At 28.8% G+C, this 57,671-nt stretch carries 46 protein-coding genes, 1 pseudogene and 1 other annotated feature (1 of these 48 running past the window's edge); of the genes and pseudogenes, 7 read left to right on the top strand and 40 right to left on the bottom strand.

Features of this window, described 5'->3' with window-relative positions; all coding sequences use genetic code 11:
- The 14 genes from ACJDTP_RS19480 to ACJDTP_RS19415 all read right to left on the bottom strand — a co-directional run.
- Positions 1-256 carry the 5' portion of an ATP-dependent helicase gene (locus tag ACJDTP_RS19480; RefSeq protein ID WP_406762178.1) on the bottom strand. The gene continues 1,820 nt to the left of window position 1, outside the view, so only the first 256 of its 2,076 coding nucleotides appear in the window; the start codon lies at positions 254-256; the stop codon falls past the left edge of the window.
- A 358-nt stretch (positions 257-614) separates the two neighbouring features.
- Positions 615-3,278 carry a DEAD/DEAH box helicase gene (locus ACJDTP_RS19475; protein WP_406762177.1) on the bottom strand — a complete coding sequence of 888 codons (2,664 nt, stop codon included), beginning with the start codon at positions 3,276-3,278 and terminating at the stop codon, positions 615-617.
- Positions 3,279-4,089: 811 nt separating this feature from the next.
- Positions 4,090-4,530 (bottom strand): DUF6985 domain-containing protein, encoded by a 441-nt coding sequence (locus tag ACJDTP_RS19470; protein WP_406762176.1) that lies wholly within the window; start codon positions 4,528-4,530, stop codon positions 4,090-4,092.
- Positions 4,531-4,584: 54 nt separating this feature from the next.
- Positions 4,585-5,223: an HNH endonuclease gene (locus ACJDTP_RS19465; protein WP_406762175.1), complete on the bottom strand. Its 639-nt coding sequence runs from the start codon at positions 5,221-5,223 to the stop codon at positions 4,585-4,587.
- A 38-nt stretch (positions 5,224-5,261) separates the two neighbouring features.
- A complete protein-coding gene (locus ACJDTP_RS19460) occupies positions 5,262-5,555 on the bottom strand; it encodes a hypothetical protein (RefSeq protein ID WP_406762174.1) in 294 nt (97 codons plus the stop codon).
- Positions 5,552-8,767 carry an ATP-binding protein gene (locus tag ACJDTP_RS19455; RefSeq protein WP_406762173.1) on the bottom strand — a complete coding sequence of 1,072 codons (3,216 nt, stop codon included), beginning with the start codon at positions 8,765-8,767 and terminating at the stop codon, positions 5,552-5,554. Before ACJDTP_RS19455 ends, ACJDTP_RS19460 begins: the two co-directional genes overlap by 4 nt.
- Positions 8,768-9,139: 372 nt before the next feature.
- Entirely contained in the window at positions 9,140-9,658 is a 519-nt protein-coding gene (locus tag ACJDTP_RS19450) for a hypothetical protein (RefSeq protein ID WP_406762172.1), read from the bottom strand.
- A 39-nt stretch (positions 9,659-9,697) separates the two neighbouring features.
- Positions 9,698-11,986 carry a dynamin family protein gene (locus ACJDTP_RS19445; protein ID WP_406762171.1) on the bottom strand — a complete coding sequence of 763 codons (2,289 nt, stop codon included), beginning with the start codon at positions 11,984-11,986 and terminating at the stop codon, positions 9,698-9,700.
- A 26-nt stretch (positions 11,987-12,012) separates the two neighbouring features.
- Positions 12,013-13,296, bottom strand: coding sequence for a dynamin family protein (locus ACJDTP_RS19440; protein ID WP_406762170.1), 1,284 nt, complete (start codon positions 13,294-13,296; stop codon positions 12,013-12,015).
- Between the two features lie 68 nt (positions 13,297-13,364).
- Positions 13,365-14,357, bottom strand: a complete 993-nt coding sequence (locus tag ACJDTP_RS19435) for a helix-turn-helix transcriptional regulator (RefSeq protein WP_406762169.1) — start codon at positions 14,355-14,357, stop codon at positions 13,365-13,367.
- A 59-nt stretch (positions 14,358-14,416) separates the two neighbouring features.
- A complete protein-coding gene (locus tag ACJDTP_RS19430; protein WP_406762168.1) occupies positions 14,417-15,001 on the bottom strand; it encodes a GGDEF domain-containing protein in 585 nt (194 codons plus the stop codon).
- Positions 15,002-15,345: 344 nt separating this feature from the next.
- A complete protein-coding gene (locus ACJDTP_RS19425; protein WP_406762167.1) occupies positions 15,346-17,154 on the bottom strand; it encodes a DUF2357 domain-containing protein in 1,809 nt (602 codons plus the stop codon).
- Complete coding sequence (locus ACJDTP_RS19420) at positions 17,138-19,012, bottom strand: McrB family protein (protein ID WP_406762166.1); 1,875 nt, start codon at positions 19,010-19,012, stop codon at positions 17,138-17,140. Before ACJDTP_RS19420 ends, ACJDTP_RS19425 begins: the two co-directional genes overlap by 17 nt.
- 4 nt (positions 19,013-19,016) lie before the next feature.
- Positions 19,017-20,120, bottom strand: coding sequence for a hypothetical protein (locus ACJDTP_RS19415; RefSeq protein ID WP_406762165.1), 1,104 nt, complete (start codon positions 20,118-20,120; stop codon positions 19,017-19,019).
- A 563-nt stretch (positions 20,121-20,683) separates the two neighbouring features.
- On the opposite strand from ACJDTP_RS19415, the gene ACJDTP_RS19410 reads away from it, so the two are divergent.
- A complete protein-coding gene (locus tag ACJDTP_RS19410; RefSeq protein ID WP_406762164.1) occupies positions 20,684-21,256 on the top strand; it encodes a sigma-70 family RNA polymerase sigma factor in 573 nt (190 codons plus the stop codon).
- Between the two features lie 147 nt (positions 21,257-21,403).
- Here ACJDTP_RS19410 and ACJDTP_RS19405 read toward each other — a convergent pair whose 3' ends face one another.
- Complete coding sequence (locus ACJDTP_RS19405) at positions 21,404-21,526, bottom strand: hypothetical protein (protein ID WP_406762163.1); 123 nt, start codon at positions 21,524-21,526, stop codon at positions 21,404-21,406.
- Positions 21,527-21,712: 186 nt separating this feature from the next.
- Positions 21,713-23,395 (bottom strand): AAA family ATPase, encoded by a 1,683-nt coding sequence (locus ACJDTP_RS19400; protein WP_406762162.1) that lies wholly within the window; start codon positions 23,393-23,395, stop codon positions 21,713-21,715.
- Between the two features lie 221 nt (positions 23,396-23,616).
- Here ACJDTP_RS19400 and ACJDTP_RS19395 point away from each other — a divergent pair.
- A pseudogene (locus ACJDTP_RS19395) lies at positions 23,617-23,853 on the top strand (sigma-70 family RNA polymerase sigma factor); the annotation flags it as partial.
- A 108-nt stretch (positions 23,854-23,961) separates the two neighbouring features.
- Here ACJDTP_RS19395 and ACJDTP_RS19390 read toward each other — a convergent pair.
- The 3 genes from ACJDTP_RS19390 to ACJDTP_RS19380 form a co-directional block, all read right to left on the bottom strand.
- Entirely contained in the window at positions 23,962-24,171 is a 210-nt protein-coding gene (locus ACJDTP_RS19390; RefSeq protein ID WP_406762183.1) for a hypothetical protein, read from the bottom strand.
- 173 nt (positions 24,172-24,344) lie between these two features.
- Positions 24,345-25,700, bottom strand: coding sequence for an MATE family efflux transporter (locus ACJDTP_RS19385; RefSeq protein WP_406762161.1), 1,356 nt, complete (start codon positions 25,698-25,700; stop codon positions 24,345-24,347).
- 58 nt (positions 25,701-25,758) lie between these two features.
- Positions 25,759-26,634, bottom strand: a complete 876-nt coding sequence (locus ACJDTP_RS19380) for a helix-turn-helix domain-containing protein (RefSeq protein WP_406762160.1) — start codon at positions 26,632-26,634, stop codon at positions 25,759-25,761.
- Positions 26,635-27,436: 802 nt separating this feature from the next.
- On the opposite strand from ACJDTP_RS19380, the gene ACJDTP_RS19375 reads away from it, so the two are divergent.
- Positions 27,437-27,637 (top strand): YvrJ family protein, encoded by a 201-nt coding sequence (locus tag ACJDTP_RS19375; protein WP_406762159.1) that lies wholly within the window; start codon positions 27,437-27,439, stop codon positions 27,635-27,637.
- Between the two features lie 306 nt (positions 27,638-27,943).
- On the opposite strand, the gene ACJDTP_RS19370 is transcribed toward ACJDTP_RS19375, so the two are convergent.
- From ACJDTP_RS19370 to ACJDTP_RS19330, 9 genes are all read right to left on the bottom strand, one after another.
- Positions 27,944-28,564 (bottom strand): hypothetical protein, encoded by a 621-nt coding sequence (locus ACJDTP_RS19370; protein ID WP_479723088.1) that lies wholly within the window; start codon positions 28,562-28,564, stop codon positions 27,944-27,946.
- A 207-nt stretch (positions 28,565-28,771) separates the two neighbouring features.
- On the bottom strand, positions 28,772-29,605 hold the full coding sequence (locus ACJDTP_RS19365; RefSeq protein ID WP_406762157.1) for a hypothetical protein: 834 nt from the start codon (positions 29,603-29,605) through the stop codon (positions 28,772-28,774).
- A gap of 150 nt (positions 29,606-29,755) precedes the next feature.
- Positions 29,756-30,382 carry a hypothetical protein gene (locus tag ACJDTP_RS19360; RefSeq protein WP_406762156.1) on the bottom strand — a complete coding sequence of 209 codons (627 nt, stop codon included), beginning with the start codon at positions 30,380-30,382 and terminating at the stop codon, positions 29,756-29,758.
- Between the two features lie 183 nt (positions 30,383-30,565).
- Positions 30,566-30,724 carry a hypothetical protein gene (locus ACJDTP_RS19355; RefSeq protein ID WP_406762155.1) on the bottom strand — a complete coding sequence of 53 codons (159 nt, stop codon included), beginning with the start codon at positions 30,722-30,724 and terminating at the stop codon, positions 30,566-30,568.
- 67 nt (positions 30,725-30,791) lie between these two features.
- Positions 30,792-31,409: a hypothetical protein gene (locus ACJDTP_RS19350; protein ID WP_103698386.1), complete on the bottom strand. Its 618-nt coding sequence runs from the start codon at positions 31,407-31,409 to the stop codon at positions 30,792-30,794.
- Between the two features lie 104 nt (positions 31,410-31,513).
- On the bottom strand, positions 31,514-32,140 hold the full coding sequence (locus ACJDTP_RS19345; RefSeq protein ID WP_406762154.1) for a hypothetical protein: 627 nt from the start codon (positions 32,138-32,140) through the stop codon (positions 31,514-31,516).
- Between the two features lie 136 nt (positions 32,141-32,276).
- Positions 32,277-33,026: a hypothetical protein gene (locus ACJDTP_RS19340; protein ID WP_406762153.1), complete on the bottom strand. Its 750-nt coding sequence runs from the start codon at positions 33,024-33,026 to the stop codon at positions 32,277-32,279.
- 91 nt (positions 33,027-33,117) lie between these two features.
- Entirely contained in the window at positions 33,118-34,458 is a 1,341-nt protein-coding gene (locus tag ACJDTP_RS19335) for an RNA polymerase sigma factor (RefSeq protein ID WP_406762182.1), read from the bottom strand.
- Positions 34,459-34,661: 203 nt separating this feature from the next.
- Positions 34,662-34,796, bottom strand: coding sequence for a hypothetical protein (locus ACJDTP_RS19330; RefSeq protein WP_406762152.1), 135 nt, complete (start codon positions 34,794-34,796; stop codon positions 34,662-34,664).
- A 229-nt stretch (positions 34,797-35,025) separates the two neighbouring features.
- On the opposite strand from ACJDTP_RS19330, the gene ACJDTP_RS19325 reads away from it, so the two are divergent.
- Both ACJDTP_RS19325 and ACJDTP_RS19320 read left to right on the top strand, forming a co-directional pair.
- Entirely contained in the window at positions 35,026-35,250 is a 225-nt protein-coding gene (locus ACJDTP_RS19325) for a DUF1659 domain-containing protein (RefSeq protein WP_039773565.1), read from the top strand.
- Between the two features lie 168 nt (positions 35,251-35,418).
- Positions 35,419-35,637 carry a DUF2922 domain-containing protein gene (locus ACJDTP_RS19320; protein ID WP_012059376.1) on the top strand — a complete coding sequence of 73 codons (219 nt, stop codon included), beginning with the start codon at positions 35,419-35,421 and terminating at the stop codon, positions 35,635-35,637.
- Positions 35,638-35,856: 219 nt separating this feature from the next.
- Here ACJDTP_RS19320 and ACJDTP_RS19315 read toward each other — a convergent pair whose 3' ends face one another.
- The 7 genes from ACJDTP_RS19315 to ACJDTP_RS19285 all read right to left on the bottom strand — a co-directional run bounded on the left by ACJDTP_RS19315 (position 35,857) and on the right by ACJDTP_RS19285 (position 43,636).
- Positions 35,857-37,230, bottom strand: coding sequence for a GumC domain-containing protein (locus ACJDTP_RS19315; RefSeq protein WP_406762151.1), 1,374 nt, complete (start codon positions 37,228-37,230; stop codon positions 35,857-35,859).
- Positions 37,231-37,277: 47 nt separating this feature from the next.
- Positions 37,278-39,146: a hypothetical protein gene (locus tag ACJDTP_RS19310; protein ID WP_406762150.1), complete on the bottom strand. Its 1,869-nt coding sequence runs from the start codon at positions 39,144-39,146 to the stop codon at positions 37,278-37,280.
- Positions 39,147-39,343: 197 nt separating this feature from the next.
- A complete protein-coding gene (locus ACJDTP_RS19305; RefSeq protein WP_406762149.1) occupies positions 39,344-40,096 on the bottom strand; it encodes a phage antirepressor KilAC domain-containing protein in 753 nt (250 codons plus the stop codon).
- A 447-nt stretch (positions 40,097-40,543) separates the two neighbouring features.
- On the bottom strand, positions 40,544-41,827 hold the full coding sequence (locus ACJDTP_RS19300) for a DUF5050 domain-containing protein (RefSeq protein WP_406762148.1): 1,284 nt from the start codon (positions 41,825-41,827) through the stop codon (positions 40,544-40,546).
- Positions 41,828-42,017: 190 nt separating this feature from the next.
- Positions 42,018-42,260, bottom strand: coding sequence for an AbrB/MazE/SpoVT family DNA-binding domain-containing protein (locus tag ACJDTP_RS19295; protein ID WP_406762147.1), 243 nt, complete (start codon positions 42,258-42,260; stop codon positions 42,018-42,020).
- Positions 42,261-42,431: 171 nt separating this feature from the next.
- Entirely contained in the window at positions 42,432-43,106 is a 675-nt protein-coding gene (locus ACJDTP_RS19290) for a DnaD domain protein (protein ID WP_406762146.1), read from the bottom strand.
- A 68-nt stretch (positions 43,107-43,174) separates the two neighbouring features.
- The gene (locus ACJDTP_RS19285) at positions 43,175-43,636 is read right to left on the bottom strand and encodes a phage replisome organizer N-terminal domain-containing protein (RefSeq protein ID WP_406762145.1); all 462 of its coding nucleotides are present in this window, start codon (positions 43,634-43,636) and stop codon (positions 43,175-43,177) included.
- A 568-nt stretch (positions 43,637-44,204) separates the two neighbouring features.
- On the opposite strand from ACJDTP_RS19285, the gene ACJDTP_RS19280 reads away from it, so the two are divergent.
- Positions 44,205-44,588, top strand: a complete 384-nt coding sequence (locus ACJDTP_RS19280) for a nuclear transport factor 2 family protein (RefSeq protein ID WP_406762144.1) — start codon at positions 44,205-44,207, stop codon at positions 44,586-44,588.
- Positions 44,589-46,380: 1,792 nt separating this feature from the next.
- Here the strand turns inward: ACJDTP_RS19280 and polC are convergent.
- Both polC and ACJDTP_RS19270 read right to left on the bottom strand, forming a co-directional pair.
- Entirely contained in the window at positions 46,381-50,721 is a 4,341-nt protein-coding gene (gene polC / locus ACJDTP_RS19275) for a DNA polymerase III subunit alpha (protein ID WP_406762143.1), read from the bottom strand.
- Positions 50,722-51,072: 351 nt separating this feature from the next.
- Positions 51,073-51,690, bottom strand: a complete 618-nt coding sequence (locus ACJDTP_RS19270; protein ID WP_023973802.1) for a hypothetical protein — start codon at positions 51,688-51,690, stop codon at positions 51,073-51,075.
- An 835-nt stretch (positions 51,691-52,525) separates the two neighbouring features.
- Between ACJDTP_RS19270 and ACJDTP_RS19265 the strand changes: the two genes are divergently transcribed.
- A complete protein-coding gene (locus ACJDTP_RS19265) occupies positions 52,526-52,756 on the top strand; it encodes a DUF4318 domain-containing protein (protein WP_087701804.1) in 231 nt (76 codons plus the stop codon).
- A gap of 286 nt (positions 52,757-53,042) precedes the next feature.
- Here the strand turns inward: ACJDTP_RS19265 and thrS are convergent, their stop codons facing one another.
- From thrS to ACJDTP_RS19250, 3 genes are all read right to left on the bottom strand, one after another.
- Positions 53,043-54,950: a threonine--tRNA ligase gene (gene thrS, locus ACJDTP_RS19260; protein WP_406762142.1), complete on the bottom strand. Its 1,908-nt coding sequence runs from the start codon at positions 54,948-54,950 to the stop codon at positions 53,043-53,045.
- A gap of 267 nt (positions 54,951-55,217) precedes the next feature.
- Positions 55,218-55,448: a binding site (T-box leader), on the bottom strand.
- A gap of 119 nt (positions 55,449-55,567) precedes the next feature.
- Positions 55,568-56,710 (bottom strand): leucine-rich repeat protein, encoded by a 1,143-nt coding sequence (locus tag ACJDTP_RS19255; RefSeq protein ID WP_406762141.1) that lies wholly within the window; start codon positions 56,708-56,710, stop codon positions 55,568-55,570.
- A gap of 289 nt (positions 56,711-56,999) precedes the next feature.
- Positions 57,000-57,350: a cupin domain-containing protein gene (locus ACJDTP_RS19250; protein WP_406762140.1), complete on the bottom strand. Its 351-nt coding sequence runs from the start codon at positions 57,348-57,350 to the stop codon at positions 57,000-57,002.
- Positions 57,351-57,671: the final 321 nt, after the last annotated feature.

The following is a 57,671-nucleotide window of genomic DNA, read 5'->3' as shown; positions in this document are numbered from 1 at the left end:
ATTCCTCTGCTTTTATACTCTCATCAGAAGCCATTAATCTTTCTTTAATTTCATTTGCAGCTTTATTAGTAAAAGTTAATACAATCATATCTTTATAACTGATATCTTTTGCATAATGAAGATACACGATTTTTGAAATCAAAACTGTTGTTTTTCCACTTCCAACATTTGCATTTACAACACATGCATCACTTTCATCAAGCACTGCTTCTCTTTGATATTCATTTAGTCTTTTTAGCTCTTTTTCATAATTCATAAGAGATACTGGTTATGAATATGGTAACAAATCATAACCTTCTCCTTTCTAACTGTATTTCTTTTAAGATGAATTAGACTTATTAGATGAATATATTTGCAAATTTGATAACTTTTTTGAGTATCTTAAACTAGAAATCATAAATATTTATTACGAAGAAAACATTTGAAAATGAGCTGTTAAAGGTCCTTAGTTGTAAGTTGTTCCAATTTAGCTTGTCACGCTGAAAGCGGGAGCATGCTGAATTGGGTGCAACTTGCAACTTAGAGCCTTCAGCGATATTTTCATAGCTTTTCGGAGTAAAAATATTTATGATTTCGGTAAGTTCCATATAAGTCTAACGTTCACTTTAAAGCTCTTATTCTGTAAGATATTCATATCTTCTTTGTAATTTACTTTTTACATTCTTTCTATCTTCATCTATCTCTTCAAGTCTAACACTTAATTCAATTCCCATTGGAGCATCTGTATGGAAAGAAATTATATTTAATATGCTCTTTTTATTACTTTCTTCCATTACCCATTCTCTATAAAATGCATTATTTAAAACTAAAATTAAAGTACGATTATCTATTTCAACCTTAGGAATTGTACTTAAAAATTTTGCAAAGGCATCTCCATTCTCCTGCATATACTCACAGAATTCTTTCCATTTTTCCTGTAATTCATTAAACTTAAATGCTTTCTTAATAAAGGTTGATGGAGCATATTGTGCTAACTTAATATCCTTTGGTGCCTCTATTTCCTCTAATAAATTCTTAAGCCCCCATAGAACCATAGCTTTATTTAATTGATAATCTCCAATACATGCAGCGCAGCCATCATCACATGTACATCCGGCCACCATCTTGATTGCATTTTCAATGATCTTTGCAGTTAAATCAAATACTTTCTCAGAATAACCAAGTCCACCTACGTATTTATCATAAATAAACATATAAACTTCGCTATCATAATTTTGACTTATTTCTATTGCATTGTTAGACATTACAACACCTATGTCTTCTTGCTCTGTCATGGTTGCCATCATTGCTGCATTTTTAATTGCATAACATATACCTTCAAAATGATTGTTTCTTATAAAGTTTCCATTTTGACTTTCCTGAAGGAGCCTTCTATATACTGTAACAACATTGTTAGGAATCTTTATCCAAGTGCTTTCTGTATCATAATCCTTTGATAATGGTTTTTCCAACTGTTCAAAGCCTAAATTTTGATGATTATGAAATTGCAGCTTTTTATACATATAAACTATTTCATCAACATTTACATCTCCAAAAGTCACTTTAGTACGCTCATATTCCATATCCTTGCTGCCTTGAATTATCCTTATATTTGTTGTGCCTCCTGGCATTGTATAATAATTTCCATTAAAAGGAATGGCAAAAGCAGTTCTACTTTCTAAGTCAAGCTTCACAACCTGATATTGAACTCCATCATGCATATAAATTGCTCCATTATGAATTTCACGAAAAGCCTGCATTTCATCCATTTCTGTAATTTCTTTATTGTTATCTTTATTTATAAGTTTGTACCTTGCTTTATCAATATTTCTTAAGCTAAAATCCCCTGCTGGAAATGAATTACCACACCATGCAAACTTTCCACTTTGATTAGTCAATTCACTTGCTCTGATTAAAACAGGAATTGTTTCACCTAAATCAGGGAAAATTGAAATATCATCTAAAGTTAATGGGATTTCAGCAGCTGCTGCACGTATATGTACAAGTTCTATTAAAAGATTATTCTTATCTATAACTGCATTTTCACTTCCACTTTCAAAAAGCCAATCTGGATTAATTGCTATGTACTGATCAAAAGGCAGATTATCAAGGATTAAATAATTAGTACTTTCTTTTCCGTTTCTACCTGCTCTTCCACTCTGCTGCCAAAAAGACGCTCTAGTTCCTGGGTATCCTACAATTACTGTTGTATCAATTTTACCAATATCTATTCCAAGCTCTAAAGCATTTGTTGATACTAAACCTCGCAGAACTCCAGTAATCATTTTATTTTCAATTTCTTTACGCTCAAGTGGAGTATATCCTCCCCTGTATCCAGATATCTTGTCTTTTAAAGACGCTCCAAAAAAATTTTCCGTCTCTAGTTTATCTCTTGCTTCTTTTAATACAACCTCAACATTTCTTCTTGATTTGGCAAAAGCAATAAAGCTATTATCATTTTCCACTAAATCAGGTATCAAATCAGCAGCTACTGAAGTTGATTGCACCTGCCCATAATATTTTTTATCATGGCCCATAATCTTTGGCGGTTGCACAAGCTTATAATTTTTCTTTGGAGCTGGTGAACCATCTATGCAAACCTCAAGAAATTTATGTCCACAGATCTCTTCTGCAAGTTCAACTGGATTTGCTACAGTTGCTGAACTGCATAAATACTGAGGAGAGGAATTATAATATCTGCACACTCTACCAAGCCTTCTAAATACATTTGCAAGATGAGAACCAAAAGCACCTCTATAAGTATGAAGCTCATCAATTACGATATATTTTAAATTAGAAAAGATAAAGTCAAAACCAAACTTACTGTGATTCGGTAAAAACGCAGCATTTATCATTTCAGGGTTAGTTAAAATAATATTAGCATTTTTTCTAATTCTGCTTCGCTCATTTACAGGCGTATCCCCATCATAAACTCCTGCTGAAATCCTGTTAGCTCCAAAGTATTCTAAGTAAGGCAAAATGGCACGATACTGATCACTTGCAAGGGCCTTAGTAGGATATATAAAAATTGCTCTAGCCAAAGGATTTGATAAAATTTCTTGAATGACTGGCAGCAAAAAACTAAGAGTTTTTCCACTTGCTGTAGAAGTTGTTATTACAATATTGTTCCTATCCATTGCTTTTCCAAACATTTCTGCTTGATGACTATAAAGCTTATCAATCCCATTTTGAGACAAATACCCACATAATTCTTCTGATAAATTACTTGGGTAATCAACGTAAGCTGCTTCTCTTTTGGGCATTGTTTTATTATATATAATTAAATCGCTTATATTCATTAAATATTGCTCCTATTCTCTTAAGTTACAATCAAAAACAAAACTATTATAGATATCTAACTTTATGTAATAACTTACCGAAATCATAAATATTTTGCTCCGAAAAGCTATGAAAATATCCCTAAAGATTCTAAGTTGCAGGTTTTACCACACCAGCATGCTCCCACTTTCAGTGTGACAAGCTAAAGTGGAACAACCTACAGCTAAGAATCTTATCAGCTCATTTTCAAATGTTTTCTCCGCAAATATATTTATGATTTCTAGTGAAGATATAAACTTGAAGTTTTAGTAACTTTGTAAATCTGTTCATCTAGTAAGTTGAATTCTTAATTTGTTTATCTATATTTTGCAACATAGTTAATTGTTTTCTCATATGTCTAAATTCCTTTATAATTATATACCAAAGTTATTAATAATTATATCTTAATGTGCTAGGATAAAATAATTTAGCTAACACCTAAAAAAGGTAATAAACATTAAAATTAGATGTTTATTACCTTTATTTAAATAGATGAATTCATGGTTTTGTTATGTTAATAAGTTTTTATAAATTGGGGATAGATGATTTGCTGAAGGCTCTTTTGCTTTTCGTAAATTTGGAGTTACCAATGTTCTGACTGCTTACCAATTCTTAACTTAGATTAAAAATATCATATCTTTACATATTGTATTTCAAAATAATATTGCATATCTTGTTGATGGTCGGAAGATTGGTGAAATTTTTAGTTCTTCCGAACATTTCTTAAATTTACTAATATCTTATTATTAATGTTGCTTATATACTTCTATTAACTTTATGATAATTTATATTCTACTCCCAAATAATATCTTGAGATCCAACCTCAATGTTTTTTCTATCACTAATTAAAATAGCTATTCCATGATCCATATCCCAAGAACAATCACATAAAACTCCAATATTCCCTGATTCAAGAATCATAATTGAACTTGGTTTAACAATTCTTGATATATCATCAGGGATTCTATCAAAATCAATATATGGAATCACTTCATTTTCTATTTTTTGAATATACTCTTCTGTCTTTCTTAATGATCTACTAGAAATATCCAATAAGTTTTCTTTAAAATTTATATAACCTTTTCTTTGATCATCATTGATATTTTCATTTTCATAAGCTGAAAAAACTATTTTTAGTTTCAGATCATATCCCCACAATTTGAAATTCTCTTCTTTTGTCCAGCCTCTATCAAACACTAGTGTACCTAATACTTCATCATTTATAGTACTCATTTCTTGCCTCCTATTCATTCATTTTATTAAGTTTAAGTAAAGTCTTATCTCATTTTACTTATTACCATCTGAAGAAGATTGTTCTTTTGCTTTAGCTTCAGAAACGCCACCAGAATGACGAACATTTCCGTGTACCTCAGTTGGTACTTTCTCCATTGTCTTACAGTCACTTCTTTCATGCCATGTATATCCATTTTCTTTCATCCATGCCTTTACTTCTTCTTTTGTGCATCCACGTTGTTCTGCTAATTTTTCAGTAGCTTGATCAAAATTTCCCCCTTTTCCATAACGGTTAGTTGAAAAATCTTCTATCTCAACAGTTCCCTTTGAAACTTCTGAAAAATCTGGTTCACCATCTTTAAATGGAATACTATCTATCCCATATTTATCTAAAATTTCTCCCCAACTCAAACCATCAGGATTAGTCTTAGGATTTTCTGGAATATAATTTCTATCTGGATACCACTCTGAGTTTCCTCTTTCACCGCTCCATGTACCTCCATGTCCCTCAAGTGGACATCCTTTTGCATCATTTACTTCCTTAGTTTCCTTGTTATTATTTAAAGGTTTGTCTGCATCTTCAAAAGATTGAGAACTTGATTTTAAGTTTTCATTAAAATTTGGCATAATATCTTTATATGATGATACTTCCTTGACAGTTTCCTTTAATGCATTAATTAATCCTTCCATCATAACATTTCCTCCTCTTATGTTAATGGTAACTGTCAACTCTAAAGGCTCCTAAAATACCCTCCACCTTCATCTTCCGTCAAATCAACACTTGTGTCTCCATCTCCATCTCTCCAAAAACCGCTAATAAATGTACCATCTGATTTAGTATAATCATCTACCCAATGAGGTTTTACAAATGTCTCTCCATCTCCAGATCCATTTAAAGATTGATCTGCCTCATCAAAGGAATCTATAACTGATTCTACGGTATTAAACATATTTGGCAAAAATGATGGAAGAAATGATCCATTATCTTCTGTTTCTTTTGTTTCATTATCTAATCCTTCTATCATAAAACCTTCCCCCTCATATAATCACTCCAACCAAAATAGAAATTTTCTAATTCCTTATGTTCCTTAGCCTTTTCTCTTAGTAAACACTGTAGAATAGCATTTCTATAATCTTCTTCTAAATCACATACTATAGGATCTATATTTTCTAAAATAATTTTATTCCATTCTTTGATATTGGATGCATTAGCTGCTAACTTAAATGCTTCATCTTTAGAATATAATTTTGCAATTATTCCTGATACATGCTTTAACTCAGATAGATCAGTTGTTTTTAGTGTTTTTACTATATTTATTTTAACACCTGAAACAAAGTTTGATTTAATTATCCATTGTTCTAAGTCATCAATATCATAATCAATTTTTTCACCCACATGTTTTGAAAGCAATATTTTACTCAAATCTTTCTTAAAAGACTTATCAAATTCACTTAGCTCTTCTCTTTCTATAAATTCTTTTTCTTCACCTTCAAATCTATCTACTTTACATAATACAGACTCTAACCAATTATTTTGATATACTGCAGCAACTCCAGTTTCAAGTTTTGCCAATTCTAAAATTTGATCGTCATTTAACCCTGCTGATTTACCAACAAGTTCCCTATCAGATTGATCTGGTAATCTTAAAATTATCTTGGTATTTGTATTACGTATTGCTGACATATCTAATAAACCAGGTGCTTGATCTGCTATTATAAATCCTTCACCATAAGTTCTCATTTCTGCAATAGAATTTGATATCATCTCAACAGATTTTCCAACTAAATTAGAACTTTCTGAAGATTGTTCCGCCGATGTTCTCTTTAATATATTATGGGCTTCTTCAAGCACTGTTATATGTTTTAATGGTTTATTCATCCCTCCCTGGGATATTCTATGTTCTTGAAGCCTCATTACAAGTATTCCCATAATCATAGACTTTGTTTCAACTGATCCAACTCTGCTCAAATCTACAATAACATTTGAATCAAAAAGAATTTCATTATCTATTTCATCGCTTGAAAAAATTCTTCCATTAATACCATTAGTAAGCGATTTAACTCTTGTAACTAAAGAACCTACATAATTTCCTTTGACTTCTTCAGAAAACGCTGATTCATTTACTACTTTATTAAGCTTAATTAAAACATCCGCAAAAGTCGGGAATAAATTATTATTATATCTATTTTCAGATGAGTCTAAATCCCATCCACATTCTTCATAGGCTCTTTCAACAGCATCTTTTAATACTGCTGGCATAGCTGCATACATTGGCCAGCAAACATTAAATATTTCTATTAATCTATCAATATGTTCTAATACATGTATTTCTCCAGAAAATTTAAATGGATTTATTTTTAACATCCTTGTTCTTTTAGGATTAGTCCCAAGTACAGTTACATCAGACCTATGCCCTAAAACATTCTTGTATTCTCCTTTAGCTGGTTCTACTACTAAAAATTTAACATTTCTATCATTTAAACGTCCTAACATATTGTAAATTGTGTTTGATTTACCTGCTCCTGTTGAACCTGTTATAAATGTATGCATTGCTAGACTTTGGCTATCTAAATTAATATCTGTATTTTCGCATTGCCCCATATGATACACATTACCAAGTTTAACGCTATTTCCACTATTCTTATTTGACAATGTAAAGATATTTCTTCCAAATTCAGCAGTTTCAACAACTGGTAATCCTACAATTGATTTCTTAGGTAAAGCTAAGTGCATAGCTAATTCTTTGCCACTCACTATCGACGCAGGTGAAACTTTAATATATTCATCATTATCATTTAAATATAACTTAAATAATGGATGTGATAATTTTTCAAGATACTTTTGAACCCTTCTGTTATCTCTACCATAATGCCAAGTATTAATAAACGAACATTCAACAGATGAATTTTCTCCTCTCATAAGTGCATTATACGTACTCGCGGCTATTTCATTTACAGCTGCATTATTAGAAATAAAATATGCTCCAAAACCGAAAGTTCCAAAGTCCTCACATTTCTTTACACGTTCTAATTGTTCGTCTATTCTTTCAAGTAATGATTTAACTCCTCTATTTTCACAACTTATTTGAATAGATCTTCCTTTTGTATTCCCTTCGCTTGTTGATGAGCTACTTTGATTTGAAGTAGATTTACTGCTTCCCTCTTGATTACTTTGTCCATAAGATATTGATGCATTATATGATTGCCCATTTGTTGTATTCTCAGAATAAGTTTTACTTCCTACAATAGCACTAATTGCGCTTGAAGCCGCACCTCCAATTGCTCCTCCAATTATTGCTCCAACAGGTCCACCTATTGCTGTTCCGGCCACTGTTCCTACTGCTGCTATTCCTACACCTAATGCTGCTCCCAAATTTTTAGTTTCTGATTCTCCAAAACTTTTCGAATTGCTCCAACCATTGGATTCAGAATGATTTTGAGTATAACTTATACTTGTGTTAACTGTATCTGTAATCCCAGTAGTGCTTCCCTCTGTTAAAGTAAGAGTATCATTTTCATTAAATGACAATTCACTCTTTAGAAATGGAGAAAGCTCAGAATATAAATTTTCATATCCAGCTCTCATGACTTGAATTTCATTATTGGGTACTGGATCTGCTATCAATATTGCAGTATATGCTTTTCCGTTAAGTGAATCAACAAACTTTTCAAGACCTTGGATATAACTTTCTACATCATTACTATCATTCACTCTTAATGCTGCTACTCCTGAAACAGAAGTAATAATTTTTCTTTCATTGTCATCCTCATCAAATATGCTCTCATATAACTTTTCAAATTCGTTATTAGTTAAATTATCTAATTTGCTGCCAGCAAAATTAGCCTCAAATGTTCCTTCTAATATTTCTGCTTGAACAGTTAAGTCCTCCTCTAAATTCTTATTAATTACGCCAATATAATAATCAATTTTATTTCCATCACTGTTTATTATTGTGGTAACTGATGCTCCTGAAATTGAAGCCGCATTTAGAACGGTAGCAAGCTTGTCTAACATATTTTCATTCTTACTATATACAAGTTTATTAATTTTTATAAATCTTGCTTTAGAAATAATATCAACATTCTCTAATTCCCTAGGAAGTCTTATTATTTCTAATTTCTCTAAGTTCCTTAAGTAGTTCTTATTTATAATATTATCTGCATTACTAAACGCTTGAATTAAATCTTGCTTTCTTCTTACATCCAAACTATCCTTTTCTCTTTTTATTACCTCCATCTGTACCTCCTCAAATTTCTAATGTAAATTAGAAATTAAATTTATTTTTAATTTTTTTTACTGAATTAATGGTTTTATCCTTAGCTGCATCAAGTAGACTCTTATTCTTATAATATCCCACTACTTTTATTGGCAGGTCCTTATGTTTAGATTCTTTAATTTCTAAATTATCAATTGAATTGCTGCCATCACTACAATTTGATTGATAAGGTTCTGTGTTTTCATTACACTTGTTTTCCTCATATAAAAATTCATCTGTATCAGTTGTTGCACTCGGATTACTGTTATAACCTAAACTTTCTTCCATAGTTTCTTTATCACTATGCCAAATTCTATCTATATCATCTGTTTCATCAGTTTCTTCTATATTCTTTACTTCATTGACTTCATTATGAAACTCACTGCTACTGCTATTGCTGCTACCGTCACAATCCCAGCTACCACTAGACCAGCTTTTGATTCCTTCTTCGCATTCATTTTCTTCTGATGATGGCATTGAGTTTTTTTTCCGTGAGAAGTACCTCCATGTGCAGTAGATGATACTGTATTTTCTGAGTTCAGGCTTTTACCATATAAGTGTTTTCCTATTTTTTTAACATCATCAATTCTTTCTTTACAAAAATTAACCTTTAAATTATATACTGCTTCTCCAAAATCATCTTCAGTTATATTCCCTTCATTAATTTTTTTACTTAAAAGTTCTCCATTATCAAAACTTTCAAGTATTTTTAAATTTGTTTCTTCACAAATATAATCTAATGTATTCTTAAATTCTCCTTTTGAAAAACTTCTATCACTAAAAATTATTCCAACAAAAGCTCCTCTTAAACCTCTAATATCATTATTTTGTATACATTCTTGAACTAATTTATTTGGTACAAATCTACTCATTTTTCTCCTCCTAAAATTTATTTTAATTCTATACATAGTTTATAAAGAAATACTTGTTATATTATTTATTCTCTGTATAACATCCTCTAACCATATTTTTGTTTTCTTATTCTTTTCTACACGTTCCTTAATTTCTGCTTCATCTCTTGTATTTCGATCTAATTCTGCTAATGTATTTATCATAACCTTATCTAATTTATTTAATTCTGACTTAAAGTATTCTTTTAATCTGTTAATATCCTCTTTACTCTTATCTTTTGCACTATCTATGTTATATTGAGTTTGATTGGATAATTTCGCCATATACTCTTTTACTAAGCTAGATATATTTATATACTCTATTTCTCCAACTTTTTCGTTAACTGTATAGTAACTATCCTCAAACCAAGTCCAAAATTTATACCATTTTTTATTTTCATTTTTATATCTTCTTTCTTCATAAATATTTTCTGTTTCTTCATATTTCGCTATAAGATCGTCAACATTATCAATTTTAATCTTTTGTATTGTTCTTACCTTTGAAAAATTAAACCCTTCAATTCTAATATCATTTTGAAGTTCCTTCAAATATGACTCATACTCATTAATAAGCCTTTCTCCCTGGTCAATTACTGAATTTTTAATTGTTATATCTAAACTTAATTCAAAATTCTTTTGTAATTTGTTTGTCTCATTTTTAAATACATTTATATGATTTTGCGCTAAAGACTTTTCTATCTTATCTTTTCCCTCATATTTTCTTGTTAATTGATCAAACGATAGCACTAATTTTTTTTCAACTTCTTTAAATCTGGACTCATCTATATTAAATCTATCAATTTTTGATTTTATTAAATTTACTCTTTCTCCATTTGCTATTTTCTTCTTTGCATCTTCTATTTGTAATCTTATCTTGTTATATGCATTAGAATCACTGGCTAATTCCTTATCTAAATTATTCTTCATTATGTCTTCTTCTGCAATAGTTTGAAATTCGCCAATTGCATCGTTAATTTTTATAGGATAAGCATATTTATCAAGATATTCATTTATTGCCTCTTCTATAGCTGGTATTCCAGTATGAATAAGTGCTTCTTCATACTCATTTCCTTCTTTTACTGCCATATTTAATTTATATTCTATTTTCATTCTACAACTTTCAGAAAGTGATGCCATTTTTTCAAAATGAAACCCCGGTATCTCTATAAAATCTTCATATACAGATAAATCCTTCTTTTCTTTTCTTGTAAGTTCTATGCCCCTTTGTTGCATTCTTATTAACTTAGCTGTTTGAGCCGATACTGGGAATAAATTAGGTTCGTCTATTCCATAATTAGCTAAATACTCAGTAACTGATTTTAATAATGATGGAATAGATTCATTCTTTTCACAATCAAATTCATCGCATTTGTTTATTGCAAATATAAATCTATCTTTTGATTGTTTCCCCCCTCTTTTCATTTGATTAGCTATCATTTGCAGAAGAATGCTATCATCATTAATTCCAAATTGTGTTGCATTTATTACATATAAAACTATCCCCTTATTTTTATCTTCAATTATACTTTCAGTTAGCTCTCCATGGTCAGCATTTCTAGCATTATTAGGCCCTGGTGTATCCATAAGTAAGAGATTCATTTTTTCTGAGGAAATATTAGGTAAACACCCTTCAATATCTATATACGTTACCTTTTCATCTTCATTATATTTTTCAATATCTTCTATAGATACTTTCTTTCTTTTATAAACTATTCTTTCATTTTCATCTCTACATTCAGCTGTAAATTCCTTATACCTGTCATCTGCTGTAATTCTTGCAATAGTAGCCGTACATGCTTCATTTTTTGATGGTAGCAATTCATATCCAATTAAAGAATTGATAAGTGTTGATTTTCCGCTACTCATTGTAGCTATTACATTTATTCTAAATTTAGATGACTTAACTTCATTATACGCTTTTTTGATTTCTTTTGATTTTAATTCCTCAATAGGTCCATTATCAAATATATTTATTAGTTCATCAATTTCTTTTAATATGTCCTTATCATCCTTAACTTCTACATGTTTTAAAGTTATTTTTAACGACTTCTTATTTTTATCAATAGTTAATTTCAAATCTTCAAAATCTATTTTTCTTCCTTCAAATACTATCTTTAACTCATTATCATTAGTAACTTTTCTTAATTCTTCTACTATTCCATTCCAATTATTATTGTTTTTTTCAAGCCAATATTGTAATCTTTTTTTGCTCTGAGTCGCTAATGTACTATTAGGACTAACAGGACTATTGTTAATTATAAATTCAGTTTCTACTTTATATGGATTGTATTTTATATATAAATTTGTCATTACAGTTCATCCCCCTAAAAATTGTTTTATTTAATGCTTTTGTCATCTTCAATAATCATTTCTATATTTTGAATGGCTTTTTCTACTATTGCTTTTATACTACCGTTATCGCTACACTTATTGATAACACATTTCATCATTATTTCTCCACTTTCACGATATGTTTCATCATATACTTTTTTTAACTTTTCGTACGTTAAATTGTGAAATTGCTTATTCTTAGAATATGCTTCAATTCTTTTGACTTCTTTAGCTATCTCATAATCTTTATATATTTTTAATAAATCTATATTTATCCTTTTAATGATTTCTTCGCTTTTTGTTTGATTATTATTTCCTTTTTTAATATTTTTTCCTTTGTTAAACTTAACTTTTGGAATATATTTATTGATTTCATCAAATAGCAACTCATTAATTATATTCTCAACTAGGTTAATTCCTGTATTATTGATAGCTTCTAATAAATCATATTCAGAAAAAACTTCTCCATCAATCTCTATCGTTTCATTGTTTTTTGAATTCATATATGCAAATTTATTTAAATTATAATTATTGTTTTTAAACAAATCATAGTAATTTCTAAACTCTCTTTTTTCTCTTCTTGTTAACTTTTCTCTATTTATAGCTTGTCTGAATAGTTTAGCTGCTAAAGCCGATATAGGAATTATCGTCGGATTTTTCATACCATTCCCTTCAATATATTCACGTATTGAATTCATCGTCTTTCTTATGTCTTCTTTTTGCAAATCAAATTCATCTATTTTATTTACTACAAACAAAATTTTCAATTTATTTTCAGACTTCTTAACTTTATCTTGTATATGTAGCATAAGTTCCAAATCATCATTTATCCCAAACTGAGTTGCATTGATTATATATAATATTAATCCTTCATCAAGTTTATCAAGCAACTTATAAGTTTCCTCTTGATGTGTTGAATCTCCTGAAAAATTTGTTCCTGGAGTATCTATTATTACTGTTGCTCTACTATGATTTTTAATAGATTTAATATCTCCTTCTATTAATATTTGTTTTATTTCATTTTTCGCATTAAAACCATTAACAACATTGTCACTGTCTAAAGTAATTACATCCCTTTTTCCATCACTGTAATCTATATATGCCTTAAATTCTTTGGCTGTATCATTATCTAATATTGGCATAATCTTTGCTGTGCAAGCTTGATTTTGCGATGGCAAAATTTCAGTTCCCATTAATGCGTTAATAAACGTAGATTTACCGCTACTCATAGTTGCAATTACTACAATTTTAAATATTTTTGAATCATCTATCCCATAACTCTTTAACACTTATTTAATTCTCCTCTTTAATATCTTTTATAAACTTGTCAATTTTCTTAATACTATTTGAATTAGAATCAACTGTATAACAGCCCCATATTTTCAACAGTATTTTTCATTTCTTCCCTAAAATTATCTGGGCCCAGAACCTCAGCAAATTCTCCTTGACTCAATAGCCACATCTTTATACCCTTACCAAACATTTTCGCTTCAATTATGTATTCGCCATTATTTTCTTTAATAATCTTAGCATTAGGTAATCTATCTAATACAGCCTCTATAGAACCACCTTTAAATCTAAACTTTATTCGTTCTAATTCTCCAGACTGCATAAATTGTATTAGTTTTCTAAACTCTCCATCTTCAAATCTCTTACTGTGATCTACCTTATAGTTTTTATCTGTAGTAATAAGCTCCCTAATCCTATCTACTCTAAAGATAGTAGGATATTCGTCGCTTCTTCCCTCTATAAAACCTATAAGATAAAAATAGTATTCGGAAAACATAAGCCCTTGTGGATATATAATTCTCTTTGACATTTCTTCTTGCATCTTTCCATCTATACCAAGCTTGCAGTATCCTATTTCTAATATTTTTTGCTTTTTAATTGCATCGCTTATTTGCCATAGCTTGTCTAGAAGTTCTGTACCATGTCGCGGTGAAACGTAATTCACTAATTCATTTCCTATAATAAACTTAATATTTTCTTTACCTTTACATACACAATTATTAATCAGATTATTCATCATACCTTTTATCTCATTTTTTACAAAGCCTCTACTTTCTAACAAAACTTTAGAGATTGCTAGTACTTCTTTTTCATTTAGAGTTTTGCTATGCTTTCCTTTTAGGATATATCCATCTTTCTCTGCTATAACTTCTTCTCCTATTAACTCTCCATTAGAATCTTTAGATTCTTCAGAAACAAAATCTTTAATTTCTTTTATATATCTATAAAAAGTTCTTTCATTAATTTTAAATTTGTTTAATACATCATCCTTTGTAACTACTTTCCCATCTTTTAATTCATTATAAATAAATAACAACACATATGATTTAGATTCTTCCATATTAAATACGTTAACCTTTCCTATTTTACCATTTATATTATATTATTACACATTTCTCCTTAAAATTCATCTTTTTTTAGTTTATTCTTGTACATTTCTGCATCAGCCTCTTTTATTAAATCATTAATAGACATTTTCTTTTTTATTTCCTGCTTATATTCATAAAATCCATAACTTAAACTTAAATTATAAGTGGTATTATTTTCATTAAATCCATCTACCTTTTTACAGATTTTATGCCATATATTATTTACTTCTTTCATAGTTGTTTTTGGGAAAACTATCAAAAATTCATCTCCTCCCATCCTGATTATGAAATCAGTTTTTCTTATACTCTCTTTTAGAATATTTGTTACATTTATTAACAAGTTGTCCCCTTCTTCATGACCAAAAGTATCATTTACAATCTTTAATCTATCTACATCAACAAAGCAGACTACAATATTTTTCCCATTGCTTTTTGATGAGTAAAACTCGTCACTTAACACTTCTAAGCCTGCTCTTCTATTTAATACTCCAGTCATCACATCTGTATTTGCATAATAACTTAATTTTTCTTTTTCTAAATACAGTTTCTTTAAAATGTTATCCTTTTGTATCAAAATTTTGATAAGAGTTTCTTTGTCCGTATTTTCATACTTCACTTAACATCCCTGCCTCAATATTTCTATCTTGTAAACTTTTCTTTAATTATACTTTGTTATACTGACATTAACTGTCAGTATGAATTTAAAAAAAGAAAATTTTCATAACATAAAAAAAGCCTATACCTTTAGATATAGATTTTTTCAAATTATAAAATAAAACATAATATAATTTGCTTATTAATTTCTCTATTATTTCAATGTGATGAGTGTGTTGAATAAATTTATTAAGTCATAACTTAGATATTTTTTGTGACCCTTTTTCATTAAGAATAAATTAAATCTTAAATCAAAGTAAAAGAGGCAATAATCTTTTCCTTGATTACTGCCTCATAAAAAATAATTTAATTAATTCCATATTCTTCTGCACGTTCTAATAATTCAAGTATAGATAATTCTAAACTTTCTTCTGCATTTTTTAATACTTCAGGAGTAAATCTTACAAATTTTAAATTATGGTCTTCAACTTCATCAATTTCAATATCTACATCTGTTCTTTTAGGATAAAATATCAATACTCTCATAACTGGTCTAATAGAATTTTTATATTTAGACCCTTTTTCTCCTTCTTTTATAAATAAATATCGTGTTGAGCAATTGTCTCCATAAGCTGTTAATTGTTTTATAACATTTGAATTCATTTCTCTTTGATATCTAGTATAATTTACAGCCCAAAGACCTTTTCTATCTCTATATTTAAACTCTAAAATTATACTTCCTATATAAACATCTCTTTTATAAACATCTATTCTTCCATCTGGTTGTCTATTGCTTGAAGTAATATATAATGGTGTATTATATATTGATGTTTCACTACTATAATTTGGTATACTATCATCATATGTTAAATTCATATAAATATCATCTTTTTTAAATGAAAGCCTTGTGCTTGATTCTAATTCAGGTATTAAAACTTTATTAGATTCAATAGTTTGATTAAACAACCACCCACTATCTATTCTAAATCCAAGTTTCTCTCCTATAACAATTCGGCTTATCTTTACAAAGCACCACATTTCATATAATTTGTCTGTTCTTTTCCATTGAAATGCAAATTTATTATCTAAAGTTATAGTGAAGTCATTTCCCTTTAATTGTTGATATAATTTATAAATTAGATTATACCTTGAGTCGAAAAATAGTGTATGTGGAAGATTAATTCCAATTCTGTTTGATACACTTTTGAACCATTCAACAGAATTTAATATATTAATTGCATTTTTCATTTTTCTGGCTAAATCCATCAAATTTATTACATATTCAATAGTCCTTTCCTCATCCTTTATTTTATTTTCATTATTTTTATATCTTTTTAATTTTTTTATGTTGATTTTCTTTTTATATATAAAATTTTCACTAACCTCAATAAATTCTTTTAAAAATATACCAATTTCAATCACTATTTTTTTTATCCATTGATTCTCAGGCAGATCATAATCCAATTCAATTGTTGGTTGCTTTAAAAATCCTTCTTCTAAATTTCCTTCTAAATGATTTCTTATAGTTATCTCATCAATAGATTTAACCTCATCTTCTCTTACAGTTTTATATATTTTTTTTATTTTATAATTTGGTTTAATTTTCAAATCTTCTAAAGCTGCCATTACACTAAAAAATTTATTTTCTATAATCAAAAATTTGTACAAATCTATAGGCAAATCCTCTATAAAAACTTCGCCAATTGATATATTTTTTTTAATTAATTCAAATGCAAGTCCATTAATTTCTTCTTCTAGATCTTCCTTAACTACTTCTAATTCTTTTTCTGTAAATAATTTAGGTTCTACTTTCATTTTAGAGTAAAACTTTTTATTATGTATTTCAACAATCATCCTAAATGTTCCCGGTATTAATGGAAAATTATCAACAGTATATAGGTCAATTAAATTATTAGAAGGTTCTATATATACCTGACCATCTATATCTTCTTTTGCAATATCATTATTAAGTGTCTCTATTCCATCCATATAAAGTTTGGCATTACTATCTTCACATGTGAATAGTAATTTAGTAACAACATTCTCCTTTATTACTATTGCATCTTCTAAGTTATAGAAATCCATTTCCTTTTCAAAAAATTTAGCTTGTTGTGGACTATTATTTTGTGTAATTTCTATAAAAAATTCATTATTATTTTTATATTGTATATCCATAAATTTTCAACTCTTTCGCCTTTTGCTTTATGCAATTCTTAGACTTACTAAAATCTGATATTTCCTTGTATTCATCAAATTTATCAATAAGTATACTATTACTTACATTGTCATCATTTTTATTATAAGTGCCCACCAAATCCTGCAATTGCTCTTGTGAGCCTCTAATTTTAGTTAAAACTCTTTGTAATATCTGCAAATCAAATGCTTCTTCTCTAGTTAAAATGCTATCACTTGGAATATTTTTTAAATACAAATCAATCTGCCTTACTATTCTAAAACCTACTCCTAAATTTTTATTAGTCTTATTTATCTCTATATTTAATATATTTAATAAGTCTAATTCTTTCTCCTTTAATGTAACTTCCGATTGAATTACTTTATATTGATTATATTCAGTAAACATAATTTCATTACATCTTATCTGCTTTTCAAATTTTACATCTTTTATCTTATTAAGATCTTGTGATCCTAATGTAATAACATTTGCTCTATCCAAAACTTTATCCGAGAAATGATATGTTGATTCATCTATATTAACTGTTCCTGCAAATAAAATATTATCTCGTATTGTAATCTGTGATGGATACTTATCTGCATTATATAATTTATTTTCTAAGTCGTTATTATATAATGTAACTTTTCTTTTTGTTGAGTCCATCTCCAAAATAGATAAAAATTGTGCAAAATAGTATTCAACCCTAGCTAAGTTCATTTCATCAAAGCAAACAATGTAAATCTTATCAATATTCTTATCTGCTTGTACTAATGTATCAATTAAACTTGTATCACCAGGCTTATATATATTATGAATAGAATCTACATAACCTAATAAATCTCTATCATCACACCACGATGGTCTAACTGGTATTATATTCAGTTGAGAAGAATCTAATCCTAGCGCTTCACCATACATCTGCACTAATTTACTTTTACCTGTTCCGCTCATTCCTGACAATATAACCAAGTTAGAAGATTTCATAGCTGTATGAAAATTAATTAAATCCTTTTCGTCATATATCAATCCAGCATCTTTAGTTCTTTTTACGAAGTTATTAATAAAAACTTTTTCTTCTACCTTCTCTTCTTCATCTTCTTCTAAATTTACTTTCGTTTCCTCTGCATCCTCTTCAAATGTTATTCCATGATCTATTAATCGTTCCATCTCTAAATAGACATCCGTACCAACAAATAATATATTTCTAATTTCTGGGCTTTGAATTATATTCAAAAAAAGCTCTTGATTTATATCCGAATGTTTTAAATATTCAAATTCAAATTTAATTTTTCCTCTCGAATAAACATGACTATTAAAACTTCCAATCACCTTCATATCTTGTTCATCTTTCCAAGCAATTATTGATGGTGTATCGGATACTTCATTAGAAATTCCATCTAACTGATCTATAAATTCCTTCCTACTAACCGAATTTAAAAACTCCTCAAATTTCCTGTAAAGATTATTTGCAGTAAATAATGGTACCGGAATATATGTAGAATTATTTTTATAATTGATAGGTTTTACTACTTGCTTTACATCTCTAACTACAAAATTTTCTCCTTTTTGGACTGGTTTAAATATTAATAATCTTTTTGACAAAAAGTTTTTTAATCTGTAAACTCTCTCTTCCTCTGAAAGTGTTATATCATCTTCAAAGTCACAATCTTGTATATCAGATGTATATACTGTAAAATATCTATTATTAGGGAAGCTCTCAGGTTGATCTGATATTAATTTTATCGCAAATTGTAGAGAATTATACTTATTTATAAAAACACTATCTTTCCAAGCTCCTCCATACATTTCTTCGGCTTCTGCTAAAGTTCCTACCATATATATATCCCAATTTCTATTCATCTATTTAATTCTCCCTTTTCAAATATTCTCTTAATTTTTTATATGATATAAATTCTTTAATCTTATTTGAGTCAATTTTCTCTTCAATATTTATTTTATCTAAATAAGATATATCATACGATAATACCCAAACCTCATTGCAATTATTAATTATATCTTTAAAATTTTCTAATTTATCTATTTCTATTGTACAAATATCATAATTATCTATTTCTTTTATTTCTTTTGAATATATTTCTCCAAAAACTACCACTTTCTTTGTTTCCTTTTTCCGTCTTTCCTGTTCAATCTTTTCCAAAAGATTCAACTTACTTTTTAACTTGTTATTAGCGTTTTCTAAAATCTCTATCTTAGCTCTTTTTTCATTTATATCTTTTTCTTGAGATGCGGTTATTACCTTAATCTCATCATATTTCTTTTTAATACTATAAAATTCACTTTGATACTTTTCATTTTCTTTAATATTGATTTGATTTTCTTTTTTTACTTTTTCATTTTCTTCTTGTAACATTGTTTTTTCTTTTTTTAAACTCTTTATATCAGATGTCATTTTTTTATTATTATCCTCTAATGTTGCTCGTTTTTTTTCTAGTTCAAGAACTTTCTTTTTTAAAACATCCATATCTTTATTTAATTTTTCTATCTGTTCACTATAATCATTATTTATTAATTTCTCGTTATTTTTATCTTCTCTAAGTTGCGCTTTTTCTACTTGATTATCTTCTAATAATATATCCTTAATTGTTGCTAAATCAGTTTCACGGCCTCCTATCTTTAATTTATTACTACTGCTAAAAGATAGAATTTGCCCTAATAATTTAGCCATCTTAATCTTATCTTCTTTGCTCATAATATCTAAACTACTAGCTTCTTCTATTTCCAATTCTATATTTTCTTTAGAAACATTGCTAAAATATTCATTAATCAAAGCTTTATATTCAACGTTTGATAGCTCTTTAATTATTAGCTTTTTGGGAGGTGTCATAACCCCATTTTTATATTGTATTGTTCTAAATCCTTTTATTTTTAACTTAACATTCTTAGCAATATTTATTAAATTTTCATTACTTATTATTTCTAACAAGTAACTTACCATTTTGTCATCCACTTTAACTCCCCCTCATTATACAATTATATATACTTTTTCTATATTTTTCTACAATATCAACTTTATTCATAAATAAATGCTAATTAAAATCCCAAAAAGCAAATATCATAGAATATATACTTTGCTGCCTTCTCATATTATATGGATATATTATTTCTATGACTAACTCAATTAAAATTAATCATTTTATCCAAACTCACTTTCATCAATCTCTCACTTGCCTCGAGTAGTACCTTCGCAATTTATCTTTTCCAAACTAATACTTCTGACCTGCTATCTCCCCTATGTTAATATAAATTCCACATAAAGCTTTATGTCTTTTGTTTCTCCTCTTTCATTATCTTGATCGTCTATTTTATATCATTCATCACAACTATAGCTATTACCATTATCAATCCTTCGCACTTCCTTTATAATAATTTTTCTTCTCTAAATTATTCTTATATATACGTTATATAGATTTTAACCATATATACTATATGTAGAGGTTAATTTAACATTAAACACAATATATGTAAAATAATTCATTGATTTTATAGATCTTATGTATGAAGGAGGTTTATATGGATTTTAATTATATCGAAACTTTAGTTACTAGGTGCAAGGATAATGACGAAGGCGCAAAAGAAAAATTAGCTGAAGAATTTAGACCATTAATTTATAATATCTCAAAGAGAACTTTCATTGATGGATATAACTCATATGATATTATTCAGGAATGCTATCAATCACTTTTTAAGTCTATCTCTATGTATAACTTAGACAAGCATAGATTCGTTGCTTATGCTACCAATGCCATTAAAAATAATATAAATGATTTGATTAAGAGAATTAAAACCAGAAGCTCTACTGAAGGTAATAAAGCTCTAAGCTTGCATGATAATTTTGAAAAGGACATCCCGTCACAAGAAATCTCTCCTGAAACTTCATTATGTGAGATGTGTGATTACGAAGACTTAAGACTAGCTCTAAAAAATTTAACTAAAGATGAGAAAGAACTTATAGATTTTGTATTCTTTAAGAATTATACAGTTCTGGATTATGCCCATATAAAAAACATGTGCTATTCTACTGCTATTGTAAGAAAGAAAAACATTCTAAGAAAAATCCACAATAATATTTCATTTTATTATTAAAGCAAAACGTCCAACAGCTCCAAGGTTATTTTTTTATCCTTGGAGCTATTATTGTATAAAGAATTATTTCTCTAATTTATTCTTCTATTTATTTTTTACATTTTAAACTTCTTCATTGAAGTTATCTTATATTAATAGATTTTTCATTTATAAATCGTCTTTTAATAAACAATGTTGTAAATAAAATTCATGTGAAATACCTTGTTCATATCCTATTGATACTAAATAATCTTCAATAGATTCTTCTAAATTCTTTTCCTTGGGTAACATCTATTTTTCCCCCTCCATAATTTTGTACACCTGAAATCTCACTTTATACTAAAATTATACAATATACAGCTTATCTTTTACATAATTTACTTGTATTTATTATTCTTAAGACAAAAAACAGATAAGATTTTATTAAATTCATCTCATCTGTTCTCATTGCTTCTATATTAATCTAGGATTTCCATTTTAAGGTGCCTGAGTAATCTCAATTTCTTTTCCTTTGAATACAATTGCAAGCTTTATTATATTTTTTACTCCACGGCTTTCAAGCTCCTGTGAATATTTCATGTCTTCTATTTGCTTTAAGGCTGCCTTGCTTCCCTCTTCTATTGTTGTCTTTAAAAAATCATCTATTTTCTTAAATTCAATGACAATTCCTATTTTAGAAATGTCCTTTGGAATTAGCATAACATCGTATCGTCCATATCCACTTTCTTTATTAGATTTAACTTCATATTTATCCGAAAGTGATATCAGCATTCCAAGTACAAAAGCATGATAAACCCGTTCTGGTTCAGTTCCTGATACATCAAAGTAACTTAAATTATTTATTACAAACTGCTTAAATATTCCCGAAAATATTTCTATTTCACCATTTATAAGCATATTTAACATCAGTTCATATTTTTCATTAGTCATAGTTTCATTAAACCACTTTTTAATTAAATTTTCATAAAATATATGAACTTCTTCATTAGGAATTTTAAGTTCACAGTTTAATCTACCTCTTATATTTTTTGTCTTTACAGCTTTTAAATACCCGCTTAAAAGCAAAAAACTCCAAATATTATCATTAGAATCTTCAACTTCTGACATTACTATACTGTCATCAATCACCTTATTTATAGATTTTCCTTCAATAAGATCTTCTAGTTCAAGTTTCATGTTTTTATCGCCTTTAATTAATAATTTTTTAATCAAATCATTGTTGCTACTATTAATCCAATACGGCATAAAGCCTTCTTTAATATTTTTTAAATAATTCAATACTGACCATGGATTATAAACTACTTCTCCAGCAAAAACATATCCATTATACCATTTCTTAATATTTTCAATCTTTTCCACTGCCTCATAATAATTAGCTAAATCAAAAACTTCATTTTCTGTAAAACCAAATTTATCATTAAAATTATATCTTAAAATAGTATTTACCTCTAAATTATTAAGTCCTGAAAAAATACTTTCTTTTGCAACTCTAAGTATTCCTGTTATTAGTGATTTTTCAACATATGGATTATCTTTAAGTGCTGAAGTTAATAAATTTCTTATTGATACAATCATATTATCGTAGTAACCACGCAAATATCCTTCTTGAATTGGCACATCATATTCATCTATAAATAGCATTACCTTTTTGCCATAATGCTTATTCATATATCCCATAAGATTGCTTATGCCCTCATATAAAACACCTATTGAAGCTTTTCTTGAAATCATTTCTTTAAAATCATTTTTATCAAATTCTGATAACTTATTACTATCTAACAAATACTCATGTTCTTTATATAAGTTAGATAATAGCACCTTAATTCCATCTTGAAAGTCTTCAAATGAAATATGTTTTTGATTTTTAAAAGTAATAAAAATAACTGGATACTGCCCTTGAAGCTTCATTATCTCTTTTTCATTTTCTATTTTTAAGTTTTTAAATAAATCTTTGGTATCATCTTTGGTTCTTATATCAAAAAAATATCTTAACATACTTAAATTCAGGGTTTTTCCAAACCTTCTTGGTCTTGGTGTTAAGATAATTTTTGCTCCATTTTCTATAAATTCTTTTATTAATAAACTCTTATCTACAAAAAAATTATTTCCTTCTATTAATTCTTTAAAATCAGATGCTCCAATCTGTATATTTTTTCTCATTTTATTACCCCTTTTCTCCTCACCAATTTCCTCTTGCTATATACTATTTTTATTATATCCAATTTTATATATTATTAAAAGAAGTAATCACGAGACTAATAAAAACACTAAAGCGATTTTTTATTCTTTATTTCCTAATATATTTTCCTTATTCAGTTAAATACGTAGAGACGTCATCAAGAAACTTATCTTCATCTTTAGTTACCTCCGCTACTGTTATCCCATCGCAAGAAATCTCTCCTGAAACTTCATTATGTGAAATGTGTGATTATGAGGACTTAAGGCTAGCTCTAAAAAATTTAACTAAAGATGGGAAAGAACTTATAGATTTTGTATTCTTTAAAAATTATACAGTTCTGGATTATGCCCATATAAAAAATATGTGTTATTCTACTGCTATTGTAAGAAAGAAAAATATTCTAAGGAAAATTCACAATAATATTTCATTTTATTATTAAAGCTAAACGTCTAACAGCTTCAAGGTTAATTTTTTTATCCTTGGAGCTGTTATTATTACAATGTGATTTATATTATATTCCAATAGTTTTAAATATTAAATATACACTTTATTCAAAACTAAAATTATTTATAACCTCAGTAGTTTCTTCCACATAGCTATCAACCACTTCATCAATTCCATCACAAATATATCTAAGACTACACCCCTGACATTTATCTAGTATCCCATTCTCTAACAAAGAACATTTTAACTCATCCTGAAAAGTAGAATTTCTAATTGCTAAAGCTGTAAATGAAATTAAAAAGCATTCATCCAGACATTAGCATATGTGTCAGCACAATAGTTGATATTGCTATAGATTATTACCATAATCACATTGTAAATGAAGGCGGTACTCAATAGAAAACAAATTAATGGATTAAGGGCTTCAACAATAAACTTAATACCATAATATCAACAAAGCTTGGAATGTGAATTTTTATTTTCTCCTTAAATTAAGTTTAATTTATTCATCTTTTTTATCTCACGATATATAAAAATTAAAGATATCATTGCAGCAAGAAAATCAGCTAATGGAACAGATACAAAAATACCAGTGATTTTAAGAAATATTGGAATTATTAAAATTAATGGTATTAGAAACAAAAATGGTTTCATTATTGATAAAAATAATGCAGGCTTAGGTTTTCCAATATACTGAAAAAAGCTTGAAGCAATTACTTGAACACCTACTAAAGGACTCATAAATATCATTGCTCTTAAAATAGGAACTGTCAGTACTATTAATCCATTATCAGATGTAAAAGCACCCGCTATTTTATTTGTAAAACCAATAATTATAATTAAAAATGCCAATGAAATTATAACTGATGCTAAAATTGCAAGCTTTAAGCTTTGTTTTACTCTATCGAATTTTTTAGCACCATAATTAAATCCTATAATAGGCTGAAGGGCTTGTCTAATTCCATACATAGTAATGGTAATAAACCCGAATACACGATTATATATACCAATTGCAGAAACATATAAGTCAGATCCGCCATAAACTTTTAATGAATTATTTAATACTATGGCTAGAATTCCATAAGCCAGTTGAGTCATAAACGTAGATAATCCTAAGGAAATGGCTTCCTTTAATAACTTTATATTAATTGTTAAATTTTTAACTTTCACCCCTAAAATTTTGCTATTCAAACAGATGTATACTAGTAAAAATATGAAACATATTATTTGCGAAATGTCTGTAGCAATGGCAGCTCCTTTTATACCATATTGAAGTCTTGTAACCAATATATAATCTAATGGAATATTAATTACAGGTCCTATTATCATGCTTATCATAGCAATATTAGCATGTCCTTCTGATTGTATGATGCTATTAGCAACAATACTAAAAACGAAAAAAACACTGCAATACAAAGTAATTCTAAAGAATGTTACAGCATAAGGTAGTATATTTTCTAAGGAACCAAAGATATATAACATAGGTCTTATGAAAACGAGTCCTATAACCATAATTAAAATTCCTAATAAAACAGAGGATGTTAATGCGGTCCCCACAGCCTTTTCTGCTCTTAGTTTATCTCCTGCTCCAAGACTTCTAGAAGTTATAGAAGCAATTCCAACTCCTATCATTTGAGAAAGCGCCAGTATTATTTGCTGAATAGGAAAGACTATAGTTAAAGCTGCAATTCCTAAGCTACCATTAGGCTGATTACCTATAAAAATTGCATCAATAATGTTATATAATACATTAGCTAAAAATACACTTATAGCAGGAATAGAAAACTTAAAGAGTAATTTTTTGATACTACCTTCCAGAATAAAATTTTCAAGTTCAGTCATATTATTACCTCCTCTTACTTTTCTTTATTATAACAATCCGCGTAAAAGATTTTTTGACCTATCTTGCTGTTATCGGAATAAAAAGATATGCATCAATATTTTTTTGATTAGGTACAAAACCATTGGGATAAAACTCATATGCGTAATTATCGCATGGGACATACAATTCATCATTAAGTAAGCTAAACCAGTTTCTCTGTATCTGAATCTGTATCTTTTCGATTATATTTGTTAAGGAATATACTGCATAATCATTCTCCGGTATATATTTATGTACTAATTCAGCATCTTTCCTGTCAATCTGACTAAAATATCGACTATCAATTCCAGCGATAAAATCGAACTCATACCCCCTCACTTCTTCATTTTTACAAAAATCCAATCCGTAAACCCCATCAATTTGATTATATATTTTATCCAATTGCACTTTTTGAGCAGTTTGATTAAAAATACGTGCAACATCATGTTTTTTATTATCCCCATGATACAATAATCCTGTTATCTCAAAAGAATTTTTATGTATTATTTCATATTCTGTTGCTGTTCCATATGACATCACCCTCTCGATGTCTTCCTGTGTAATTGAATATTTATATAAATTTAAATATTCAATCTTATTGTTACGATAATCCTTTGGTGTAATACCAAAATATGCCTTAAACATACGGGTAAAACTTTCCTGAGAACTATATCCACACATTATAGCTATATTCAATATACTATCTCTTGTCTCTAATAAGCTCATCGCTGCAATTGTAAGCCTACGCTTCATTTGATAATCTCCAATATTCTCTCCCAACACTGCTTTGAATAATCTAGCATAGTGAAATTTAGAAAAATTAAACTGCTTCGCAAGTTGTTCTAATGAAACTCCCTCCAGCAAGTGTTTTTCTAAATATTCAATTGCATCCAAAACATAATTCTTTGTATTCATAACATCACCTCATAGATTTTTCTTAATTACTTGATCTAAGCTTATATGACATAAAGCTTAAAGCTACCAATGTTGCCTTTTCTAGATTTGATGGATATAATTACCCTATCTTAGAGAAAAAAAAGTACCTATGTTTTTCGCAGAATAGTACTAGAATATCATATCATTATTATACTACAATTTTTCATTATTTTTCCTATATTTTCCCAAACTGCAATTTACTGTTTTAATAATATACATGTTAATCAAATTTCAAAACTGTTTTCATTATCCCAAGCCCTCCCCCATCAAATGTAATGTAATCACAATAAGTAACCTACGTTTATTGAAAAAATAACCATCGCTATCAATCCAAAGGCTATAATAAATATTACAGATCCATCTATTTTTTACAAAAGTCTTCTCTCTTTTTTAATTCAATTCTTATTTCACTCCTAATCATTTAACAAACACACTCTATAATTTTATTACGCGATTAAAATTTTTCTCCACTAATATTTAAGACGTATTTTCCTATCTTAAACCACATAAAAATCGAACTTTTTTAAGCCAACAGCCTTCAAACCCGCATTATTCCAGCATATTCTTCAGACTATTAGAATATCAGAATATATATTCTAGTATTCTGAAGAATAAATATGGTGGAGAATATATATTCTTTACCATATAAGAATATTGACTAAATGTTTTGAGCTTGTTTTAAATATCTCTCTAAATTTTACAAAGCCTTATGAAAATTCTTGCGCCCTATTGCTTAGTAGCTTAGTACATTCATATATCCATTAAAAGGAGGTGGATATATATGCAGGTAACTGATTTAATTAATCTTATGGTTAACAATAGCTTTGCTATAGCTGTAGCAGCATATTTGCTAATACGCTTAGAAAGACAAATTGATAACTTATCCTCATCAATTAATAGGTTAAATACTATAATATCAGCTAAACTTGGAGTAGCTATTGATACTGATAGTCCTAATGATGATTCTCATAACGTAGCTTAAGAAAAATGCAATAAACATTATAAAGTGCCCTCCAAATATTAAATATGAGTGTATCATATGTCTAACATTGGGGGGGAACTTCATTAATTTTCAATGTTTATTGCATTTAAACTTGTTTAATTATATCCTATTAATCTATTCTTCCAGATTAAGTTCAAATTCATCATTTGTATCTTTAATGTCACCATACTTAAGTAATTTATCCAATATAAGTGAAGCCTTATGCGCCATCGGTCATCCAAATGAAGGATTAGTCTAATGCCTTGTTACAGCTTGCACCTTTTTCATTTATGATGCAGCTAATTATTATTCAAACTCATCCATATTGGCTGTCACTATTCCCTCTGCGCCTTGCCCTTTATCTATTTTTCCAAACCTTTTTAATGAAGAATCATATTCATCTTTAGAAACTTCCTGTCCATTTACATAATAAGTTGCATCTCCATTTATAAATCTACCTGCATTATCCCAACATGAATATACTTCTTTGCATTTACTATTTTCTAATTTATATCCTCTGGCATAATTATTTCCTTGATTTCCACCACAAATAAAAAATACTTTCTCTGAACTACTATATCCATAATAATCACCATGAGAATTTTCTATTTGTTCTACATTAACATTTCCATTATCATATGTAACTACAAATAATGATTCCCCAGCTAATCCCAAACCACACTCTGAGTTAAATAACATCTCTGAAGTACCATCTTGATTTATATCCAAAATTATAGGGTTATATATTGAAGTTGTATTTGTAGTTTTTTTAATCCAATCTTTATCACTTAATAAACTCTCATATTTCTTTATTTCTTCTGAAGGCTCATTAATATATGCTCCATTTGAATTTAAATAGTATCCATCAATAATTATGTCATGCAGCATATAACCATCATAATCAAAATAATACCATTTTCCATCTATTAAGCTCCAACAATTTTTAGCATATGAATTACCTTCTGTATACCACTAACCTTTAGAATCGCTTTTCCACTGCGCACTTGCACCTATTGGATTTAATGCTAATACTGAAGCTACTATTAATGCACTTGCAATCATTTTTTTCATATAAATTATTCCCCTTTTTATCACTTCATTAATACTCTAAACTTTATAGCTAGTCCTAAATCACTACTTACTTAAATCTTCTAAAAGTGGTGCAACTTTACTTTGACCTTCACTATCTAACTTTTCATATAATTTTTCAAGTGCATTATAATATTCATCTTTAGAAACACTTTTGTTATTTGTATAATCTTCTTCACTTATAAAATAACCTTTATGTGGGCCACCAGTATGATCTTTGGTAGAATCGTAGTAAAAATATACTTCTTTCAATTTATTATCCTCTAACTTATATCCTCTAATCACTTTACTTCCATAACAGTAACTATAGACAAAAAATACATTATCTGATTTACTATAGCCAGAATATTCAGGATAACTATCATTAGGATCACTTAGTATGCTGATATCTCCTTTGTTATAATTCACTATCTTTAATGAAAATTGAGATTGATTTGTTACTACCATTTCTTTAATACCATCATTATTTAAATCTATAACTATTCCTCTTAGTGGAGCATTTACTTCTATCATACTATTAGCAGTAAACCCTCTCTGCCATTTCATGCCGTTAGTTATTCTATCGTACCAATCATCACTTTTAATTATTTTTGCATATTCTTTTATTTCTTCAGATGGATTATTTACATAAACTCCATTAGAATCCACATAATAACCTTCTACAATTTCATCATGCTTCATATACCCAGTATCATAATCAAAGTGATACCATTTACCGTTTATATCCTTCCATCCCTTAGACCAGCTGCTTCCTTCTGAATCCCACCAGCCTTTAGAATCTTGTTTCCACTGTGCACTTGCTCCTATTGGATTTAATGCTAATACTGAAACTGTAATTAATGAACTTGCTATTATTTTTGTTAACTTTAATCTTTTCATGAATTATCCTCCTTACTCACGTTAACCTTCTTTTATAATAAAGTCAGGTTTCTATTTTAATATAACTTAAAACTTAGATTTAATGCCGTAAAAGCAACTATATATCCACTAGGACTTAATTAGATATGTTTGTAATATAGTATTGTAAGATTAGTCAGTATATTTAAAATTCTTTATTCTCTCCTTATTACTCCATTCCACCAAATTTCTCCCACCATCTAGTTCATAAACCTTATTATTATCCTTGTCAATAAAAATTGTGCTAGGCTCATAATCTTGTGGAGTTTCTATAAGTTTAAAACAAATACCATCATTTATATGAAAATCTTTATACCAATCAATACTCATGTTTTTCCCGGATGAATTAACTTTTACTTCCTGATTAGATTTAATATCCATCTTTTCATAAATTAATTTCTTATATTGTTCAACTTCATCTTTTGTTACACCTTCTACCCATTCTCCATATATTCCAATAACATATCCATCAATTACTGTATCTTTCGCCATCTCACCATTACTATAGCAATAATACCAATTATCATAATATTTATTTCTATCATTTATCCATCCAGTTTTCATATAACCATTAGAATCAAAATAATAACTTTTTCCATCTATCTGTGTCAATCCTTTAGCATATGAGCTACCTTCTGAGTACCACCAACCTGTAGAATTTTTTCTCCACTGCGCACTTGCTCCTATTGGGTTTAATGCCAATACTGAAAGCGCAATTAATGAACCTGCTATTATTTTTGTTAATTTTGTAGTTTTCATTAATTATTTCCCCTTTAACATCATTATTTTGTTTTCTTACTTAATTATTACATGGATAACTAAGTAACAGTCTGTCCATTTTCATAATAACCAAGCTTTCCATATACACCTTCATCATCCATGCATGAATATACTTTTTCAAAAATGATTATTCTTTAATTTCAAATCAACAAAATCCGATATCTAATCAAAGTAGCCAAATTTGACATCATCTGATTTTAAATATTTTTTAATATTTTCTTGAAAATCTTTTTCTTCTTCCTTTGAATCCATTATATAAATTTTCTTTAAATTATTTAATTTTTCAAAAGCAGAAAAATCAGTTACTTGATCAAAACTCATTGCTAAGTTTTCTAAATTATTGCAATTAGTTAAATAATTATATAACCCTGTTTATATAGTTCACACTTTAAACTGGTACGCATACACCATCTTCTCCTGCACGATATCCATCTTTAGTACAATTAGTCATCATATCTCCACTCACATAGAAATAGTACCATTTTCCATCTATTAGTTGCCATCCTTTTGCCCATGCATTATCTATCCTATACCTCCAATTATCAAAAAGAGCATTCTGTTTTTTTACCCATCCGCTTGTAGGCATTTGAGTTAGTGCTCCATCTGCTCCAACATAATATTCATCAGGATAATCAACTATTATTGAATTAGATTTCATAATTCCATTTGCACCAAAGCTATACCACTTTCCGTCTATTTGCTTCCAACTACTCCCTCGCTCTGGTGTAGCTACTGCTGGAGAGCCATCTGAATTGAAATAATACCAATTTCCATCTATCTTTTGCCACCCAGTAGCCCAAGAATCACCTATTCTATACCATCGATTGTATGTATATGAATTTTTTACACTTATCCATTCTCCTTTTTTATCTGACTTTGTATTCTCAATTACTTTCCCTGATTGCTTGCTTACTGTTTCTGCTTGAGCTTCTAATGGCATTAATGTGATTAGTGAAGATGCTAATAATAAATTAGCTATTATCTTTGTTAATTTCATAGTTTTCATTAATTATTCCCCTTTACTCATACAATACTTTACATTTACTCACTTTTTATATCATTCAGTTAATCTCAATTTTTCATCACTTATTCTCTTAATTCTTGCATTTACTATTGAATCCAAGCACCATCAGCACCTAATTGATATCCAGCTATTGTTGTATCATGTGCCATTTCTCCATTACTATAGCAATAATACCATTTGCCATTATCATAAATCCAACCAGTTTGAACTATTCCATTTTTAAAGTAGTACCAATATGGATAATTCGCATCTTGAGACCAGCCATTAGTCCCGAACCATCCATGTTGCCCACTATAGTTACCTCCACAAAACTCAAATTCTGCATATATATTTCCATCCTTTAATACAGTTAAACTTCCACCACCAGTACCTCTATATTCGTTATAAATACATTTTGAATTTAATCCATAATAATAATGATTTTTAATGTATTGTTTATTTTTGAAATTATATATTTTTTCATCTATAAGATTAATCTTAGTATCTTCGTAATCGAAATGTTTTTTTACTGTTGTTTCCTCTTCAAATTCAAGATCGTCTGTCGTTAGACTTAGACCATTTTCAAGAGTAGGATTAATCCCTCGTACTATTTCAGCTTTTGCTTTTTCAATATTAACGTTATCTTCTGCATTAGCATAAATCGAATTAGATACTGCTAAAGACATTGCTATAATTGTTAAAGATATTGTTTTTACTAAATTATTTTTAATCATTATTATTTCTCCCCTGTTACGAATTTACTCAACGCTAAAAAGTATTGAGTAAATCTTACTTAGATTTAAACTCTATAAAAAATGCTATCAATAAATTACCAAATAAAAATACTTACATTAATTAGTGTATCTAAATTTACTTAGATAGAGTTTTTATTTTAGCTCTATATTGATTAGTTAATTGCTGAGCCATATCTATTCCTTGTGGAAAAGTACTTTCATTTACCGTATACGCTATAACAACCAACTTATCAGCAGAATCAAAATAAAATCTAATATTAAATCTTGTTATTCCTTCATAATATGAATATGTTACACATTTTTTCTCAGGATCTGACTTCCAATCCGCATACATGTAAAGCATATCACCGCTTGTTACATTTTTAATTTCTGTATTTCCATAAGCAACTAATACTTCACTTAATGAACTACCAATTTTAATTCCTTTGCTTGTTTGACTTTTATCTTTCCCATACTCAGAATCTTTTTGACTTAAATAACATCCCCAGCCTTTTACGTAATCATTAGCATAAAACCAATCAATTATATTTTTATATCCTTTTAATGAATTAGTTGTATCAGTTCCTTCAAAATTAAAATCTTCCCTTGATAATGTTCCTGTACCAGTTTTAATTACTGCTCCACTAGCATCTAATGTATTACCATCAACTATAGTATTAGCTTGCATATAGCCACTATAATCAAAATTATAGTATTTTCCATCTATATTTCTCCAACCTATAGCCCAAGAATCATCTCCTTCTGAATACCACCAACCAGTATTATCTTTCCTCCACTCTGCACTTGCTCCTATTGGATTTAATGCTAATACCGAAACTGCTATTAATGAACTTGCTATTATTTTTGTTAATTTTACTTTTCCCATTGATTATTTCCCCCTTGATAATTGTTTTTATATTTTTGTTTTCATTATTTAGATACTTGAACTTACTATTTGGTTTTATTATTTTAATATTTTATTTGCATTTTTTAATACGACGGTGTACATAAAGTTTTCCATTATTGCCTATGGTGGTAATTTCTAGATTTAATTCCCCTTTTAATCCACTATTATCTATTATCTCTACTGTTGTATTTCCTTCCTTCAATGGATTAATTTCTATTTGCTTTTTATCTGGTTCATTAATAATTCCAACAATATTTTCATCATATCCGCTAACTTTAGTAATAGTTCCGTCTGTAAAAACTTTTGATGCAATAAATTTATCTCCTTCTTTAGATTCAGTATATATTGAAAGACATTCATCCATCTTTTCTAATTTTATATTGCCTTGTTTTCCATTCACATCAGTTATTTTAATATCTTCTTGTCCATTTCCAACATTTGCTTTAATATCTTCGCCTTCAGTTTCATCATAATCTGTTCTTATTATTTCTACACAGCTATAGTCAGGAAGATTATTTGCTATTGCTATGTCACCATCAAGAATATCTACTGAACTAACGCCATCCTCCATTTTTAATTCGCTATATGTAATATAAAAATGTTCCCTTTTATCTATTGGTTCAGGTTTTGTATTTGCATATATTACACCTGCTATTGCAACTGTTGCACTAACCCCTGCTATAGCTGATTTAATTCCAAAAACTTTTTTAGTCATTTTTGCTGTCCCACTGATTTTGTTTGATAAACTTGCATTAGAAATTTGATGTACAGTTCCAATTACAGAACTTCCACTTATACCATTAACTATATCTTTCAGTAGTATATTAGCTTTATCTAAAGAAATTTGTTCAATTCCTAGCTGATTTTGGAGAAGTAATAATAATACTGGTACTCCTGTTCCATATAATTTGGTTCCTTTTTTCTCCCAGGTATCTACTTCTGCTTTAATCTTCTTTCGTGCATAATTTAATCTGCTTTTAACTGTTCCTTCTGAACATTCCATATCTTCTGCTACTTCTGATAATGATAATTCATCAAAATAGTATAAATACACTGCTGTTTTTTGTTCTATGGGCAAATTATCAATTATATCTTTTATTATTTTTTGCTTTTCTTTACTATCTAAAATTTCTTGCGGTAAGAATTCTTCATCTTCCTCAAATTGAGTTTCAAACAAGTCTTTTCCTTCTTCTGACAATAAAATTTCTTTCTTATTCTTTTCAAAGTATCTGTTCGCTTTATTAATTGCTATCCTATTTATCCAACTTTTAATAGCATATGGATCTTTTATAGTTCCTATTTTGCTATTTACAGTCAAGTATGTTTCCTGCATTAAATCAAAACTTGTATGTTCATTTTTGGTGTAACTGTAAAGTAAGTTATATACTTGTTTATTAGTTTCATTATAAATAATTTCAAATGCACTAATATCCCCTTCCCTAAGTTTTCAGCATAATGTGCCAATTCATTATTGTTCATAGATATATTTCCCCCATTAATTATGGTATTTTACATAATTTATTACATTTTACTATATATATTTCACTAGTGGTACATATTTTATTAATTGTATAAATTATATTAATTGATATATATAACTTATCTCATTTATTTTTACTTCTCTTTAGCCTGACTAATTATTTTATTGTAGATAATTCTTTTTGACTCATATGATAAGCTTTCAGAAAATATTAAATTTTGGAGAAGTATAGTTATAATTAACTTTTTTTCTTTATTATAATTATCCATTTTAATGCTCCCTTTTATGGTGTTGTTTTATTTTCACTATTTAGATACCTAGAAATCTAATATGGTTTTATATAAATAGAATTTTTATTATTTTCGTCTTATAAATTCCTCAGCTTCCCTTATACTTAAAATTTTTGCTCAAACCACAAATAATTTTCATCTACTTATGTAATAACTAAAATTTATCCATATATCCTTTATGAAAATAAAGTAAAGGAGGTAATGAAACATGGCTGTAACTAAAACTATTGACTCTGTTTCTCTTAGTATTGAAGTTCAAAAGGCTCTAGATAAAGCTGGGGACCCAATTTATACCAAGAAAACTTTCTCAGGTATAAAAACAGATGCTACACCTGAAAATGTCTATGCTATTGCAGATGCAATTAAAGGTGTATTAGAAGCTAACACTAGAGATTACTTTATTAATGAATCTTCTAGTTTAGCAAATGCTTAAGCAGATAAGTGAGCATCCAAATGTTTTATTTGGATATTCTAACTTAGTTAACTCTTGAATATGAGTTAACTTCCTCAAATCTTTTGTGCGAATCGCTTACTCCTACGACACTAGGAGTAGGAGTTTCCGTTCCTTAGCTCTTCTCTAAACAGAAAGGTGGTGAATTAAATGGAATATACTTTAGCTATGACTTTTTTAACTTCTGCTGGTGAAAAAAGCACTTTAAGTGTTTCTGGTGTTAAAACTACTCTTACAAAAGATGAAGTTAACGCACTTATGGACACTATAATTTCAAAAAATGTTTTTAAAACTAAGGCTGGAGATCTAGTTAAGAAATCCGGTGCTCAGGTTACTCAAAGACAAGTTACTAAATATGAAGTAGCTTAAAAATAAGGACTACAATAAGATTGATATTTTTTATCTTATTGCAGTCCTTAAATTTATGAAACCTCTTAAGAGTTAAGGTGTATTTTTACAAGTTTGTTCTATTTCTTCATATCACGAGCCTGTCTTAGAAACATACAAAAGTAATTAGCTTCTGTCTGTATGACTCCAAATCTATATTTATTATAAGCCAAATAAATGAATTCGCTATCCTTATTCTGACTATCCAATTGCCCTAAATTCAGCGTTATTTATATCCGGATATTCTGAATTTATTTTAACCAAATCATTTTCGAGTAAGTTAACTTTATTTTTCAAAACGCTGATTAGGTTATTTTTATCTTTTATTTTTTCTTTAGTTTTGTTTTGAATTTCATTTAATACATCTATCTTTTGCTGCAATTCTGAAAATAAAGCACTTTCTTCCTTAAAGTATTGGCTTTGTTTTGCTTCTTCAACTAATAATTTTTCCATATTTATCATGTTCATTTCATTTACAAGCTTTGAAGATTGTCCCTTCCACATATCTAAACTAAATATGCTTTTTAAGGTTCCTACCTTGTTTTTAGTTTCATCTATTTCTTTTTGAACCATTTCCAATTTATTTATAGTGCTGCTATACTCCGCATATGAATTTAGATATACTTTTTTATCAGAGCTTAACACAATATCTTTAAATTTATAATTATATTTTGCATGTTCTTCCCATAATGTATTAATAGCCCTAGACACTTGTTCTGATTTAGCAGCAAGTTCATCTCTTTCTTTTGTATAATTATTTAAGATATTTTCCTGCAATCTTTTTTGTAGGGTAATTTTATCAAAATTCCCTTTTTCTCTTTTCCATAATTCAATCATAGTATCATAGTTATCAAAGTTTATTTTTGTTTTTTCTATAGCTACATTAGTAATTATGGTTTGCATTATAAATAAAGGTACTAACTCTAATTGCTGTTTTTTATGTTGAGTAAGCAAAAATCCTCCATTTACAATAAAAAGTATTACCATAAAAGGCCCGCTGAAAAAGCTTAATAATGATGAAGCCCCAGTATATACCCCATATGAAAAAGTTGTTCCTAGTAAATGTGAAATTCCGAAAATTATACTTGAAACTGCACTAAATGCTGAAAATCCCCCAACAGTTATAGTAGTAGATAAAAATACAAAGGGAGCTGATCTTATAGCTGCTTTAACTGTACTTTCAGAAGTGCTTTTTAAATGTAACTCGTCATAAATTTCTTTTTTAGCTTTTTCACTTAACCTTTGAAAATTATTATAAATGTTATCAATTAATTCCTGCTGTACTTTTATATCTCCACTATCATATTTATTTTTAAAATCCTCTAGTACTTTTTCTAAATAATATGTACCTATGGCTTCTAACTTTGAGCCTCCACTTTTGAAATCTTTTTTTCCTTCTAATATTGAATATCCTGCATTTACTATTTCATCTAAAGTTTCAACAAAACTTCTTCTTTCATAAATGTTTTTATATTCAATATCAGTTAATTTAATTAATCTATAATAAATTTTTAATCTTACTTCCTCATCTGATAAATGATTCAATTCCCGCGCTTTTTTATGTATAAATTCCATGAACTTATCTTCATTAGATTGTGATAGTAATTCCTTAGACTTACTAATTAAAATTGAGGAAATATTGGTCTTCGTAAGCATTGTATATAAAATTCTAAGCTGTGCTCTCCTTCTAATCCTAAAAAGCCTCTATAAAATGCTACATGTTTACCTTCCTTAATGCTCTTCTCTTTTAATACCTTCTTAAAGGTTCTGATTCTTTCATTAGTTTCTCTCACGCCCTCACTATATTCATTTAAATTATTATGAAAGCTCTTATCCTCTTCAACTAATTTTTCCTTAACATCTGTCTTTTGAATATTTAATAATCTTTCTTGTTCTCTATCATAGGAATACTCACTTTTTTCTAGAACGTCTTGATACTCCCTGGTTAATTCAAAAGAATTTTTATAAGCTTGTCTTAATTTTTCTATCCCTTCATGCAGTTCTTTTTCTTTTCTCTTTAACTCTTCATCTCTCTTTATAGCTTCAATTTTAGCTGTTTCTTCTATTTCCTTAAGTTGTCTTTTTAGTTCAAAGTTCTCTTTTTCAACCTTAATAAGCTTTTCTTCCTTATTTTTAAGTGATGCATTTGATTCATTACGCTCTTTACGTAATATTTCAATCTTTTCAGCATTAGCTTTATAAGCTTCTTTTATATTTTCTAGTTCTTTATCCTTTTCAAGAATCGTATTAGTTAATATTCTATCACGATTTTCTAAATAACCTTTTTCACTTTGCAAATCATCTATACTTATTTTAAGTAAATTTATTTCTTTAGACTGTTGCCTTAACTCATCTACTTTTGCTCTTAGTTCATTTATTTCATTTTCTTTTGAATGTATTTCTTGTCTAATATTATTTAATTCTTCTTTTTCTTTTAAATATGTATCTTCTTTACTTTTTAACTCATTAATTTTATCATCTAAGTCCCTTTGGTGCTGCTCCTTAATTCTTTTTAACTCAATATCATATTCTTTGATCCCTTTAGTTAAAATAGAATCCATTGATTCTAGTTTTTCTTTTTCAGCTTTTATTTTTTCAATTTCCTTTTGTAATTCTAATTTATCCTTAGATTCTTCTTTGAAATCATCTATCTTACTTTTTAATTCTGCTATTTCATTATTCTTTATTAAAATTTCATTCTTAACTGCTACTAATTCAGTCTCATTAGAAGCTTTTTCAGATTCTCTATGTTCCTTTTTAAATTTCTCAATTTTTTCTTGGAGCTCAATTTTATATTTCTTTTTTATATTCTCTATTTCTTTATCATGCTCTTTAATCTTCTTTTCTAATAACTCATCTTTTTCTTTTAATTCAAGTCTTTCTACATTTATATTATCTATTTCTTTGTTTAACTTAAATAACTGATCAGCCTTATCCTTCTCTGAATCCTTAAGCTGCTTTATCTTTAATTTCAATTCAGATATTTTCTTATTCTTTTCTGAAATCTTCTTTTTTACCTCAGTTAATTCTTTTTTTTCATTATTAAAATTATTTGGATTTATAAACTTGATTTTACTACTATCAATAGAACTTTTATTTTTTATATCTTGAAGATACCAGATAAGAATGTTATGCATAATCTCTAAAAGTTCAGTGGGCGTCCTTTTTGTTTCTTCTTCTATTACAGCCTCAGGATGAAGTACATAATTCCCATTAAGTCTTATAATATTAAATTCTCTATACACTTTTGAGAACTTTACTTCAGAAACATTTATGAGTTCACCCATTATTCCATAATAAGTTCCACTATTATCTATACTTTTGTAAAATTCATTCCTGACTTTTATTAAAACAGTTTCCGCTATTGATCTTAAACACATAATTGTTGCCTCAGGAAAACTTTGATATACAAATTCCGCCTTCTTTAAATTTTCGTAGCATTCTTCTATATCTGTCCCCTTTACATATTCAAAATTACTTTCTCTCGTCATAAGTACGTCTCCCCTAAATGCTTGATACTTTTTCCTTTACTTATATATATTTTACACACACTATTGATTTTCCTCTTTACACATCGCAATTTTCAAACCTAATATAATTCCTATCATGATGAATTCCCATTTAATTTATAAATATAAGCATGAAAATAGTATATATATTGATTATCTTCATGCTTACAACAACTTCATTACTCCCCAATTTTTCTTCTTATAAACTCTATTCCCTTTTGAAATACCATTGTTTTAATGTTTATCTTTGTTTCACCACTAGGTACCGTGTATTTTTGCTCCAATACTCTAAAATAACCTAAGTCTACAAACTGTTGATACGGAATATTATTTTTATCTAAAACTTTCTTTTCTCTTAAGAGTGAGAATAAATTATTTCTTCCCATTCCTCTTATAGCAAGAACCTTTGCAACATGTCCCACTTCAATGCTGTCTTTAGACCCTGCAACATCATCATAAAATTGTCCTTTAGGCTCTAATAGCTTTACCTTATTTTCAGCTTCCATCCTTGCTTTTCTCTCTTCTTTTAACTTGGTCGCTGCAGCAATAAGTAAGTCAGGATTATCTAATAATTCATCTGTAGCATATATTCCTGTTTTTCGTATGCTAGGCAATACCTCATCAAAAATCCATGCTTCAAATTTCTCTGCTCCAGGTAATTCTGATTTGGCTGCTAACCTGTAAATATCCCCTTCTGGAATTACACTCATTTCTATATTTTGAATAACATCTGTTCCATCTCTCCTCTTTGCAGTAACTACCCCTACTCCGTGTTTCACGGACCCCCTGCAATGCCTTGAAATTGCATCATTAGGCTTTTTATATCCCAAAGCTTTTGCTATGTCAATCCCAACAGCATAATCTTTATTATTAATTTTTAACCATCTTATTTCTCCAAATCTTTCATCTTTAAAAATTCGTAAACTCTCCATTTTTTTATCCCCCTTTATTAGATTTTATATATATGTTTCAAAAATAATTTTTCAAATAATTCTTAATTATAAATTCAAAAAATTTTACAATCATTTAACACATAATTGTTCACTCAAAAAATTTTACAATGATTTAATCCATAATTATTCACTATGAATTGCAGCATATATCTTTTCAAAAATTAAATAACTATTTTCATAGGTTATACCCTCAAGAGTCACAATGTCCACACAGTTGTCCAATAATATGATCTCTTCGAGAATAAAAAAAATCGCAAATTCAATTTCTTGAATAATACGATTTTACAATTTACTATTTATTTTTAGCGATTTATACTGTTTGAATATTGAGTATTATAATAAACAATTCCATGTATATATTTTAGTCTGTATTTCAAAACCATAATAAAACACAATCAATTATTTAGCGGAATTATTATAATAATGCTAATATTCCACAACTGATTTATTGCTACCATCTAATTTCATTTTATACGATTTATTATCGGACAAATTATTATAATATATCCACCCATCTAATACTTCAGATAACCTACTTGCCTCACTATTAATCTTAGTTCTATCCATTCCATCAATAGTAATTTTATAAATATTTCCTCTCATCTTATCAAGTGGTAGAATCATAGCCGTATGCCCATCGTAAGGATTATTACTATAGTATACCCAATTTCCATCCACTTGAATATCCCAGCTGATATCATCATTTAATTTTTTTTCATCTGTGCCACTAATACTAATCTTGTATAATTTACCTCCATCATCACGATTGCTAAAATAAATATTCTCTCCACTTAATTTTAAGAATGAAACATGATGATCACTGATTTTTATTCTGTTTGAACCATCAGTATTCATTTTAAATATACCTGAATTTTCACTTGTAGTTGTATTATCAGTAGTAACAGAGCTTGAACCACTGTAATAGATACAATCTTTATATATATTTATATCACTAACCTCTTGATCTGAAAGTTGGACTTTATTAGTTCCATCAATATCAACTTTATATAATCCACTTTTCACTGTATTATTTTCTGCCATATTAGGTCCCAATGCATAATATATTGCCCCTTTATAAAGGACAGCATCAACAATATAATCCTCACTTGTTAACTTAACTTTCTCATTATCCTTTATTTTGTATATACCTTTACTGACAGGGTGTTCAGTAGTTTCATCAACATAGTAAACCCAGCCATCAGAAACACCAATAATGCTTCCATATGCCTGCTCAAAGTATGTTTTATTTGTTCCATCAATATTAACTTTTGATAACTTACCAGATTCATATAGATAGTTTCCGTTTTTGATAATTGGTTTTCTATTGCTTACTTCAGTTTCATCACTTACATTTTTATCTTTCGACTCAACATTTGATGAATCATTTTGTGATGATTTAATCAACACTCCGTCAGAATCTAATTTATAACCGTTAATAGTAGCATTTTTAAGCATCGCACCATCATCACCTAAGTAATACCACTTATCTTCATACTGTATCCATCCCATTTTCATATATCCATCTTGTCCAAAATAATACCACTTTCCATCAATCTCTTTCCAACCTACTGACCATGAATTTCCTTCTGCATTCCACCATCCATTAGAATCTTGTTTCCATTCAGCATTTACACCTATTGGATTTAATACAAATACTAAAATTACTAATAATGAACTAGATATTACTTTTTTTAATTTTAATCTCTTCATTTTAATTCTCCGATTTATTTTATTTAGCACATGACTTTTTCTAATATAACTCAATTATAGCACTAATTGTAAACATCGAATTATTAAATTTTCAAAGAACATCTTTTTTATTTATTACTAAGTCAACTCTATATATTCAAAATTTAAATTTGATGGCTTAGCTTAATCAACTCATCTTAAATTTTCTCAATTAATTCCCCTTTAATGCCTCCCTACACTCGTTACAAATCAGTATATCTTTAAAGTTAAAAATCCCTTCATCATTTCCACAAAAGATGCAGCCTTTACTATATTTCCTAACAACTATCTCATTATCAACTTTAATTATTTCCATAGAATCTCCATCATTAATTCCTAGTACCTTTCTTATTTCTTTTGGTATTACAATCCTTCCAAGTGGGTCAAGCTTTCTCACTATTTCTGATGCTTTCATTTTTACATTCTCCTCTACAAATTTTTTTCTTTTCTATGATTAAATTATTTCTTGTATATCTCAAATTATATATATTTACTAAGCCATCATAACCACAATGTATTGTGATGATTTCTTGCCTTGAATTACTCTTGTCTTTTCTTCTAAGCAGTATCTCAATACTTATCACACTTATATGAGGTTTTCTAGAGCTTTCTTTCGTTGCTCATCTGTAAGGAGGCTTCGTCGTGGTTCCTTTGGTTTGAATCCTGCAAATTTGTTTTTATCTGGGCTACTATTCTTTCCATAGCTTCTATTGACATTTTTCTTTACCTCCTTGTCATCTGGATATCCTTCTCTTCTCCAATTTTTCAGTATGCCGTCAATGTAAGTCATGTTAGGTTTATTAGCTTTTAATGCTATATCTATAGCCATCTTTACATATTCTTGACCATGCACCCCTATAGCTAACTTAAGTGCACCTAAATTAAGAACATTAGGTGTTCCAGCTATTAGTTCACAATATTTAGCAAGTTCAATGGATTTAGAGTTTATATCCTCTAAATTCTTATCATGCTCAGCAATTGAATCTTTAGACTGAGAGACAGACGACTTTGCTGATTCTGATTTAAGCAGAGAACTAAAATCTGTGATTTCATGTGAATCACTTACTTCCATGGCATTAGGAATATAAGTTTCCTTAATCAGAGATCTAAAAGCTTGTCTGTTTTGCAAATCACTTACGTATACTGCATTAGAAGTAGGAGTTTCATTTGCATCATAACCTATATTCTCTTCTTTCTTTATCTCTCTATCTTTATTATTCTCATTCTTAATCTTGTTCTTATTCTCTCTCTTATTCTGCACCGTTACAGTAACGTTACTTTTATCATCTGTAACGTTACAATATTTTTTTGCACTATCACAACTATCATTTATAACTTCAATGCTATATTCTTTACTTTCGGCACAGCTATGTTCTTCAATTTCTTAGCTACAGCTCCAAGCTGTTTTTTCTTTTCTCTATGGTTTTGAACTCTTTTTCTATTTTGCTCTCTAACTCTGTCCATTCCCTCAACATTTTGGTGTCTTTCCCAATTCACTATTCTGATCACATTATTTTCAGCTATTTCAATCATTTGAAAATCTGATAACACTTTAAGTGCAAGTCTTATAGAAGCTAGAGGCCTTGAGAATATTGTAGATAACATTTCATCAGTATATGGGATATTCTCATTTAGATATATAAGTCCATTATCATTAGTTTTGCCAGCTTGTATAAGTAATCTTATCCATAAATAATGAATAGTATCTCTCTCTGGCATTGCATCCACTAATTTCATCTTTTCATCATCATGCATGTTAGTGGATAACTTAATCCATTTAATATCTGACATGTTTCTCACTCTCCTTTAAAATAAATACTTTAAATCTTTTCAATTTTTCCATGAGAGCATTAATCTCACGGAAGTACATACATCCGTCTAATGTCTAGACATTCTAATACTCCAATCACTTCTGATATCAGTTAAAAACGTACACTTTTAGACATTTTTACCTTGTGGTTACATTGTGCCCCTTGTGGGTATAAGTTCAACTAAATTCATCTTAAATACAAAAATTAACATGGAAATTTTTACTTTATATACTCTAAGTATTTTTAAGTCCAAACTGTAAACCTATTTTTCAAAATTATTATAAATAAAAATTATATTTTTCTTCTTTAATAGCTATTAACTTATAAAAATGTATTCTAAAATTGCCTTAATCCTCCTCATAATTTAATTCTCATTAATAAAGGTTAATATCTATTAGGGTCATATATCTGACTAGTCAATCATGGCTTTAAATTTAGGTAGAAATGAATTGTTGAAGAAATAGGAGATTACTTATATACTCATTGTTAATAACATTATTGATTGAGAAATTGATATTGAAATATATGTCATAAAATGAGGTGAATACATGAACAGTATTAAAGATCACATATTACAATTAGAACAGGAGTTATTAAAATCAGAAGTTAGAAAGTCAGCCGATAAAATAAATGACATGCTGTCAAATGACTTTGTTGAGTTTACTAGCTCAGGAAGTGAATATCATTACAAAAATGGTGATGTATTTCAAGAACAGAATAATCCTCAAACATTATATGGAGAAATCTCAGATTTTAAAATAAAGGAACTGGCCGATGATTGCATATTAGCAATGTATAAAATAATAAAGCTCAATGAGTTGGACGAAAATAAAAAATATTCATTACGTAGCTCAATATGGAAATGTTTCGATGGTAAATGGAAAATGATTTTCCATCAAGGAACTTTATCATCTAAATCTGAAATAATATAGATAAGCATTATATTAGAAAGCAAAAATATTTTTATCTCTGCTTTCTAATATAATATTTATTACAAAATACATTTTAGCTCTATAATGACTATTTATTATAAAATCCGGATTTAATCATAACTGCATTTATATAATTACAAAAACTAATCTCAATATGAATATCACAAACTCTTTCCGCGAATAATAAATAAAAAGTAAGGTGGTGATATAAAATGGGATCTTCTCAATACAATAGAAATAAGAATGACAAGAGCAATGTTGATAAGATGAAAGGCAAGAATAATCGTGATAAAGGTAACAATCAAGTTGGCTCAACAGATAATGGAAAATAATCTATTTTACTTAAATATAATATAACTAAAATAACATCAAATATATAACAAAAAAACACAGCCTATATATTTAATCACTAGGCTGTGTTTTTTTCACATTATTTTTTATATAAATTTTTAAGTTCAAATTTTAAAATACTAATTAAGTAAAAATATAAATTCACTAGAAAATCTAAACTCCACTTATAACTTAAGCCATACTAGAAAGAGAGAATACTCTTTCTTGTAGCATTGCACTGAGAATAAAGATATAAAATTTCTTAATTAGAAGTTGTTCAATTATTGTTTGTCACAATAACTATTGGGAGCATGCATACATGGATGCAACTTCTATTGTTAAAAATCCACAATATATTCTCTTAGTAACACAAACAAAATAGTACTATCCACTTCGATTGGCTATAAATTATAGATAAACCAATCATAAACTATACTTAGACTATGAAATATCCTCTAACCAGAAATGAGTGATATACTTTTGTAACCACAAGGGTCATAATATGGAATGTTTCATTGGCAATTTTGGTGGAAGTGATTCTTTGGCTATAAGTTGTTCCAAATGTGCTAGTTCAAATTTTAAAGCACTAACTAAGCCAAAGCACAAATTCACTATAAAACCTAAACTCCACTTATAATTTAGACCATACTAGAAAGAGAGATTATTCTTTTTTGTAGCATTGCATTGAGAAAAAAGATGTAAGATTTCTTCATTAGAAGTTGTTCAATTATTGTTTGTCGCAATTTTATATTGGGAACAAACAGTAATTGGTACAACTTCTAATGTTAGAAATCATCAGCTTTTATTCTCCAGCAACCAAAACAGCATAGTACTATCCACTTCGATTGTCTATAAATTATAGATAAACCAATTATAAGATAAATTTACACTATAAAATATATCCTAACCAGAAATAAGAATTATGCTTTTGTGAAATGTTTCATTAGGAATTTGATGGTTCTGATTCTTAGATTAAAAGTTGTTCCAAATGTGCTAGTTCAAAGCTTGTTCTTTGAGGCTAGCATCTTGGATGCAACTTGTGATCTTAGAATCACCCATCAGAATTGCCTAGAAACTGGAACAAAAGTATATTATTCATTTCGGAGAGTTATATGCATAAGTTCAGATCTTAGTTAGCTTATCTATGATATCCAAATTAATATTTAAATCTATAGGATAAACATATTTACAAACTTGCTAAAACTTTGAGGTAATATCTTCACTAGAAATCATAAATATATTTGTGTAGAAAACATTTGAAAATGAGCTGCTAAAAATTCTTAGTTGTAGGTTGTTCCACTTTTGCTTGTCACACTGAAAATGGGAGCATGCTGAAGTGGTGCAACCTGCGACTTAGAATTTTCAGCGATATTTTCATAGTTTTTCGGAACAAAATATTTATGATTTCGGTAAGTTACCACATAAGTTTAGTTTCGAAGTTGGTTTATCTATAGTCATAAATCTAAACTGCGTCAAAGAAGCTCATTTGATCACTTTCTGGAAGACCATTTAAACAATCAAATTTTCTAAGAAGCTCTATGGCAGCATTTCCAATCTTTGAACGTTTCTTTACATCATCCACTGAATTAAATTCCTTTTCCTTTGCAGCACTTGCTATACCTTCTGCCGCTACATTTCCCATACCTGCTATACTGTTTATTGGTGGTCTTATTCCATCTTCTTCTAGCTGGAATTTTGTAGCACTAGATTTATATAAATCAATTGGAAGGAATTTAAATCCTCTTTCATACATTTCTAAAACTATTTCAAGGTCATCATACATATCCTTATCTTTAGGACCAGCATCATTTCCAAGAGCCTGAATTTCCTGCATCTTTGCTTTAACCTTTTCTTTTCCAAAGATCATAAATTCTGCATCAAATGCTTTTGCTCTTATAGTAAAGTATGTTGCATAATAAGCCTGAGGTATATGAACTTTAAACCATGCTATTCTAAATGCCATCATTACATAAGCTGCTGCATGGGCTTTAGGGAACATGTATTTTATCTTTTTACAAGACTCTATATACCATTCTGGCACATCATGTTCTCTCATCATAGCTTCATATTCTGGAAATTTAGGTTCTTTTAAGGCTTTACCTTTACGAACAGTTTCCATTATTTTAAATGCGGTATTAGGTGGAAGTCCTTTTCTAATTAAGTAAACCATGATATCATCTCTTGTACATACCGCATCACTTATGCTGGTGATTACTCCATTATCAATTAAGTCCTTAGCATTTCCAAGCCATACATCTGTACCATGTGAAAGTCCTGATATACATAATAAATCTGAGAAAGTTTTTGGTTTTGTATCTACAAGCATTCCTCTTACGAACTTAGTACCAAACTCAGGAATTCCAAAGGTTCCAACCTCTGAATTTATCTGCTGTGGAGTTACCCCAAGAGCCTTTGTTGAGAAGAATAAGGACATAGTATCCTTGTCATCCATAGGAATCTCATGTGGATCAACCCCTGTTATATCTTGAAGCATTCTTATAACTGTCGGGTCATCGTGCCCTAGTATATCAAGCTTCAATAGATTTTGGTCAATAGAGTGATAATCAAAATGTGTTGTTATAATATCAGAATTAGGGTCATCAGCTGGATGCTGCACAGGGCAGAATTCAAATATTTCTCTTCCCTTTGGTACAACTATAATTCCACCTGGATGCTGTCCTGTAGTTCTCTTTATACCAGTACACCCTACTGAAATTCTCATTGTTTCAGCCTTGTTTATTGGAAGATTTTTTTCTTCATAATATTTTTTAACATAACCAAATGCTGTTTTTTCTGCTATAGTACCAATAGTCCCTGCTTTAAATGTTGTTCCCTTTCCAAAGATAACTTCTGTATATCTATGGGCCTTTGCCTGATATTCTCCTGAGAAGTTTAAATCTATATCTGGTTCTTTATCTCCATTAAAGCCTAGGAATGTTTCAAATGGTATATCTATTCCATCCTTATGAAGCTTTTCTCCACATACAGGACACTCTTTATCTGGTAAGTCAAAGCCGTTTAGAACTCCATAATCCTCAAAATCAGAATACTTACACTTAGGACATCTATAATGAGGCGGAAGCGCATTAACTTCTGTTATACCAGTCATATTTGCAACGAAGGATGAACCAACAGATCCTCTGGAACCTACTAAATATCCATCTTCATTTGATTTCCATACCAGCTTCTGAGCTATGATATACATTACTGAGAATCCATTTTTTATAATAGAATCCAGCTCTTTATCAAGTCTTGCCTGAACTATTTCTGGAAGTGGATCTCCATAAAGTTCATGAGCTTTTTCATAAGCTATATCTTTTATTGTCTGCTCACAGCCTTCTATATGTGGTGGACATTTTTCAGGAGAAATTGGGCTTATTTGCTCACACATATCTGCTACTATATTAGTATTTGTAACTACAACTTCATAAGCTTTTGTTCTTCCTAAATAAGAGAATTCATCAAGCATTTCTTCAGTAGTTCTTAAATATAATGGTGCTTGATTATCTGCATCCTTAAATCCCTGTCCTGCTTCTAATATACGTCTGTATATTTCATCTTCAGGATCTAGGAAGTGAACATCTCCAGTAGCTACTACAGGCTTACCTAATCTTTCTGCAAGTTCTACTATCTTTTTATTAATTTCTTTTAAATATTCTTTATTTGGAACTTGCTCCTGTCTTACTAAGTAATCATTATTACCTAAAGGCTGAATTTCTAAGTAATCATAGAAATTAGCAATTTCCTCGATTTGTTCTTCTGGTTTTCCAAGAAGTATCGCTTGATATAGTTCCCCTTCACTACAAGCACTTCCAATAATTAAACCTTCAGAATATTTCTTAAACATGCTCTTTAATATACGTGGTTTTTTATAAAAATAATCTAAATGAGAATATGATACCAATTTATATAAATTCTTTAATCCCACGTAATTTTTTGCTAGTATTATTGCATGGTGAGTTTTAACCTTTTTATATGCTACTTTCTTAGCTTCTTCATCAGCTGCATATAAATCTATATCTGATAGAGTTTGTGCGCCTCTCTCTTTTAGCTTTTCAATCATTATGTTAAATACCTTAACAGTTGTATCAACATCATCTAAAGCTCTATGGGCAACTTCAACCTTTATTCCAAGATTCTTAGCAATTCTTCCTAGCTTATAAGATTTATAATCAGGGAATACATCTTGCGCTAATCCTAAAGTATCTATATAGGTAAAATCAAACTCATAGCCTAAAACTTTCGCATTATGCTTTAAGAATCCAATATCAAAGTCAGCATTATGCGCAACTAAAACACTTCCTTCAATAAATTCAAGCAATTTAGGGAAAACTTTATCAATAGTTTCTGCATTTTTTACCATATCATCAGTTATCTTTGTAACCTCTACAACTCTCATAGGAATTGACTTTTGAGGGTTTACAAAAGTACTGAACTTATCTATAACCTTGCCATCCTTAATTTTCATTACTCCTATTTCAGTAATCTTTTCTGTCTGAGGAGAAAAACCTGTAGTTTCTAAATCAAGAACACAGTATACTGTATCAATACTTTCTTCCCTAACATTTGTTACAGATGGCTTTTTATCAGGTGCTAGGTAAGCTTCAACTCCATATATGACTTTCATATCTGGGTTATCTCTTCCAAGCAATTTGTGCGCTTCTGGAAATGACTGAACTACTCCATGATCAGTTATAGCAATAGACTTCATTCCCCAGCTCATAGCTCTCTTAATTAAATCACTAGCACTAGACATTGCATCCATCTGGCTCATTTGAGTATGCATGTGAAGCTCTACTCTCTTAACCTCAGAATTATCCTGTCTCTTATACTTCTTTATTCCATTTGTTTCAATAACAGTGTTAGCAATAAGTTCAACTTCATGAGAGAAATTACTATATCCTGCATTTCCAGCAAGTCTAAGCCCCTTAGCCTTTTTTATTCTAGAAAATACTTCATCATATTCAGTAGGCTTTGCAAAAATCTTGCAGGTCATTGAATTTGATCCATCATATAAGTCAAAGGAAATTAACATTTTTCCACTTCTTAATTCTTTTGCTTCTAAATTAGATATTTCACCCTCTAAAGCTACTCTTCCTTCATCAGGTGTTATATCATTAATTTTAATTATGTTTTCCTTAATATTAGCATTTCTTCCTAAAATCAAGAATGGATTACTTGCCTTTTTGCCATCACCCTCAGCTTTTACCTCTGGCTTACCTTCTTCAGCTTTAGGTACTTCAGGAGGATTATTGCTTTGGTTAATTTTTATTTCTTTAATAACTTTCATCTCATTAGCACGTTTATCTTCTGCAATTTTTACTAATTCTTCGCTATCTATTCGGTCAATAAAGTTGATATTATAATGTTTCCCGTACATATGCTTTATAGCTTTATTAATTTGCTTATCATATTCCATGGTTTTTAAGAAACCAGATACAGGAATTTTAAAATTAAAATTTATAGTATTTCCTTCTATTTCATAGTCACTATTATTAACCGCTGCCTTTAATGCAGGATACTTCATAGATAAGGAATATACGATATTTTTCAATTCTTTTTCTATAGGTCTTATTTCGACCTCGTCACTATACTTTACAATAATTTTAGAATCATTTAATCCGAATTTATCTTTTATGAAACTATTGAAACTTTCAATTTCCCCTAGTTCAATATAATTATCTGAACTAATTTCCATTTCCAGCACTTTAGTTTTCTTACGCAAGACTACGGATTGTATAACAGCAGTATTTATGCTGCCAGCGGATTCATAATCACTAAAAGCTTCATTTATTCTCTTCATACTACTCATTAACCTTTTCTAAAAAATTTTCAGTATGCTACTATTATATAGATTAAACTTGCAATTTGTTAAGCTTCAAAAAAACGCATAGAAATAATTCTATCAAAAAAGTATTCCTATACCTCCCTCATATTTAATCTAGATAATATTTATATTATTTTTCAATCTCAACTAATTTTTCATTTGTACAATAATTAATCAATTAGTAGTTTTCCGACATTTAATTATCATTCCATAATCTAATAATGTTGTCAAGGCAAAAGAATGTTTGCTAATTCTATTAGACGTTGAATTCACTAGTAAATTAATAAATAATAAAATTTGCATACATTCTTCTTAGAGTGAAACTATTTATTTTAACTCAGAATGGCACCTGCCAACCGTTTCCTTTATTGCCATAGCGTTCTCATTTTCTGATGAAATAACTAACTGACTTATGTAATTATTATTAAATATCTCACAGTAAAATTCCTTACTCATTTCATCAATTTCTTCATAATTTTCACTTAACTTCTGTAATAAATCCTCTTCACCAAGTCCAGCGTTATCTATGAAATAATATAGATTCATTCTATTTACATATTCTTCAATTCTTTTGAAATTATACTTATTTACAACAAATCCAATTACATAATCTTTATCAGTCTTTTTAGTTCCCTTTTTTATGCTAATACCAAACATAGATACTTCTGGTACCTTCTTTATTTCAAACTTCTTATATGCTATTCTTGAAATTCCTAAATGCTCTACTATTTCTTCAACTGGAACCTCATGCTCCACTTGATTTCCAAAATACAACATCCTAGAGTCTAAAACTATTAAACAAAGGTTCTCCCCAATCATTTCATTTAAAACCTTTACTTTAAATTCATCGCTTTTCTTCATTCCATAGTATTCCACGAAAGTTTTAACTCCATCCTCATCTTCTTCGCTTCTTACCTTTAATTTATTCCCGCCAAATAAAAACATATTTTCCTTCTCCTTCATCAAGTGATATATAACATTATAATATATAATTGCTTGTTTAATAAATTAAAAACTGTAGAAATTTAAAATAATATTTTAAATTCTTATGTAGATATCTATAGATAAACCAACTTAGACCTGAACTTATGCATATAGCTCACCGAAATCATAAATATTTTGTTCCGAAAAGCTATGAAAATATCGCTGAAGGTTCTAAGCAGCAGGTTGTATCCAATTTAGCATGCTCCAACTTTCAGTTTGACAAGCTAAATTAGAACAACCTACAACTAAGAACCTTTAACAGCTCATTTTCAAATGTTTTCTTCACAAATATATTTATGATTTCTAGTAAAGATATGAGCTTAAAATTCTAGCAATTTTGCAAATCTGTTCATCTAATAAGTCGAATTTTTAAATTGGATATCTATAGATAACCAGACTAAAACCTGGACTTATCCGTATGCCTCACCGAAATGAATAACATACTTTTGTTCCAGTTTCTAGGGGATTCTTATGTGTGATTCTAGGCTATAAAGTTGTATCCAAAGTACTAGTCTCAAGGAACAAGCGCTCACAGAGAAAGTTTGAAGAACGAAATATAAAATGCTCATAGAGAAAGTTCTGCTTACCAAATGTAAAATTTGGAGCATCACTTTTTGAACTAGCACATTTTTAGGGAAAGTAGGCATTTATGGTGTCGCTCAATCAGATTAAATATTCTTTAAAGAACTCCAATATATGTAGGACATACTCAATGTAATATTATGCTAATTATGTTATAATTAGTTCAATAGGTAACTAAAATATAATTAACAATAAAAAGAAAGGATGTAGCACTATGTTTAATCTCTCTAAAAAAAGTTTTTTAGTTGATTTGGATGATTCTTTAACTTATCCATCTGCACAGACAATTTGCAATGCGATTGAAAAATATTGTATAAGTTCGAAAGAAAAGTGCCAGTTTGTAAGTACCGAAAAGCCAGTTACATTCTATTTGGAGGATAAGTTATTTTCTGCTGAAATCACTATGGCTCGAGGTGGGTATATGATTAAGTGCCTTGAAAAATAGTAGGTAGATAATTCCCCTATCATTTTTCAGTATATTTCAACATTATAAAAAATAGCCTAATTTAAAAATATCTTGTTTTCTTAAACACAATTAAGACTATATTTATGTGTATATTATCCGAAATTAAATGCATATTTGTTCCGACATGTTAAGAAGATTTCTCTAGAAATTTCTAAATGGAAGGTTGCTTTATATTAGAAATATTAAAAGGAATAACTAAAGTGCTGTTTACTTTAATTATTCCTTAAATTTAATATCTTAATATTTCAGTATTATCTCTACTTAATTATAGAGCTTTATTTTTAACTTCATTATTTATTCTTTCTATTAAATCTTCTAAATTTAATGTTCCCTCATCTCCATTACTTCTGCTGCGTAATGATATATTATTTTCTGCTTCTTCTTTTTCTCCAACAATAATAATGTAAGGAACCCTTTCATTTCTAGCTTCTCTTATTTTGTAGCCTATCTTTTCATCTTTCTGATCAATTTCAACTCTTATACCTTCTGATCTTAATTTATCTTTAATCTTTTCTGAATAGCTATTAAATTTATTTGATATAGGAAGTATTTTTACTTGAACTGGAGAAAGCCATGTTGGGAATTTTCCAGCAAAATGTTCTATTAATATTCCTATAAATCTTTCTATACTTCCAAAGACTACTCTATGGATTACTATTGGTCTATGCTTTTCTCCATCACTTCCTACATACTCTAACTCAAACCTTTGAGGCAATTGAAAATCTAACTGAATTGTTCCACATTGCCAAGTTCTGCCTATGCTATCTTCAAGATGAAAATCTATTTTAGGTCCGTAAAAAGCACCGTCACCCTCATTTATTTTATATTCAAGATTTAATTCATCTAAGGCACCCTTCAATGAGCTTTCTGCTAATTCCCATTCTTCATCACTTCCCATTGAATCCTCTGGCCTTGTAGAAAGTTCTAAATTATACTTAAATCCGAATTTTGAATATACCTTGTCAATTAAATTAATAACGCCTTTTATTTCTGACTTTATTTGATCTGGTAACATAAATATATGTGCATCATCTTGTGTGAATGCTCTTACTCTCATAAGACCATGGAGTGCTCCAGAAAGCTCGTGTCTATGAACTCGTCCCAGTTCTCCAACTCTCATTGGAAAATCTCTATATGAATGTGATTCTGATTTATAAACTAACATTCCACCTGGGCAATTCATTGGCTTTAATGCAAATTCTTCTTCATCAATTGTTGAAGTATACATATTTTCTCTATAATGATACCAATGCCCTGAAGTCTCCCATAGTTTCTTATTAAGCATTATTGGAGTTTCAATTTCAACATAACCATCTTCGTAATGTAATTTTCTCCAAAAATCTATTAGGGTATTTTTTAATATTACTCCTTTAGGAAGCATAAATGGAAATCCTGGACCTTCTTCTGCAAAAGTAAATAATTTTAATTCTTTTCCTAATTTCCTATGATCCCTTTTCTTTGCTTCTTCTAAATTATGCAAATGTAATTCTAATTCTTTCTTACTAGAAAATGCAACTCCATAAACTCTTTGAAGCATCTTATTTTTTTCATTTCCTCTCCAATATGCTCCAGCAACGCTTAATAGTTTAAATGCTTTAATATACTTTGTTGATGGAATATGAGGACCTCTGCAAAGATCTATATAATCGCCCTGTTTATATAAAGATATCTTTTCAGCTTCTGGAAGATCCTTAATAAGTTCTACTTTATATGTTTCGCCCTTTTCCTCCATTAATTTTATTGCTTCGTCTCTAGAAATATCAATTCTTTCAAAGCTAAGATTTTCATCTATTATTTTATTCATTTCTGCTTCAATTTTATCTAAGTCTTCATTTGATAATGAGTTTTCAATATCAAAATCATAATAGAAACCATTGTTTATTGCAGGTCCTATAGCAAGCTTTGAATCCTTATAAATTCTTTTAACTGCTTGAGCCATAACATGAGAAGTAGAATGTCTTATAACTTCCACTGCTTTTTCATCATCATAAGTTAAAATATTTACCTCATCATTATTTTTTAATTTATAATCTAGATCTACTAATGTCCCATTTACTTCCCCCACTACTGCGACTTTAGCTAAATTTTTACTAATTGAATTTGCTAAATCATAAATACTAGATTCATCTGCAATTTCTTTTATTGATCCATCTTTAAGTTTTATATTTATCATAAACTTGTTACCTCCTTCTTTAAAATTTTTTAACATTCTTTAAAATTTTATTGTATTAGATATATCTATAGATATATGTTGCAATTCACAATGCACATTTCACAATTCACAATTACGGATAAAATTCTTGCAATATTTTTAGAATTATGATGAAGAATTATTTTTGCAATATATAGGTTAATACTCGATAACATAACTTCTTCAAAATTGCGTCTCATACTCTTTTAAATTCATATATTTTTGTACAAAAAAAGCACCCGTCCCAAGCCTTGGGACGAATGCATAATATCCGTGGTTCCACCCAAATTGAATTAAATAAACTCAATTCTTCTCTAAAATTTTTAACGATTTTCACCGATGGCATTTCACAAAATCTGCTAATAAACCATAGCTCCAGGGTAGTTTTTCTCATAGTCATATTTAGAAATGCTTACAGTCGGTGACATTTCCTCTCTGAAAACTGTACTCTATAATACTTTTCCCTTTCATTGCCTGAAAATATTTAATTTTTAAGAGTTTACGTGCACTTTGCTCTTATTAATAATAAATACTAGCACTTTTGTAGTATCTTGTAAATAGTTTTTATTACAATTTATTTTTTGATTTATTATTTATGGCTAAGCACTTACTGTGATTTTGCTTGCACTTACACCAGAATTAATTAAAATCTGTTTTAATGTTTGACTCTTTACATAAAATGTAGCCTTTGTACAATCATAGAATGGATTAATTCCTATACCATTAGGCATTTTTTGGTGCGTTGCTATACTTGTTACGCTATCTGGAATAGTTATGCTGGTTAAATTTGTGCAGCCTTCAAATGCACTTCTTTGTATACTTGTTACACCATTTGGTATTACTATGCTTGTTAAACTACCACAACCTTGAAATTCATCCTCATTTATGATTGTTATACCATTTGGTATTGTTATGCTACTTAAACTGCTACAACCACTAAATGCACTATAGCCTATGCTTTTTACACTATCCGGAATTGTTATGTTTGTTAAATTAATACAATTCCTAAATATAGCCTCCCCCATATTTGTTACACTATTTGGAATGGTTAAAGTTGTTAAACCACTACATCCAGCAAATGACTGAGGCCCAATAGACTCCACACTATTTGGAATAATTATGCTTTTTAAACTCTTACACCCACTAAAGGCGTATTCATTTATAATTTTCACACTATCCGGAATAGTTATACTTTGTAAATTACTACATCCATTAAATGCATATCTATCTATACGTTTTACACTACTTGGAATATCTACGTGTGTTAAGTTACTGCAATTCATACACACTATAGATTCTATACCTGTTGTACTGTCTGGTATTGTTATGCTTGTTAAATTTTTGCAGGTAGATGTCGATGTAAATCTTATACGTTTTACCTCAGTACCATCGATTTTATTTGGTATCACGACTGAGCTATCAGAACCAGTATATTCTACTATTGTTCCAGTTGATTTATCAAATTTAAAGTTTCCGCTTGTTGTAAGTTCTGTCCATGCACCACTATCATTTAGATAATACCCATCAATTGTTGTATCTTTAGCCATGTAGCCTTTAGAATCAAAATAATACCATTTAGAATTAATTAACCTCCAGCCTGTAGCCCATGAACTTCCTTCTGTATACCACCAGCCTCTAGGATCACTCTTCCACGCTGCACTCGCTCCTATTGGATTTAGTGCTAATACTGAAGCTACACATAATGAACTCGCTATTACTTTTATTAGTCTCAAACTTTTCATTCTTTACCCCCATGTAATTTATCGTATTTAATGTAATAATATACAATTGTACCATATTTCCGGTAATGTTTTCATTGTTTATTCTACAAACAACTGAAAATTGATCAATAAAAGACGTATTTTAGTGGTATAACACATAAAAAAATCGTAAATTCATTTCTTGAATAATACGATTTTACAATTTGTTATTTATTTTTATTGATTCATAAAGATTTTAATATTGTCTAAAAAACAAACTCCATATTCTCAGATATATCTTCTGATTTAAGTAATTAAAATTTTCTCTGAACTATTTGTCTTCATATAAATCTCCACTGTTTTCCTTATTTAGTGTTCCCTCTAACTCAATCATCAAAAATTTTGTAAGTTCAGTAACCACTGGTCTATGAATAGTCTTTCTTGGAACAATAATAAATTCTCCTTCACCAACTTCAGTAAAGCCTTCTGTAGTTTCCAATTTAAATTTACCCTCGATGACATAAAAAAGTTCATCTGACTCATCATGGATATGAAAGTCTAATGTTCTATTTTCTACCTGTACAACACTCATGGTATGTTTGTTTAACATTCCTATTTTCTTATAGACATATAATTGTTCAATATTATTTACTTCATCAATTAGATTAACTTTTGATAACATAATGAAACCTCCTTGTATAAATATGATTTTTTTAATATTTATTAATACGTATGTTAGCATTAAATTAATCATCTGTAAAATTGATTATTTTGATTATACCAATCGTTTTTTTTAATAATCACAAAGTATAGTTTATCTTGTCTGCATCCTAATTTACTATTTCAAGCCGATTATAACTTAAATTGTAAAATTACCACATCATTCAATTTTTAAAGAACATCTTTTTTATTAATTACTGCATCAAATGAGTTGTGTTGATTGCGATGTTGAGACCTAAAAATAGCACATAATTAAAATAAATCTATACTTAATTTTATAGCT

It is taken from the genome of Candidatus Clostridium helianthi (assembly GCF_045310795.1).
Lineage (GTDB): Bacteria > Bacillota > Clostridia > Clostridiales > Clostridiaceae > Clostridium > Clostridium helianthi.
Note: the sequence above shows the minus strand (reverse complement) of the source record. Positions and strands in the feature narration are given on the sequence as shown.

What these genes read in the sequence shown, in the direction of transcription:
- ACJDTP_RS19305 (WP_406762149.1), bottom strand. Translation starts at nt 40,096, where the DNA reads ATGGAGAGTTTACGAATTTTTAAAGATGAAAGATTTGGAGAAATAAGA.
- ACJDTP_RS19425 (WP_406762167.1), bottom strand. Translation starts at nt 17,154, where the DNA reads ATGGATATACAATATAAAAATAATAATGAATTTTTTATAGAAATTACA.
- ACJDTP_RS19310 (WP_406762150.1), bottom strand. Translation starts at nt 39,146, where the DNA reads ATGACGAGAGAAAGTAATTTTGAATATGTAAAGGGGACAGATATAGAA.
- ACJDTP_RS19460 (WP_406762174.1), bottom strand. Translation starts at nt 5,555, where the DNA reads ATGATAGAAGGATTAGATAATGAAACAAAAGAAACAGAAGATAATGGA.
- ACJDTP_RS19345 (WP_406762154.1), bottom strand. Translation starts at nt 32,140, where the DNA reads ATGATTAAAAATAATTTAGTAAAAACAATATCTTTAACAATTATAGCA.
- ACJDTP_RS19300 (WP_406762148.1), bottom strand. Translation starts at nt 41,827, where the DNA reads ATGAAGAGATTAAAATTAAAAAAAGTAATATCTAGTTCATTATTAGTA.
- ACJDTP_RS19265 (WP_087701804.1), top strand. Translation starts at nt 52,526, where the DNA reads ATGTTTAATCTCTCTAAAAAAAGTTTTTTAGTTGATTTGGATGATTCT.
- ACJDTP_RS19315 (WP_406762151.1), bottom strand. Translation starts at nt 37,230, where the DNA reads ATGGAATTTATACATAAAAAAGCGCGGGAATTGAATCATTTATCAGAT.
- ACJDTP_RS19255 (WP_406762141.1), bottom strand. Translation starts at nt 56,710, where the DNA reads ATGAAAAGTTTGAGACTAATAAAAGTAATAGCGAGTTCATTATGTGTA.
- ACJDTP_RS19320 (WP_012059376.1), top strand. Translation starts at nt 35,419, where the DNA reads ATGGAATATACTTTAGCTATGACTTTTTTAACTTCTGCTGGTGAAAAA.
- ACJDTP_RS19295 (WP_406762147.1), bottom strand. Translation starts at nt 42,260, where the DNA reads ATGAAAGCATCAGAAATAGTGAGAAAGCTTGACCCACTTGGAAGGATT.
- ACJDTP_RS19420 (WP_406762166.1), bottom strand. Translation starts at nt 19,012, where the DNA reads ATGAATAGAAATTGGGATATATATATGGTAGGAACTTTAGCAGAAGCC.
- ACJDTP_RS19470 (WP_406762176.1), bottom strand. Translation starts at nt 4,530, where the DNA reads ATGAGTACTATAAATGATGAAGTATTAGGTACACTAGTGTTTGATAGA.
- ACJDTP_RS19270 (WP_023973802.1), bottom strand. Translation starts at nt 51,690, where the DNA reads ATGTTTTTATTTGGCGGGAATAAATTAAAGGTAAGAAGCGAAGAAGAT.
- ACJDTP_RS19365 (WP_406762157.1), bottom strand. Translation starts at nt 29,605, where the DNA reads ATGAAAAGATTAAAGTTAACAAAAATAATAGCAAGTTCATTAATTACA.
- ACJDTP_RS19385 (WP_406762161.1), bottom strand. Translation starts at nt 25,700, where the DNA reads ATGACTGAACTTGAAAATTTTATTCTGGAAGGTAGTATCAAAAAATTA.
- ACJDTP_RS19405 (WP_406762163.1), bottom strand. Translation starts at nt 21,526, where the DNA reads ATGTTACCCAAGGAAAAGAATTTAGAAGAATCTATTGAAGATTATTTA.
- ACJDTP_RS19330 (WP_406762152.1), bottom strand. Translation starts at nt 34,796, where the DNA reads ATGGATAATTATAATAAAGAAAAAAAGTTAATTATAACTATACTTCTC.
- ACJDTP_RS19475 (WP_406762177.1), bottom strand. Translation starts at nt 3,278, where the DNA reads ATGAATATAAGCGATTTAATTATATATAATAAAACAATGCCCAAAAGA.
- ACJDTP_RS19250 (WP_406762140.1), bottom strand. Translation starts at nt 57,350, where the DNA reads ATGTTATCAAAAGTTAATCTAATTGATGAAGTAAATAATATTGAACAA.
- ACJDTP_RS19450 (WP_406762172.1), bottom strand. Translation starts at nt 9,658, where the DNA reads ATGAGTAGATTTGTACCAAATAAATTAGTTCAAGAATGTATACAAAAT.
- ACJDTP_RS19445 (WP_406762171.1), bottom strand. Translation starts at nt 11,986, where the DNA reads ATGACAAATTTATATATAAAATACAATCCATATAAAGTAGAAACTGAA.
- ACJDTP_RS19380 (WP_406762160.1), bottom strand. Translation starts at nt 26,634, where the DNA reads ATGAATACAAAGAATTATGTTTTGGATGCAATTGAATATTTAGAAAAA.
- ACJDTP_RS19325 (WP_039773565.1), top strand. Translation starts at nt 35,026, where the DNA reads ATGGCTGTAACTAAAACTATTGACTCTGTTTCTCTTAGTATTGAAGTT.
- ACJDTP_RS19375 (WP_406762159.1), top strand. Translation starts at nt 27,437, where the DNA reads ATGCAGGTAACTGATTTAATTAATCTTATGGTTAACAATAGCTTTGCT.
- thrS (WP_406762142.1), bottom strand. Translation starts at nt 54,950, where the DNA reads ATGATAAATATAAAACTTAAAGATGGATCAATAAAAGAAATTGCAGAT.
- ACJDTP_RS19455 (WP_406762173.1), bottom strand. Translation starts at nt 8,767, where the DNA reads ATGGAGGTAATAAAAAGAGAAAAGGATAGTTTGGATGTAAGAAGAAAG.
- ACJDTP_RS19350 (WP_103698386.1), bottom strand. Translation starts at nt 31,409, where the DNA reads ATGAAAACTATGAAATTAACAAAGATAATAGCTAATTTATTATTAGCA.
- ACJDTP_RS19285 (WP_406762145.1), bottom strand. Translation starts at nt 43,636, where the DNA reads ATGTCAGATATTAAATGGATTAAGTTATCCACTAACATGCATGATGAT.
- ACJDTP_RS19360 (WP_406762156.1), bottom strand. Translation starts at nt 30,382, where the DNA reads ATGAAAACTACAAAATTAACAAAAATAATAGCAGGTTCATTAATTGCG.
- ACJDTP_RS19400 (WP_406762162.1), bottom strand. Translation starts at nt 23,395, where the DNA reads ATGAGAAAAAATATACAGATTGGAGCATCTGATTTTAAAGAATTAATA.
- ACJDTP_RS19280 (WP_406762144.1), top strand. Translation starts at nt 44,205, where the DNA reads ATGAACAGTATTAAAGATCACATATTACAATTAGAACAGGAGTTATTA.
- polC (WP_406762143.1), bottom strand. Translation starts at nt 50,721, where the DNA reads ATGAAGAGAATAAATGAAGCTTTTAGTGATTATGAATCCGCTGGCAGC.
- ACJDTP_RS19355 (WP_406762155.1), bottom strand. Translation starts at nt 30,724, where the DNA reads ATGAGTTTTGATCAAGTAACTGATTTTTCTGCTTTTGAAAAATTAAAT.
- ACJDTP_RS19465 (WP_406762175.1), bottom strand. Translation starts at nt 5,223, where the DNA reads ATGATGGAAGGATTAATTAATGCATTAAAGGAAACTGTCAAGGAAGTA.
- ACJDTP_RS19340 (WP_406762153.1), bottom strand. Translation starts at nt 33,026, where the DNA reads ATGGGAAAAGTAAAATTAACAAAAATAATAGCAAGTTCATTAATAGCA.
- ACJDTP_RS19435 (WP_406762169.1), bottom strand. Translation starts at nt 14,357, where the DNA reads ATGGAAGAATCTAAATCATATGTGTTGTTATTTATTTATAATGAATTA.
- ACJDTP_RS19410 (WP_406762164.1), top strand. Translation starts at nt 20,684, where the DNA reads ATGGATTTTAATTATATCGAAACTTTAGTTACTAGGTGCAAGGATAAT.